A 54,161-nucleotide genomic window follows, 5' to 3' on the forward strand; every position below is an offset into this window, starting at 1 on the left:
CCTGGCCTCCCGCTGCAACCTGGCGGACCTCCCCACGTCCTCGGGCATCCCCCTCCTGGGCGCGATCCCGGAAGGCTCGGCCGCCCTCCCCCCACCCCTCTTCCGCACAACGTCCCCCACCTGGCTCTCCCCCACCCTCTCGGGCACCTGGTCCCCGGACTCCTTCCTGACCACCTGGGCACCCCCCGTCCCGACTGACGCTTGACCCCCGCCCAACCGCACAACGCGGGGCCAACCGCACGACGCCCCGCCCAACCGCACAACGCCGGGCAACCCAGCCCCGCCGGCGTTTGAGGCGCGGGGTCCGGGGCGGAGCCCCGATCTTTGAGCCCCGCCCGGCACAACCGCGACGCCCGGCACAACCCAGCCCCGCCGGCGTTTGAGGCGCGGGGCCCGGGGCGGAGCCCCGGCAACGGCGCCGCACCCTCGTCGGGGGCCGGGGCCCCGCCCCGACCTCCGGCCCGCCCCCGGGCACCGGCACAGGCACAGGCACAGGCAACGGCACGGCCCGCCCAGGGATGAGGCCCGGCCGACCAGGGCACGCTGGAGGTACGGGTACACACCCACCCCCCGGGAGGTCCGCCATGCCGCCGCGCCGCGACCCGGTCCACCACCCCCTCTTCGCCCGCTTCTACGCCCGCGCCAGCCGAACCGCCGAGACCCGCGGCGGCCTCGCCGCCCTCCGCCGCGAGCTCCTCAGCGGGGTGTCCGGCCGCGTCATCGAGATCGGCGCCGGAAACGGCCTGAACTTCCGGCACTACCCCCGCGCCGTCTCCGAGGTCGTCGCCGTGGAACCGGACCGCACCCTCCGCCGCCTCGCCACACAGGCGGCCCTGCGCGTCGAGGTCCCGGTGGACGTCGTACCCGCCACCGCCGAGGCCCTCCCGGTCAAGAGCGAGGCCTTCGACGCCGCCGTCGCCTCGCTGGTGCTGTGCTCCGTACGGGACCTGCCCCGCTCCCTCGCCGAACTGCACCGTGTGCTCCGCCCCGACGCCGAGCTGCGCTTCTTCGAGCACGGACTGGCACCCGGGCCCGGCATGGCCGCCGTCCAGCGCGCCCTGGACCGCACCGTCTGGCCGTTCCTCTTCGGCGGCTGCCACACCTCCCGCGACCCGCTCGCCGCGGTGGAGGCGGCCGGGTTCCGGATCGTCTCGCAGCGCAGCTTCCGGCTGCCCGAGCGCGGCCCGGCGCTCCCGACGTCCTACTGCGTCATCGGGTCGGCGCGCCGAGCGGCTTGACCCAGCGGGTCCACTGCTCCTCGGGCCGGTAGCCGACCGCGTCCCACGCCCGGTGGGCCGATTCGTTGCGGTCGAGCACCATCGCGTCCCCGCGGCGCCCCCCGAGCGCCTCGAAGCGCTTCTCGGCCGCGGCCAGCAGGGCGGTCCCGATTCCCTGCCTGCGGTGTCCGGGGTGCACGGCGAGCCGGTACAGGTGGCAGCGCCAGCCGTCGAAGCCGGCGATCACGGTGCCGACGAGCTCCCCGTCACGGCGGGCGAGCAGCAGGGCCTGCGGGTCGCGCGCGTGGAGCCGCTCGACCCCGGCGGGATCGTCGCTGATACTCGTCCCCTCGGCGGCGGCCTTCCAGAAGTCCAGTACGGCGCTGAGATCGGTCGCCGAGGCAGGGCCGATGTGAAGATCGCTCATGTCCGGATCCCATCATCCGGGTCCGTTCCGCCAAAAGAATGATCCTCTCTCTTTGCCCGTCCTTTACCATGGGGGCAAAGTCCTCCTGATTGAAAGGTGTGAGCGTCCGCCCATGGGCGAGCCTCCCAGTCCACGACCTTCCCCCTCCCCCCGTTCGCGACATCGCGCGGCACCCCGCCTCCTGGCCGATCATGGGACGGAGGTGATCGAGCGATGACCGAAGTGCTCCTGCTCGTCGTGGCACTGCTGCTCTGCCTTGCCTGCGGAGTCTTCGTCGCGGCCGAGTTCTCGCTGACCACCGTGGAGCGCAGCGAGCTCGAAGAGGCCGTCGAGCGGGGCGAGGGCGGAGCCGACAGCGCTCTGGCCGCCGTCCGGACCCTGACGTTCCAGCTCTCCGGCGCCCAACTCGGCATCACGGTGACCGGCCTGGTCATCGGCATGATCTCGAAGCCGTCGATCGCCGCCCTGCTCCAGGGCCCGTTCAAGGCCATGGGGCTGTCGGCCGGTGCCGCCTCCTCCACCGCCCTGGTCCTCGGCACGGTCCTGTCGACCATCGTCCTGATGGTCGTCGGCGAGCTGGTGCCCAAGAACTGGGCGATCTCCTCCCCGCTGGCGATCGCCAAGCGCGTCGCGACCTTCCAACGGGTGTTCAGCCGGGCCTTCAAACCCCTGATCAGCCACCTCAACACCACCGCGAACCACATGGTGCGCCGCTTCGGGATGGAGCCGGCCGAGGAGCTGGCCTCGGCCCGCACCCCGCAGGAGCTGGTCGCCCTGGCGCGGCACTCCGCCAAGGCGGGCGCGCTGGAGAAGGACACCGCCGAGCTGTTCGTACGGACCCTGAACCTCGCCGACCTGACCGCGGAGAACGTGATGACCCCGCGCGTGCAGGTCACCGCCCTCGACGTGCAGACGACGGCGGAGGACGTGGCGAACGCGACGCTGGCCACCGGCCTCTCCCGCTTCCCGGTGTACCGGGGCAGCCTCGACACGGTCGTCGGCACCGTCCACATCAAGGACGTGCTGGCCCTGCCCGCCGAGGAGCGCCGCCGCCGCCCGGTGTCGCAGCTGCTGCGCGAGCCGCTCCTGGTACCCGAGTCGCTGACCGTGGACCGGCTGCTGGACCGGCTGTCCGGCAAGCAGACGATGGCCGTGGTCATCGACGAGTACGGCGGCACGGCCGGCGTGGCGACCCTGGAGGACATCGTCGAAGAGGTCGTCGGCGAGGTCCGCGACGAGCACGACCCGCACGAGACGCCGGACCTGGCCACGGCCGGTACGGACGAGGACGGGCGCCGGCTCTACTCCGCCGACGGCGCGGTCCGGACGGACCAGCTCCAGCGGATCGGACTGCGCGTGCCGGACGGACCGTACGAGACCCTGGCCGGGCTGATAGCGACCGAGCTGGGCAGGATCCCGTCCGTCGGCGACAGCCTCGAGCTGGACGGCTGGCAGCTGGACGTGGTGGACGCCGGCGGGCGACGGGCCGCGCGGGTGCTGCTGCACGTGCCGGCCGAGCCGGGCGGCGAAACGAACGCACACGACGGGGAGAAGGGCCGATGACCGCGATCCAGCTGCTGATCGGCCTGGCGACCCTGGTCGTCAACGCCTTCTTCGTCGGCGCGGAGTTCGCGATGATCTCGGTCCGGCGCAGCCAGATCGAGCCGTACGCCGACCAGGGCGACCGGCGGGCCCGCGCGGTGCTGTGGGGTCTGGAACACGTATCGGCCCTGATGGCGGCGGCCCAGCTCGGCATCACCCTGTGCACCCTGGTGCTGGGTGTGGTGGCCGAGCCCGCCATCGCACACCTGCTGACCCCGCTGTTCGACCTCGTAGGGGTACCGGGCGGCGTGACCCACGCGATCTCCTTCGTGGTGGCGCTGGCGCTGGCGACGTACCTGCACATGCTCTTCGGCGAGATGGTGCCGAAGAACGTGGCGCTGGCCGAACCGGTGCGCACCGCGCTGCTGCTGGGGCCGCCGCTGGTGACCCTGACCAGGGCGCTGCGGCCGGTGATCTTCGCGATCAACGCCTTCGCCAACGCCCTGCTGCGGCTGCTGCGGGTGGAGGTGAAGGGCGAGGTTTCGGCGAGCTTCTCGGACGACGAGCTGGCGCGCATGGTCAAGGACTCCAGCAATGCGGGGCTCCTGGACGACCGGGCGAGCGAGCGCCTGTACGACGCCTTGGAGCTGGGCCGGCGGCCGGTCACCGATGTGGTGCTGCCGGCGGACCGGGTGGTGTCGGCGCGGGAGGGCATCACGCCCGCGATCCTGGAGCGGATGTCGGCGCAGACCGGTTACTCCCGTTTCCCGGTGATCGACGCCCAGCACCGGATCCTGGGCTACCTGCACGTCAAGGACGCCCTGGACGCGGAGCCGGCCACGCGTGACCTGCCCTTCCCGGTGGCGGATCTGCGGCCGATCGCCCAGGTGCGGGCCGAGACACCGCTGGACGACGTGCTGACGGCCATGCGGCGCAGCCGGACGCACCTGGCCGCCGTACTGGGGCCGGACGGCGCCATGACGGGCCTGGTGACCATGGAGGACGTGCTGCGCGAGCTGTTCGGCAGGCCGGCTTCCACCTGACCGCCGCGGTCCCCGGTCCTGCGGGGCCGGGGTACTGCGCGGTAGCATCGCTCCGCCATGGAGATGAATGCGTCTTACACCAGTTTCGTCGCGGTCGGCGACTCCTTCACCGAGGGCATGTCCGACCTGCTCCCCGACGGCTCCTACCGGGGCTGGGCCGACCTGCTGGCCGCCCGCCTCGCGGCGCGCGAGCCGGGCTTCCGCTACGCGAACCTCGCGGTCCGCGGGAAGCTGATCGGGCAGATCGCCGAGGACCAGGCTCCGGCCGCGGCGGCCATGGGTGCCGACGTGGTCACGCTGGTCGGCGGACTGAACGACGCCCTGCGCCCCAAGGTGGACATGGGCCGGGTCCGCGGCCACCTGGAGGCGGCCGTGGAACTGCTCGCCCCGTCCTGCAAGCGCCTCGTCCTGATGCGCTCGCCGGGGCGCAACGGGCCGGTCATGGAGCGCTTCCGTCCGCGCATGGAGGAGCTCTTCGCGATCATCGAGGAGCTCGCCGCACGGCACGGCGCCCTGGTGGTCGACCTGTACGGGGCTCCGGCGCTCGGCGACCCCCGCATGTGGGACGTCGACCGGCTGCATCTGACGGCCGAGGGCCACCGCCGGGTGGCGGAGGCCGTCTGGCAGGCCCTGGGCCTGCCCGCCGAGCTGGACTGGCGCACCGAACTGCCCGCCGCGATGCCCCCGGGCTGGGCCGTACGCCGGTCCCAGGACCTGAGCTTCGCCCGGCAGCACCTGCTGCCCTGGGTCGGCCGCCGCCTGACGGGCCGCTCCTCCGGGGACGGCCGTCCGGCCAAGCGCCCGGAACTGCTGCCGTACGAGCCCGTGGCGCGGGATCGGCTCTCGTAGCAAGGCACAATCGGGAGCGGGGTCCCTACCTGCGTAAACGCACAGCGGCGGCCCAAGTAGAATCCCTCTACGTGACTGCCAAGCCCCGCATCCCCAATGTCCTGGCCGGCCGCTACGCCTCTGCGGAGCTCGCCGTCCTGTGGTCCCCCGAGTACAAGGTGACGCTGGAGCGGCGGCTGTGGCTCGCCGTGCTGCGCGCCCAGAAGGACCTCGGCATCGAGGTCCCCGACGCGGCCCTCGCCGACTACGAGCGCGTCCTGGAGACGGTCGACCTCGCCTCCATCGCCGAGCGCGAGAAGGTCACCCGGCACGACGTGAAGGCCCGCATCGAGGAGTTCAACGCCCTCGCCGGTCACGAGCACGTCCACAAGGGCATGACCTCGCGCGACCTCACCGAGAACGTCGAGCAGCTCCAGATCCGGCTCTCGCTGGAACTGGCCCGCGACCGGACGGTCGCCGTCCTGGCCCGCCTCGGCAAGCTGGCCGGCGAGCACGCAGAGCTGGTCATGGCCGGCCGCTCCCACAACGTCGCCGCGCAGGCGACCACCCTGGGCAAGCGCTTCGCGACGGCCGCCGATGAGCTGCTGGTCGCCTACGACCGCCTGGAGAACCTCCTGGAGCGCTACCCGCTGCGCGGGATCAAGGGCCCGGTGGGCACCGCCCAGGACATGCTCGACCTGCTCGGCGGCGACGCGGCCAAGCTCGCCGACCTCGAGCAGCGGATCGCCACCCACCTCGGCTTCGCCCAGGCCTTCACCTCGGTCGGCCAGGTCTACCCGCGCTCGCTGGACTACGACGTGGTCACCGCCCTGGTACAGCTGGCCGCCGCCCCGTCGTCGATCGCCAAGACGATCCGCCTGATGGCCGGTCACGAGCTGGTGACCGAGGGCTTCAAGCCGGGCCAGGTCGGCTCCTCCGCGATGCCGCACAAGATGAACACCCGCTCCTGCGAGCGTGTGAACGGCCTGATGGTCATCCTGCGCGGCTACGCCTCGATGACCGGCGAGCTCGCCGGCGACCAGTGGAACGAGGGCGACGTCTCCTGCTCCGTGGTCCGCCGCGTGGCCCTGCCGGACGCGTTCTTCGCCTTCGACGGCCTGCTGGAGACCTTCCTGACGGTCCTGGACGAGTTCGGCGCCTTCCCGGCGGTCGTCGCCCGCGAGCTGGACCGCTACCTGCCGTTCCTCGCGACCACCAAGGTCCTGATGGGCGCGGTGCGGGCCGGGGTCGGCCGCGAGGCCGCCCACGAGGTCATCAAGGAGCACGCGGTCGCCTCCGCGCTGGCCATGCGCGAGCAGGGCGCCGAGCGCAACGAGCTGCTGGACAAGCTGGCCGCCGACGAGCGGATGCCGCTGGACCGGGCCCAGCTGGACGCCCTGATGGCCGACAAGCTGTCCTTCACCGGCGCGGCGGGTGACCAGGTCGCGGCGGTGGTCTCCCGTATCGAGGCGATCGCCAAGCAGCACCCGGAGGCTGCCGGGTACGCGCCGGGGTCGATCCTCTGACTCCCGACGAGCTGAACGCCGCCCGTGACCGCGTCCTCCCGGACGTGGTCGCGGGCGGTCTGCGCGTGCTCTTCTGCGGCATCAACCCCGGTCTCCTCTCCGCCGCGACGGGCCACCACTTCGCCCGCCCCGGCAACCGTTTCTGGCCGGTCCTGCATCTGTCCGGCTTCACTCCCCGCCGCCTGGACCCCGCGGAGCAGGAAGAACTGCTGACCTACCGCCTCGGCATCACCAACGTCGTGGCCCGCGCCACTGCCCGCGCCGACGAGCTCACCGCCGAGGAGTTCCGCGCGGGCGGCCGCATCCTGACCGCCAAGGTGGAACTGCTCCGCCCCCAGTGGCTCGCCGTGGTCGGCGTCACCGCCTACCGCACCGCCTTCGGCGAGCGGAAGGCCCGGATCGGCCCCCAGGAGCGGACCATCGGCACCACCCGCGTCTGGGCCCTGCCCAACCCCAGCGGCCTCAACGCCCACTGGACCGCCGAGTCCATGGCCCAGGAATACGCCCGCCTCCGCGCGGCCGCCGAAGCCGCCGACGCCTAGGGCGGGTCGATGACCGTGACCCCTGCCATCAGCAGGTAGGGGTCGCCCTCGTCCCACTGCGCCACGTAGGCCACCAGCCAGTGGCCGCCGGCCCGCCACAGGTGCACGTGGTCGGTGCTGTTGCTCAGCTCGTCCCACGGCTCCGGTATGTCCTCGCCGTCGAATCCCCGGTCCCTCAGCGATCCCAGGCTGAAGATCTGCGGGTCTCCCCACCGGTCGGTCAGGGCCTGCGTGAGCGCCCCGTACTCGGCGTTGATCTGGTCGGCGGCCTCGGTCCGGCCCGCGCCGCCGTCCTCCCAGAAGTCCGCGGTCCGGCCGACCGGGACGAGGTGGTAACCCGGGCCGCTGCTCTGCCCGCCGGACCAGACCGGCTCGGTGGGGAACTCCCGCTCCCGGAGCCGGTCGATCGTGTCGAGATGCTCTGCCGTGGTCATACCGTCAGTATCCCGAGCCCCACTGACAACTGGCGCGGGGTCACGCGTCCCGGCGCCGCACCGCCAGCAGGCCGCCGACGCCGGCCGCCGCGGCCCACAGCATCGCCACGCCCATCCCGGTCCACGGGCCGAGCACTCCGCCTATCGACTCGCTCCGCAGCACCATCTGCCCGGCCTTGTCCGGCATGAACTGACCGATGTCGCTTGCCGCCCCGCTGATGACGAACGAGACCAGCAGGACGAAGGGGACGAGGATGCTGATCACAGCGACACCACTGCGCAGGATCGCCGACAGGCCGGCCGCGAACAGCGTGATGACCGTCAGGTAGAGGCCGCAGCCGACGATGGACCGCACGGTACCCGGGGCACCGAGCTCCAGTGCGTACTGACCCATGAACGCCTGCCCGGCGACGAACGTGAGCAAGCCCGTCAGCTGGCCTGCCACGAGGGCGAGTCCGCCTATCACGGCCATCTTGGACAGATAGAACCGACTGCGGTTCGGCACCGCGGCGAAGGTGGTGCGCAGGGCCCCGTTGTGGAATTCGGCGGAGAAGGCATTGGCCCCGAAGGCGATGGCCGCGACCTGCCCGAAGTTGATGGCGTAGTACGCCGCGAACAGTGGATCGTCACCCATGCTCCCCTCCTCCGCCGTGCCGATCGCCCAGGCGGTGAACGCCTGTATGCCGACGGTGGTGACGAGGATGGCTATCAGGGCTCCGAACGTGCCGCGCAGCGATCTGATCTTGATCCACTCGGAGTGCATGACGGGCAGGGTGGGCAGAGCGGCACGCATGGCGGGAGCCTCCTGTAAGTAGGGGAAAGTCAGCGGGTTGCGGTGAACTGCGCGTGATCGGCGGTGAGATCGAGATAGGCCTGCTCCAGCGAGGCGCGCTCGTCGGAGAGTTCCAGCATGGGGATGCCTTCGCGTGCGGCCAGGGCGCCGAGCTGTTCGGCCCGCAGGCCTTCGACGGTCCACCGCCCGTCGTCCGCGCCCACCAGCTCGAAGCCGTCCCGGCCCAGGGCGGCCCGCAGCCGGATCGGGTCGGAGGTGCGCAGGCGCACCCTCTGGGTGCTGCGGGCGTCGATGAACTCCTTCATCGAGGTGTTGGCCAGCAGCTTGCCGTTGCCGAGCACGACCAGGTGGTCGGCGAGCGCCGAGGTCTCCGACATCAGGTGGCTGGAGACCAGGACGGTGCGTCCTTCGGCGGCGAATCCGCGCATCAGCTCGCGGATCCAGATGATGCCCTCGGGGTCTAGGCCGTTGGTCGGCTCGTCCAGCAGCAGCACCCCCGGGTCGCCCAGCAGCGCGGCGGCTATGCCGAGGCGCTGGCGCATGCCGAGCGAGAAGGACTTGATCCGCCGCTTGGCCACGGAGGCTATCCCGGCCTGCTCCAAGACCTCGTCCACCCTGCGCATCGGCACACGGCCTGCCGCGGCCAGGAATCGGAGGTGGTCACGGGCGGTGCGACCGCCGTGCGCCGCCTGCGCGTCCAGGAGCGCGCCGACCCGGTGGAGCGGGTCCGGGAAGTCGGGGTACCTCCGGCCGTCGATGGTGGCCGTGCCCGATGTGGCGCGGTCCAGGCCCAGCAGCAGGCGCATCGTGGTGGACTTCCCCGCGCCGTTGGGGCCCAGGAATCCGGTGACCCGCCCGGGCAGGACTTCGAAGGTGAGGGCGTCCACCGCACGGTGGGTGCCGTACTCCTTGGTGAGTTCTCGGATCTCGATCGTGTTCATGCCTCAAGATTCGCCGCCGGCCATACCCCCTGCCCTCCCCCGCCCGGGGGGATCGTCTCCCCCGCACGGGGGAGACGTCACCGGGCGGCCGACTGCCAGGATGAGGGCATGTACCGATTGCTTCGTGCCCCCCTTCGCGGGGTCACGTACACCCGCTGGCTGCACCTGGTCGTGCCCATCCTCATCGTGTCCATCTGGATGTTCATAGAGCCGGCCTGGCCGTGGATGCCTGCCCTGATCGTCGCGCCGTTCGGGCTGCTTCCCTGGGTACGGCTGGCGGAAGGGCTGCAGGCCCAGTTCCTGCTGACCCCGCACGAGCGGGGCCGCCACGACCCGTCCATCAGCACGGCGCCGTCCGTGCGGTGGGGGGACCGCTGGCGGACGGTCGCGTGGCTGGAGATACGTCTCGTGCTCGCGGGAGTGGCGATGGTGGCCACCGTGTGGCTCCCGGTCATGACGCTGGAGCTCATCCTCACCGGCGCGGGGCAGCCCCTCGCCGGGGACGATGTGCTCCTGCCGTTCATCCCTCCCCGCTGGGCGGCCGTCATGCTCGTGCCGGTGCCGGTGGTCCTGCTGCTGGTCGTGGTGGTCCTGCTCGGCGACGCCGTCACGGCCATCGCCGCCAGGCTGCTGGGGCCTTCGGCCGCCGAGCGGCTCAGCGCCCTGGAGGCGCGTACCGAGCAGCTGCTGGAACGGACGCGGATCGCGCGGGAGTTGCACGACTCCATCGGGCACGCGCTGACGGTGGCGGTCGTCCAGGCGGGCGCCGCCCGGGCCGCGGGGAACCCGGAGTTCACCGAGCGGGCCCTGTGCGCGATCGAGGAGACCGGCCGGGCCGCGATGGAGGACCTGGAGCGGGTACTGCTGGTGCTGCGGGAGTCCGCGCAGCCGCCCTCGCAACGGCCCACGCTGGCCGACGCGGACCGGCTGTTGCAGTCGGCACGCGCTTCCGGTTCCACGGTGGACGCCGAACTGGCGGGTCCGCTGGAGCAGTTGCCCGGGCCGGTCACCCGTGAGGGGTACCGGATCCTTCAGGAGGCGCTGACCAATGTGCTGCGGCACTGCGGTCCGGTCCCGGTGCGGGTCCGGATCGAGGCGGCGGTCGGGAGACTGGACCTGGAGGTGATCAATCCGCTGCCGGACGGCCCCGCGCTGATGACGGGGACGGGCGGCGGGCTGCGCGGGATGCGGGAGCGTGCCGCGCTGTTGGGAGGGGAGGCCGAGACCGGGCCGTACGAGGGCAACTGGAGGGTGCGCGCCCGGCTTCCGCTGGAGCGAATACGCTGACGGGATGCCGGTTACCGTACTGCTCGTCGATGACGAACCCCTGGTGCGCGCGGGTCTGCGCGCCGTCCTGGAAGCCCAGCCCGACATCGAAGTGGTGGGCGAGGCGGCCGACGGCGCCTCGGTCGTCCCGCTCGTACGGCAGCTGCGGCCCGACGTGGTGGCGATGGATGTGCGGATGCCGCTGCTCGACGGGATCGAGGCGACCCGGGCGGTCCTGCGGACGGTGGATTCCCCGCCGAAGATCCTCGTGGTCACGACCTTCGAGAACGACGAGTACGTCTACCAGGCGCTGCGGGCGGGCGCGGACGGGTTCCTGCTCAAGCGGGCGCGCCCCTCGGAGATCGTGCACGCGGTACGGCTCGTGGCGGAGGGCGAGACGCTGCTCTTCCCGGCCGCGGTGCGGGCCCTGGCCGCGGAGTACGGCAACCGGCAGGCCCGGGCCATGCTGGAGCGGGCGGCCCTGACCGAGCGGGAGGAGGCGGTGCTGCGGCTCATGGCCCGGGGCCTGACCAATGTGGAGATCGCGGGCGAGCTGATCATCGGAGCGGAGACGGTCAAGTCCCACGTCAGTGCGATCCTGGCGAAGCTGGGGGCGCGGGACCGGACCCAGGCGGTGATCACGGCGTACGAGTCGGGCTTCGTCGCGCCGGCCTGAGGGAAGGGGCCCGTTCCGGCCGATGGGGGGCCGCTTCTCGCCACTGTGGGGGGCGCGCAGTACGATCCGGCTGACACGCTCGCCGGCTGGGAGGACACACGTTGGGGCAGCTGACCGGCGGGGACCCGTCCCTGCTCCGGCGGATCAACTCCGCCGTGGTGCTCCGGGCACTGCGCGCGGCCGGATCGCCGACCCTCACCGATCTCACCCGGGTGACCGGGCTCTCCCGGCCGACCGTCGAGGGAGTCGTCGAAGGGCTGATCGGGACCGGGCTCGTCGTCGAGGCCGACGCCGAGGAAGGCGCGCGCCGGCAGGGACGTCCTGCGCGAAGGTTCCGGTTCCGGGCCGAGGCGGGGCATCTGCTCGGCATCGAGATCGGCTCGCACCGGATCGCGGTACTGCTGTCCGGGCTGGACGGGCGGGTGATCGGCGCCGGCACCAAGGAGGTCGCCGAGGCGGCCTCGGCCGACGAACGGCTGGAACGGGTACGGGCGGCGGTCGCGGACCTGCTGCGCCGGGCCGGGATCCCGCGCGACTCGCTCCGGGCGGTCGGCGTCGGCAGCCCCGGGATCGTGGAGGCGGACGGCACGGTCCGCCTCGGCACGGCGCTGCCCGGCTGGACCGGGCTGCCGCTCGGGGACCGGCTGCGGCGCTCGTTCCGCTGCCCGGTGCAGGTGGAGAACGACGCCAACGCGGCGGCGGTCGCCGAGCACTGGAAGGGTGCCGCGCGGGACACCGACGACATGGTGTTCGTGATGGCGGGGCTCAGCCCGGGCGCGGGCTCGCTGATCGGCGGCCGGCTGCACCGCGGCTTCGGCGGGGCGGCCGGCGAGATCGGCGCCCTGCACCTCCTGGGCCGGGAGGCCACCCCCGAGAAGCTGCTGTCCACCACCGGCGAACCGCTGCACCCGCTGGACGAAACCGCCGTCGCCGAGGTCTTCTCGATGGCCCGGCGAGGCGACGAGCACGCGGTCGCCGCCGTACAGCGGTTCATCCAGCGGCTCGTCCACGACGTGGCGGCGCTGGTCCTGGCGATGGATCCGGAGCTGGTCGTCGTCGGCGGCTGGGCCGCCGGCCTGGACGGAATCCTGGACCCCCTCCGCCAGGAGCTGGAGCGCTACTGCCTGCGTCCGCCGCGGGTGGCCCTCTCCCTGCTCGGCGAAGCCGCGGTGGCCACCGGGGCGCTGCGGCTCGCGCTCGACCACGTCGAGGAAGAGCTCTTCGCGGTGGAGAAGACGGTCACCGCCCGCCAACGCTGACAAGCGGCTCACCCGTCGGCCGGACAGGGCCTTCCGACGGGTGTCCGCGTGTGGCGGGGACCGGTTCGGGCTGGTTCAGGAGGCGACGCGCGGCTCGTGGGTGATCTCGACGTCACCCGAGTCGCCGAAGGTCAGGCGGCAGGTGTCGGCGCGGTAGGTGGCCACCGAGACGGCGGCGGTGCCCGCGGCGGTGAAGTACCGCGTGGTGACCAGGAGGACCGGGGCGCCGGGCAGGCGGTCCAACTCCTTGGCGTCGTCGGCCCGGGCGGAGCCGAGCTCCACCGAGCGGTCCTGGCCGTCCAGGACGAGGCGCTGGAGTTCGCGCAGGACGGCGCGGGCGCGGGCGGGTCCGCTCGGGGCCTCGATGGCGGTGAGTCCGGGCACGGAGGCGGCCGGGACGTAGAGCAGTTCGGCGGCGACGACCTGCCCGTGGGTGACCCGGGTCCGGCGGACGGTGTGGACCGGCTGGTCCGCGGCGAAGGCCTCACCCGCGCCAGCAGCCGCGCCCGCACCGACAGCCCCACCCGCAGCGAGGAGCTTGAGGACCGCGGCCGACGGAAGTCCCTCGCCCGCGTCCACCGGCTCCCAGCCGTCGACGCCCTCACCGGGCCATCCGTGCTGCGTGCTGCCGACGGCGACGCCGACCCGCGGCGGGGCGACCGTCGTACCGACACCGCGGCGCCGCTGCAGACGGCCTTCGAGCTCGAGCTGCTCCAGGGCCTGACGCAGCGTCGCGCGGGCCACTCCGAAACGGGCTGCGAGCTCACGCTCGTTGGGCAGCACCTCGCCGACGGCGAAGTCCTGGTCGAGCGCCTCGCTGAGGACGGTCTTGAGGTGCCAGTACTTCGGCTCCGGCACCGTTTCGAGCTGCGTGGTCCCCACCCTGAATCCTCCTGCCATCGCTGCACTCGCCGTGTGTTCCAGCGGCAGTTCCGCGCCCTTGTTTATTAAAGGTTCCTGCACTATCCCTGCGACGATAGGACGGTGCACCCCCTTGGTCAAGACCAATGCTCAGGCCTTTGCCGGGCAGACCGGGCATGGGTATCAAGCCGTTCACGGGATGTTCTCGTCCAGCCGGAAAGGCTCAAAGCCTTGTAGTCAAGGGCTACCGGACGGTAATCATGGCGGTGGGCACTACTGACAGCCCGTCTCGTACGCGTCCACCCCACCCGACGAGGAGCAGCATGACCGCCACGGTCTCGTTCACCATCGATTCGCCGCTGGGCCCGCGCACCGCCACCGTCGCCTATGAGCGCAAGGGCGCGGGCGAACCGCTTCTCCTCCTGCACGGCATCGGCCACCACCTCCAGGCCTGGCACCCGGTGACCGACATCCTGGCCGCCGAGCACGACGTGATCGCCGTCGACCTGCCCGGCTTCGGCGTCTCGGAGCCGCTGCCCGAGGGGGTCCCGTACGACCTGGGCACCGTCGCCCCCGCCCTGGGAGCGCTCTGCGCCGCGCTCGGCGTCGAGCGCCCGCACGTGGCGGGCAACTCGCTCGGCGGCCTGCTCGCGCTCGAAATGGGCCGGATCGGCCTGGCCGGCTCGGTCACCGCGCTCTCCCCCGCCGGGTTCTGGACCGAGGGCGAGCGCCGCTACGCCTTCGCCACCCTCCTCGCGATGCGCGCCGGCGCCAAGGCGCTGCCCCGCCCTGCGCTGGAGCGGCTCGCGCGCGCCGCCGCCGGCCGGGCCGCGCTCACCGGCACCATCTACGCCCGCCCGGCGCGCCGTTCGCCGGACGCCGTGGTCGCCGAGACCCTCGCCCTGCGCGATGCCACAGGATTCGAGAAGACCCTGGCCGCGGGCGGTTCCGTACGGTTCACCGACGACGTGCCCGGCCTGCCCGTCACCATCGCCTGGGGCACGCGCGACCGGCTGCTCCTGCGCCGCCAGGGCGTGCGCGCCAAGCACACGGTCCCCGGCGCCCGCCTGGTGCGGCTCCCGGGCTGCGGCCACGTACCGATGAGCGACGATCCCGCGCTGGTCGCCCGGGTCGTCCTGGACACGGCCCGCAGCGCGGCAACGCGGAGGGCCGCCTGAGCTGCTGACGGCTGTTCATCCGGGGTTCGCGTGGCGGACGCGACCGGGCCGGGGTGCGGCGGCACGCTGGTCCGGCCCCGATCTCGCCGCCCCCTGGAGACCCACCGATGGCATCGAACCCGCACACCCGACGGACCCTGCTCGGCGGTTCCCTCGCCCTGTCCTCCGCGCTGCTCGCCGCCCCGGCGCTCGCCGCCCCCGCCTTCGCCCGCTCGGGGCGCCCGCAGGCGCTCTGGGGCGTGCAGTCCGGCGAGATCACCGCGCACTCGGCCACCGTCTGGACCCGCTCCGACCGCCCCGCGCGGATGTACGTCGACACCTCCCCGAGCGAGGCGTTCCGCTACGCCGTACGCCGCCACCGCGGCCCGCTGCTCGGCCCGTCCGGCGACTTCACCGGCACCACCGTCCTGCGTGACCTGCCGCCCGGCCGGCAGATCCACTACCGGGTGGTCCTCGCCGACCCCGACGACCCGCGCCGCACGGGCGAGCCGGTCTGCGGCACCTTCCGCACCACCCCCGCCTCCCGCCGCCACGACGTGCGCTTCCTGTGGTCGGGCGACCTGGCGGGCCAGGGCTGGGGCATCAACCCCGACCTCGGCGGCTACCGCGTGTTCGAGGAGATGCGGCTGCGCGACCCCGACTTCTTCCTCTTCAGCGGGGACACGATCTACGCCGACGGGCCGATCCAGGCCGCCGTCCCCCTGCGCGACGGCGGCGTCTGGCGCAACGTCACCACGGAGGAGAAGTCGAAGGTCGCCGAGACCCTCGCCGAGTTCCGCGGGAACTTCCGCTACAACCTGCTCGACCGCAACCTGCGCGAGTTCAACGCCCAGGTCCCGGTCCTCGCCCAGTGGGACGACCACGAGGTGCGCAACAACTGGTACCCGGGCCAGCTGATCGAGGACCCCCGCTACACCGTCAGAGACGCCGACGTCCTCGCCGCCCGGGCCCGCCGGGCCTTCGGCGAGTACTTCCCCGTCACCGACCTGCGCGGCGGCCGCGCAGAGGGCCGGATGTACCGCGTGATGCGCTACGGCCCGCTGCTCGACGTCTTCGTGCTCGACATGCGCACCTACCGGGGCGCCAACTCCCCCGGCACCCAGACCGAGGACCCCATCGGCATCCTCGGCCCCGAGCAGCTGGCCTGGATCAAGCGGGAGCTGTCGCGCTCCCGCGCCACCTGGAAGGTCATCGCCGCCGACATGCCGCTGGGCATCGTCGTCGCCGACGGCGCGGCGAACTTCGAGGCCGTGGCCCAGGGCGACCCCGGAGCCCCGCTGGGCCGTGAGCTCCAGATCGCCGAACTCCTGCGCCACATCAAGCACCAGCGCATCACCGGCACCCTGTGGCTCACCGCCGACGTGCACTACACGGCCGCGAACCACTACGCGCCCGAGCGGGCGGCCTTCACCGACTTCGCGCCGTTCTGGGAGTTCGTGTCCGGCCCGATCGGCGCCGGCGGCTTCCCGGCCGGGCGGCTCGACGCCACCTTCGGCCCGGAGACGGCGTTCGTGCAGTCGGCCCCGCTCGCCAACATGTCGCCCTCGGAGAACCCCCCGTACTACGGCGAGGCCGACATCGACGGCAGCAGCGGAGAACTCACCGTCCGGCTGCGGCGCCAAGGCGGCGGCGTGCTGTTCACCAGGACGCTCCAGCCCGGCCGCGTGGGCCAGTGAGCACACGAAACCGGGAAAACTGTGTGAAATCGACCAGATGGACACTTAACCAGCCGGTCACAGATCGTTCGTGATCACGCAACACCCCTGCGTCACAGTGGTCTGCATGACTGACCGTAGTGTTACCCCCGCCCAGCGTCTCCACCGCCACCACTGGCGTCGCGACGTCGTCGAACTCGCCGCGCTCTTCTGCGCCGTCGCGGTCGCCGACGCCATCGCCAATCTCGTCGTGCACGGCCCGAGGGGCCCGGTCCTGCTGGTCGCCTCGGCCGTCGCACTCCTGGTCACCGCCGCCTTCCACACCTGGTGGGCACGGCGCCACAGCCATGCGCCGCCGCCGGAGAGCACAGCGCCGAGCGATCCGACCCCGCCGGCCACCACCCCCGGCGCGACCGCTTCCACCTCGGCCCTGTGGCGGATGCGCACGACCGTCCGTGACGAACCCGGCTCCCTGGCCGCGCTCTGCACCGCCCTCGCCCGCAACGGGGTCGACATCCTCACCCTCCAGACGCACCCGCTCCCCGAGGGCGGCACCGTCGACGAGTTCCTGCTGCGCGCCCCGCAGCAGCTGCCCTCCGCCGATCTGACCCGCGCCATCGCCCAGGCCGGCGGCCACAACACCTGGATCGAGCGCGCCGACGCCCACGACCTGGTCGACACCCCGACCCGCGTACTGGGCCTGGCCACCCGGACCGCCCTGGACGCCGCCGAACTCCCCCTCGCCCTGCGCCAGCTCCTGGGCCGGTGCACGATCCACTCCATCCCGGCGACCACCCTCTCGGGCCGCCCCAACTCCGGAGCCGACGCCCCGGTCGAGGGAGTCCTGGAGGCCACGGTCATGCGGCTGCGCGACCCCTCGGGCGGCGCGATCAGCGTGGAGAGGCCCCACTTGCCGTTCACCCCGACCGAGTTCGCCCGTGCCCGCGCCCTGGTCGAACTCGACGCCCGCCTCGGCCCGCGCGTGCCCCGCAGCCAGGACGTGCTGACCCTGCCCGAGGGCAACGAGATCACCGTGCGCCGCGCCGACGGTTCCGACCAGGCGGCGGCCCGCGCGATGCACGACCGCTGCTCGGAGCGCACCCTCGGCCTGCGCTACCACGGCCCCGTCGCCGATGCCGACGCCTACCTCGGCCACCTGCTGAGCCCCCGCTTCGGCCGCACCCTCGCCGCCACCACCGCCTCCGGCAGGCTCGTCGCCCTCGGCCACCTGCTGTGGGACGGGGACGAAACCGAGGTCGCCCTGCTCATCGAGGACGAGTGGCAGCGCCGCGGCATCGGCTCCGAACTGCTGCGCCGGCTCATCGCCATGGCCGTCGAGGCCGGCTGCGACAGCGTGTACGCCGTCACCCGGGCCTCCAACACCGGCATGGTCGCCGCCATGCGCGGCCTGGGCCTGCCCCTCGACTACCAGATCGAGGAGGGCACCCTGGTGATCACGGCCCGGCTGGACGCCACCCCGGTCAGCCCGCGCCTCCCGTACGAACTCCCGTACGAACTCCCGCGCGGGCAGCAGGGCCCCCGCCACCGGCACTGACACCGGCCGCGACGGCCCGACGCCGAGCGGCACGCCCCGGTCCCCCTCCGCCCGTACCAGAGGGTGGACCGGGCCGCTCACGTCAGCAGACCGGCGTCAAACGGTGATGACGTGACCGCATTTCGCATACGAAGATGTCCCCATGTCAGAGACCCTCCACAACGGCAGCGACAGCAGGCTGCCCCGCCAGGTGGCCGACGCGTACGTCGACGATCTGATCGCCCTCGACCCGATCACCGGTACCTACCTCGGTGTCGCCGCGAGCTCCGGCAAGCTCCCGGACTTCTCCCCGGCCGGCCGCGCGGCCGTCGCGGAACTCTCCCGCACCACCCTCGCCCGCCTCGACGCCGCCGAGCGGCTCCCCGGCGCCGACAGCGACGCCGAGCGCCGCTGCGCCCGCCTGCTGCGCGAGCGCCTCACGGCCGAACTCGCCGTCCACGAGGCCGACGAGGACCTTTGCGCGGTCAGCAACATCCACAGCCCCGCGCACTCCGTCCGCGAGGTCTTCACGCTGACCCCCGCCGACACCGACGAGGACTGGGCGGCGATCGCCGAGCGGCTGCGCGCCGTACCGGCCGCGCTCGCCGGCTACCGCGAGGGCCTGGGCCTCGGTCTTGAGCGCGGCCTGTACGGCGGCCCGCGCGCCACCGCCACCATGATCGGCCAGCTCACCGCCTGGGCCGGCCAGGACGGCGGCGAGCCCGCCTTCTTCGAGGACTTCGCCTCCGCCGGCCCGGACGCCCTGCGCGCCGAGCTCGACGAGGCGGCCGCCGCCGCGACCGCCTCCGTAGCCGAACTGCGCGACTGGATGGAGTCGGTGTACGCCCCGGCCGTCGAGGGCAAGCCGGACACCGTCGGCCGCGAGCGGTACGCTCGCTGGTCGCGGTACTTCAACGGCACCGACCTGGACCTGGACGAGGCCTACGCCTACGGCTGGTCCGAATACCACCGGCTGCTGGCCGAGATGAAGACCGAGGCGGCCAAGATCCTTCCGGGCGCCGGCCCCTGGGACGCGCTGCGCCACCTCGACGAGCACGGCACCCACATCGAGGGCGTGGACGAGGTCCAGGCCTGGCTGCAGGGCATCATGGACGAGGCCATCGAGAACCTCGACGGCACGCACTTCGAACTCGCCGAGCGGGTGCGCAGGGTGGAGTCCCGGATCGCCCCGCCGGGCGGCGCCGCGGCCCCGTACTACACCTCCCCCTCGGAGGACTTCTCCCGTCCGGGCCGCACCTGGCTGCCCACCATGGGCCAGACCCGCTTCCCCGTGTACGACCTGGTCTCGACCTGGTACCACGAGGGCGTGCCGGGCCACCACCTCCAGCTCGCGCAGTGGACGCACGTGGCGGACCAGCTCTCCCGCTACCAGGCCAGCGTCGGCCTCGTCAGCGCCAACGCCGAGGGCTGGGCTCTGTACGCGGAGCGGCTGATGGACGAGCTGGGCTACCTCAAGGACGCGGAGCAGCGCCTGGGCTACCTGGACTGCCAGATGATGCGCGCGGCGCGGGTCATCGTGGACATCGGCATGCACCTGGGCCTGGAGATCCCCGCGGACTCGCCGTTCCACCCGGGCGAGACCTGGACTCCCGGTCTCGCGCAGGAGTTCTTCGGCCTGCACAGCGGCCGGCCCGCGGACTTCGTCGAGAGCGAGCTGACCCGGTACCTGTCGATGCCCGGTCAGGCGATCGGCTACAAGCTGGGCGAGCGCGCCTGGCTGCTGGGCCGGGACAACGCCCGGGCCGCGCACGGCGACTCCTTCGACCTGAAGGCCTGGCACATGGCGGCGCTGTCGCAGGGTTCGCTGGGACTGGACGACCTGGTGGACGAGCTCTCGAAGCTCTGATTCCCGACGCCGCAAGGGCCGCACCCCCGTGAGGTGCGGCCCTTGCGCATGTCCGGGCGGTTCAGCAGCCGCAGTCGTCCGAGTCGGTGGGGGCGGTCAGCGGGTCGGCCTCGGCGCGCTGCTCGCTGCCCTGCCAGGTCTCGACCTCGAAGCCCTCGCGGATCCAGTACTCGATGCCGCCGAGCATCTCCTTGACCTGGAAGCCGAGTTCGGCCAGGGCCAGTGCGGATCGGGCGCCTCCGTTGCAGCCCGGGCCCCAGCAGTAGGTCACCACGGGCAGGTTCTTGTCGAGGAGCCGCTCGGCCTGCTCGGGGATGAGCGCGGTGGGCAGGTGGACGGCGCCGGGCACGTGGGCCTGGTCCCACGAGGGCGTGGAGCGGGAGTCGATCAGCTGGAAGCCGAGCTCGGCGCCCTGCTCGCGGTGGGCCTTGAAGGCGGCGGCGACATCCGACACGTCGGCGTGGAAGGCGAGGCTCGCCGCGAAGTAGGCGGCGGCCTCGGCCGGAGAGGCCGGGGCCACCCGCAGGACGGGGTTGGCGGCGGTCGCGGTCGAGGTGTTCCGTGTCGTCGTCATGGCTCAAAATCTACGATCTGTTGAAGAACCCCGGAAGTGGATTTCCCCGGCCTTTTTCTTGTCCGGCCGGGGAATCCCCTGCTAGACCTGCCATATGACCGACTATTACCCCGACGCCACCGACTGGCGGATCCTCGAAGCCCTCCAGCGGGACGGCCGCGCCAGCTTCACCGAGCTCGCCCGCACCGTATCGATGTCCGCGAGCGCCGTCACCGAGCGGGTCCGCCGCCTGGAGGAGGCCGGCGTCATCACCGGCTACACGGCCGTGGTGGACCCGGAGAAGCTCGGCAAGTCGATCCTGGCCCTGGTCCGGCTGCGCTATCCGCACGGCAACTACAAGCCGTTCCACGACTTCCTCGACGCCACCTCCGAGATCCTGGAGGCCCACCACGTCACCGGTGACGACTGCTTCGTCCTCAAGGTCGCCGCCCGCTCGATGGGACACCTGGAGGAGGTCACGGGCCGGATCTCCGGCCTCGGCTCGGTGACGACGAGCATCGTGTACTCCTCGCCCCTGCCCCGCAGGCCGCTCAGTCCGTGAGCGACGCCGCGGTGCGGTGGCGCACCACCGAGCCCCCGCGCTGCTTGACGATCTCCAGCTGTGCCTGCACCCGGGTCCGCAGATCGGCCACGTGGCTGACGATGCCGACGCTGCGGTCCCGTTCGCGCAGCGAGTCCAGTACGTCGAGCACCTCGTCGAGCGCCTGGTCGTCGAGGCTGCCGAACCCCTCGTCGATGAAGAGGGTGTCCAGGCGCATGCCGCCCGCCTCGTCGGTGACCACGTCGGCCAGCCCCAGGGCGAGGGCGAGCGAGGCGAAGAAGGTCTCGCCGCCCGACAGCGTGGCCGTGTCCCGCTCGCTGCCGGTCCAGGCGTCGACCACGTGCAGCCCGAGGCCGGACCGGCCCCGCCCGCCGGCCCGCGCGTCGGAGTGGACCAGCGTGTAGCGGCCGCCGGACATCCGCAGCAGCCGTACCGTCGCAGCAGCGGCGACCTGCTCCAGGCGGGCGGCCAGTACGTACGCCTCCAGCCGCATCTTGCGCTCGTTGTCGGCGGAGGTGCCGGCGGTGAGTCCGGCCAGCCGGGCCACCCGTTCGTAGGCCTCGCGCAGCGGGCCCAGGGCGCGCAGTTCCTGCTCGGCCTGCCGGGAGAGCCGGTCGAGCTCGGCGCACCGGACGCGGGCCGCGTCGAAGGCGGACCCGGCCGTACGAAGCTTCGCCGCGGCCTGGGCGGCGTACGCCTCGGCCTGCTCCGGTTCGGCCGGAGGCCGGGTTGCCGCGGCGGCCGTGTCGCTCTCGGCGAGGCGGTCCGCCAGCATGGCTTCTTCTGCCTGCCAGGCGTCCATCCGGCGCTGGAGCGCGGTGCGTTCGTACTCCGGGAGCACCGCATCGGCGGCGGCCTCGACGGTGTCGAAGCCGGCCTTGAAGGCGGCGTCGGCGAGCTGGTCGTCGGCCTCTTTCAGCCGGGCGGCGGTGGTCTCGGCCCGGCGCAGCGCGGTGGCGGCCGCCGAGACCATGCGGACCCGGTCCTCCAGGGTCCGGGCGCGGGCCGCGACGGTCGGTGCGTCGGCCCGCACGAGGGCGAGCTCCGCCTCCAGCGCGGCCTGTTCCCGGTCGAGTTGTTCGCGGTGGGAGGCCCGGGCCGCGGCCCGGCGCTCGGCGTCGAGCCGGTCGGCGCTGCGTGCCGCGTGCTCGCGCTCGGCGCGGGCGAGCTGCTCGCGGGCCGCGTGGAGTCCGGCGGCCGCGGCGTGCGCGGCGGCGTGCCGGGAGCTCAGGTCCGCGGTCAGGGCGAGGAGTTCGCCGGTGGTGGCGTCCCCGGCGGCGGCCGCGGCCTCGGCGCGGGCCTGCTCGTCGGCGGCCAGCCGGCGCTCGACGGCGGCCTTGGCTTCCTCGGCCTGCTCGAAGCGGGCGTGGGCGGCATCCTCGGCGGCGCGGTCCACGTGGCCGGGGGCCGGCCGGGCCGGAGCGGGGTGCTGCGACGATCCGCAGACGGCGCAGGCCTCCCCCGCCACCAGCGCCTCGGCGAGCTCGGCGGCGATCCCGCGCAGCCGGGCCTCCTTGAGCTCCAGCCAGTGCTCCCGGGCGGCGGCCGACTCCTCGCGTGCGCGGAGCAGTCCGGCCGCGGCGCGCTCCGCGGCGGCGGCCAGCTCGTCGCGCCGCCGGGCTGCGTTCAGCTGCAGCCGGGCGGGCTCCAGCTTGCCCGCGATCTGCTCGGCCAGGGTCGCGGCCTGCTGGGCGGCGTCCACGCGGGCGTGCAGGGCGGCCCGGGTGGCGTCCCAGCGCTCCAGCCACTCCGCGGACTCCCGGTGCTGCTCCTCGGCGGCCCGGGACTCCCGTTCCAGGTTGGCCCGCTCGCGGCCGATCGCGGCGCTGCGCTGCTCGGCCCGGTGGGCGGCGCCGAGCGCGCCGAGCTCCTCGCGCAGCCGCTGCTCCTCCGTGGCCAGCTGCCCGGTTCCGGCGTCCTTCAGCGAGGCCGGGAGCGCGGCGCGGGCGGCCGTCTCGGCGTGCGCGGCGGCCAGGTGCCCGGCGGATGCCGCGCCGCGCAGCTCCAGGGCGGGAGCCACCAGTGCGCCGCGGCGGGCCCGGTCCAGCAGGGCGCGCACGCGCTCCCGCTCGGGGGCCGCCTCGGCGAGGACGGCCGCCCGGCGGGCGGTCTCCGCGTGCCGCCGCTGGAGCCGGTCGAGTTCCCGCGCGTCCTCGGCGGCCCGCCGGGCGGCGGCGTGCCGGCCCTCGACGGCGGCGAGCGCCCACTCGGCGACGGTGAGCCGCTCGCGCGCGGAGCAGCGGGCGACGGCGGCCCAGGCCCGGACGGCTCCGGCGAGTCCGGGGTCGCCGGGCTGGTGCCGGGGCAGCGGCCAGGCCCGCAGGTCCGCGCTGTCCCCGGCGGCCTGGGCGAGCCGCTGCGCGGTGTGCAGCACCTTCTCGTCCCCGGCGCGCACCTTGGCCTCGGCGGCCCGGCGGCGTTCACCGAGCAGGGCCTCGACGGCGGCGAAGCGGCGTGTGTCGAAGAGCCGGCCGAGGAGCCGGCCGCGGGCGGCCTCGTCGGCGCGCAGGAACCGCGCGAACTCGCCCTGCGGCAGGAGCACCACCTGGCAGAACTGCTCCCGGCTCATGCCGAGCAGCTGCTCGATCTCCTCGCCGATCTCCTGGTGCGAGCGGCTGAGCGGCTGCCAGCCCTCGGCGGTGTGCTCGCGCAGCCCGCTCTGCGCCTTGTCCTTGGTGGTGCCCGTGCCGCGCTTCTTGGGGCGGTCCTGCTCGGGTCGCCGGGTGATCTCCAGGCGGCGGCCGCCCGCGGTCAGTTCGAGGGTGACCTCGGTCGGGATGCCGGCGGCCGCGTGGTCGCTGCGCAGGCTGGTGCCGGGGGCCTGGCGGGCGCCGGGGACGGATCCGTACAGGGCGTAGCAGACGGCGTCCAGGACGGAGGTCTTGCCTGCGCCGGTGGGCCCGTGCAGCAGGAAGATCCCGGCGCCGGACAGGGCGTCGAAGTCGATGTCCTGGGGTTCGGCGAAGGGACCGAAGGCCGTGACCTTGAGCCGGTGCAGCCTCATCGGTGGGTCTCCTGACGGCTGTCGTCGGCCCGTACCTCGTCGAAGGCGCCCTGGAGGACGGCCCGTTCGGCCTCGTCCGGCTGGCCGCCGCCGCGTACGTGGGCGACGAAGTCCTCGGCGATCTCCTGGTCGCTGCGGCCCTTGAGCCGCTGGGCGTAGGAGGCGCCGGTCTCCTCTTCGCGGCCCTCGGGGTCGAAGGCGAGGCTGAGGGTGTGCGGGAAACGGGCGGCGAGCCGGGCCATGGGGTCGTCGGGGCGGACGGGGTCGGTGAGGGTGGCCTCGACCCAGGAGTCCTCGTGCTGCGCGTGCGCCGGGTCCTCCAGCAGTTCCTCCAGAGGTCCGCGCAGCCGGGCGAGGGCCCGCGGCACGGGGGTGTCGATCCGCTCGGCGGCGGCGATCTCGCCTTCGCCGCCCAGTTCGATCAGCCACATGCTCTTGCGGTGGCCGGCCTCGGAGAAGGAGTAGGCGAGCGGGGAACCGGAGTAGCGGACCCGTTCGTTGATCGTCTGGCAGCCGTGGAGGTGGCCGAGGGCGGCGTAGTCGACCCCGTCGAAGACGGAGGCGGGCACGGCCTCGACCCCGCCGACGGAGATGTCGCGCTCGCTGTCGCTGGCCTGTCCGCCGGTGACGAAGGCATGGGCGAGGACGATGGAGCGGGTGCCGGGCGCGCGGGCGGCGAGGTCGGCGCGGATCCGGTCCATGGCCGCGCCCAGCACCGCCTCGTGGCTCACCTTCTCGGCGTCGAACTGTTCCTTGACCAGGGCCGGTTCCAGGTACGGCAGCCCGTACAGCGCCACCTCGCCGTGTACGTCGGCCAGCACCACGGGGTCGGCGCAGCCGGCCGGGTCGGTCCTGAGGTGGATCCCGGCCCGGCCGATCAGCCCGGCCCCGACCCCGAGCCGGCGGGCGGAGTCGTGGTTGCCGGAGATCATCACGGTGGGCACCCCGAGCTCGGCGAGCCGGTGCAGGGCGCGGTCGTACAGCTCGACGGCGGGCAGCGGGGGCACGGCCCGGTCGTAGACGTCGCCGGCGACGAGGACGGCGTCGACCTCGTGTGCGCGTACGGTGTCGACGAGGTGGTCGACGAAGGCCGCCTGGGCGCCGAGCAGGTTCACGCGGTGGAAGGACCGGCCGAGGTGCCAGTCGGAGGTGTGCAGGAACTTCACTCGCCGGCCTCGCCGCACATACCGTCTCCCCCTGTGGTCTCCCGCTCCCGAACCCCTCTACGCTAACGCGTCCGGCCCGTCACTCAGGGCGCGTACGTCTCTCCGCCGAGGGTGAGGGCGGCACTGCCCGCCGTACTGTCGGCGAGCCAGGCCTCGAAGGCGGGCAGGTCCGCCTCGGGCAGGGCGACCTCGATCTCGACCGCGGCCCCGTAGCGCAGGTCCACCACGGTCCGGCCGGTGGAGCGCAGGTCGTTCTGGGTCTTGCCGGCGCGCTGGTGGTCGACGGTGACGGTGGCCAGCCGGTAGCGGCGGCGGGTGACGGTGCCGAGCGCGTCGAGGGCCTCGCCGACGACTCCGCCGTAGGCCCTGATCAGACCGCCCGCGCCGAGTTTCACACCGCCGTAGTAGCGGGTGACGACCGCGACCGCGTAGCGGATGTCGCGCCGCATGAGCATCTGCAGCATGGGCACTCCGGCGGTGCCGCCGGGCTCGCCGTCGTCACTGGCCTTCTGGACGGCCGCGTCGGCGCCGATCACGTAGGCGAAGCAGTTGTGCGTGGCGGTGGGGTGCTCCTTGCGGATGCGCGCGACGAAGTCCTGCGCCTCCTGCTCGGTCGCGGCGGGCGCGAGCGAGCACAGGAAGCGCGAGCGGTTGATCTCGGACTCGTGCACGCCCTCGCGGGACACCGTCACGTACTGGTCTGCCTTCACCGCTCCACCCTACGGGGAATCGGACACGTGTCCTTTCGGTTGATCCTTCAGCGCGCAGAGCGCGAAGAGCAGGGTCCGAAGAGCAGAGCCTGACCAGCAGGAGGCGGCACACGTGTACGGCGATCCGGCGACCATCCGAAAGATCCTCACCGAACTGGGCGACACCTGGGCCGTGGTGGGCCTCTCGAACAACCGGGACCGCGCGGCCTACGGGGTGGCGCGCGTCCTCCAGCAGTTCGGCAAGCGGGTGATCCCCGTGCACCCCAAGGCGGAGACGGTGCACGGGGAGCCCGGGTACGAGTCGCTGGAGGCGATCCCCTTCAAGGTGGACGTGGTGGACGTCTTCGTGAACAGCGAACTGGCCGGTCCGGTGGCCGACCAGGCGGCGGCCGTGGGGGCGGACGCCGTCTGGTTCCAGCTCGGCGTGATCGACGAGGCCGCTTTCGAGCGCACCCGCGCGGCCGGGCTGACCATGGTCATGGACCGCTGCCCGGCGATCGAGATCCCGGCGCTCTAGCCTCCGGTCACAGCACTAGATCGGCGCCGAGACCGGCGGCACCGACACCGCGAGGGTCATCTCCATCGGGACGGAGCCGTCGTTGCGGTAGCCGTGCGGGAGGTTGGCCTCGAAGGTGGCCGCGGCGCCGGCCGGGACACGGAACCGCTCCTCGCCGACCACCAGGGTCAGCTCCCCGGCCGTGACGTGCAGCATCTCGATGGTGCCGGAGGGGTGGGGGGCGGATTCCGTGGCCTCGCCCGGCACCAGGTGCCAGGTCCACAGCTCCATCGGCCCCCGTTCGTCGGTACCGATCAGCATGGTCGTCGAACTGCCCGCCTCGCTGGACCAGATCCGTACGGTCTGGTCCGGCGGGACGATCCGCACCTGCGGGCCACGGCCGTGGTCGAGGAGCGTGGAGATGCTGACGCCGAGCGCGTCGGCCAGTTTGACGGTCGTGCCGACACTGGGGTTCGTACGCGCCTGCTCGATCTGGATGATCATCCCGCGGCTCACTCCCGAACGCGCCGCGAGCGAGTCCAGGGTGAACCCGCGCTCTCCGCGCCACCGCTTGAGGTTCCGGGCGAGCGCCTGGGTGAGCTTTTCGAGATCCGACACATTCCGTCCAATATTTTGGATGACGCAGTCCAGTACAGTGAACTACCGTGCGGAGTGCTTGATGCTGCACCCCACCGTTCACCGCACTGTACTGCGAGGCCTGCCATGACCGCCCTCTTCGCCCTGGCCACGGCCGTACTGTGGGGCCTCGCGGACTTCGGCGGCGGGCTGCTGACCCGCCGGATTCCCGCGCTGACCGTGGTCGTCGTCTCGCAGGTCGTCGCCGTACTCGTGCTCGGCGCGGTCGTCCTCGGCACCGGCGCCTGGCGCGAGGCCGGGCCGCAGCTGTGGTTCGCGGTCGGCGCCGGGCTGGTCGGGCCGGTGGCCATGCTCAGCTTCTACAAGGCGCTGGCGCTCGGGCCGATGGGCGTGGTCTCACCGCTCGGCTCCCTCGGGGTCGTGGTGCCGGTCACCGCAGGCCTGGTGCTGGGCGAGCGGCCCGGCCCGGGGCAGTTCGCCGGGATCGCGGTGGCCGTGGTCGGCATCGTCCTCGCGGGCGGACCGGAACTGCGCGGCGCGCCCGTCCAGCGGCAGGCCGTCGTCCTCACCCTGGTCGCCGCCTTCGGCTTCGGCGCCGTGATGGCCCTGATCGCCGAGGCCTCCGCCACCGTGACCGGGCTGTTCCTGGCACTGTTCGTGCAGCGCGTCACCAACGTCGCCGTGGGCGGCGCCGCCCTGTGGGTCCGGACCCGGCGCGGCACCCCCGCGCTCCCGGCGGGCACGAGCCCGCGCGTCCTGTGGGCGATGCTGCCCGCACTGGCCTTCGTCGGCCTCGCGGACGTCGCGGCGAACGGCACCTACTCCGTCGCCGCGCAGAGCGGCCCGGTCACCATCGCCGCCGTACTGTCCTCGCTCTACCCGGTGATCACCGCGCTCGCGGCCTTCGCCGTACTGAAGGAGCGCCTGCGCCCGGTCCAGGCGGCGGGCGCGGGCCTGGCCCTGGCGGGCACCGCCCTGCTGGCCGCGGGCTAGGCCGGTTCGGCCTGCGCGAGATCCGACTCCGCCAGCTGCGCCAGGCCGCGCAGTTGCTCGGGGGTCATCCCGTCGGGGATGGGCACCGGCGCCGGTGTGCGCAGCGGCGGCTGCCAGCCGGTCTCCGGCTCCCAGCGGCGGACGACGCGCGCCGGAGCACCGGCCACCACGGCGTGGTCCGGCACCTCGCCCCGTACGACGGCACCCGCGGCCACCACGACGTTGCGGCCCAGCCGCGCTCCCGGCAGGACGACCGCGCCCGTACCCAGCCAGCAGCCCGGGCCGATCTCGACTGGCGCGCTGCGCGGCCACTGCTTGCCGACGGGCTGGTGCGGATCGTCGTAGCTGTGGTTCGTGGAGGTGATGTACACCCCGGGGCCGCAGAAGGTGTCGTTGCCGATGGTGATCGGGGCGTCGGCGATGACGTGGCTGTCCCGGCCGATGACCACCCCGTCACCGAGGACGAGCATCGGCTCCGAGCCGAGGTCGAGGTCCGGCATCATCCCGGCGGTGAGGGTGACCTGCTCGCCGATGATGCAGTGGTCACCGAGCCGGATCCAGGGCTCGCCGAAGATGGTGCCCTGCGGGAAGGCGAGCCGGGTGGCGGGCCCGATCGCGGCGAACCGCAGCCGCCCCGGGGTCTGCGCGGTGACCGCGCCGGCCTGCTGCATCCAGCGCCAGCCGGTGTGGACCGCGCGGTTCGCCAGCCGGCGGCGCAGGGCCGTCAGAGAGGAGAACGTGTTCTGGTTCTTCGGCACCCGGCCACGGTAGTCCGCCGGGTGCCGGTCGTCCGGACCACGATCCTGTGATCTTCACCCCATCGCGGGGCGGGCCGGGTGCGTGCCCTACCGTGCCGGTAGCGCGGCATCCGGAAACAGAGGAAATGATCATGACGCAGCATGCGACGCAGGGCCAGGCACTCATCGCGGGCGTGGGCGGCAAGCAGCCGTCGGTCGACCCGACCGCCTTCGCCGCACCCACCTCCGTCGTCGTCGGCGAGGTCACCCTGGCCGCCGGCGCGAGCATCTGGTATTCGGCGGTGCTGCGCGCCGACTGCGGCCCGATCACCCTCGGCGCGGACAGCAACGTGCAGGACAACTGCACGGTCCACGTGGACCCCGGATTCCCGGTGTCGATCGGCGAGCGCGTCTCCATCGGCCACAACGCCGTCGTGCACGGCTGCACCGTCGAGGACGACTGCCTGATCGGCATGGGCGCGACCGTCCTGAACGGCGCGGTCATCGGCGCCGGCTCGCTGGTCGCCGCGCAGGCCCTGGTCCCGCAGGGCATGGTCGTCCCGCCCGGCTCGCTGGTCGCGGGCGTCCCGGCCAAGGTGCGGCGCGAGCTGACCGAGGAGGAGCGCGAGCACATCAGGATCAACGCCCGGATGTACGTGGACCTGGCCGAGCAGCACCGCGCCTCGGTCACCCCGGAGGTCTAGCGGGCACTCAGCGCGGCCCGGAGGGCGGACAGGACGGCCTCGTACTCCGGGAAGCGCCGGCCGGGCTCCGCGTCGCGGGACTCCGCTGTCACTCGCCGACGGTCACCGGGGCCGACGACTGCGCGGGGACCCCGGCCCCCGCCGCTGCCTCGGCCGATGCGGCCGCGCCCGCGGCCGCCTTCTTCATCCGGCTGCGCACCACCAGCGTCACCGCGATGGCGAACAGCACGGCGAGGCCCAGCGCCAGCCAGGAGAACCGCTTCAGCCACGGCTCGGCGACGATTCCGACCGAGTAGATGACGGCCGTGGTGCCGCCGGCCCAGAGGATCCCGCCGAAGACGTTGGCGATCAGGAACTTCCAGTACGGCATGTGCAGCACACCCGCCAGCGGCCCTGCGAAGATCCGCAGCAGCGCCACGAACCGCCCGAAGAAGACGGCCCACATGCCCCACTTCTCGAAGGAGCGTTCCGCCATCGCCACCTGGTCCGGCCCGAAGTGCTTGGGGAAGCGCCGTCCCAGCTTCTCCAGCAGCGGCTTGCCGCCCCTGCGTCCGATCGCGTAGCCGATCGAGTCGCCCACGATCGCCCCCGTGATCGCGCAGATGCCCAGCACCACGGGGTCGATCTCCCCGTGCTGGGACGCGAGCAGGGCCGAGCTGACCAGGACGATCTCGCCGGGCAGCGGAATGCCGAGGCTCTCCAGTCCGATGACCAGACCCACGAGGAGATAGATGCTGACCGCCGGAATCGTCTCCAGCCATTCCTGGATGTGCACCGGTACGTCCTCCCGAATCGTCGCCGGCGCGCCCCCTGTGACACGCCGAACGGGCAGCCTATCGGCTCCCCACCACCGCCTTTGACCTCAGTGGCAGTTCCCGCGAGGAACGGCCCGCGAACACCTCGCGGCGGCCGGCGCCCAGCACCCAGGCGCGCCGTGCCGGGTCCCACGAGGACAGCGTCCGGGCATCGATGTCGACCACGACCCGCTGTGCCTCCCCGGGCGCGAGGGTCAGCCGCCGGTAGCCGGCCAGCGCGCGCACCGGCTGGTCGAGCTCGAGCTCCGCGGACGGACCCACGTACACCTGGGCCACCTCGGTGCCCTTGCGGCGGCCGGTGTTGCGGACGGTGAACTCCACGCGCAGGCCGTCGGGTTCCCCGGCGGCGCCCGGCCGGACCGTCAGCTTCTCGTACTGCCAGGTCGTGTACGAGAGCCCGTGCCCGAAGGGGAACAGCGGGGCCACCCGCTGGGCGTCGTACCAGCGGTGGCCGACGTGGATGCCCTCGCTGTACTCCTGCCGGCCGCCCACCCCCGGGTAGCGCTTCGGGTCCCCGCCCATCGGCGTCGTCTGCTCGTCGACCGGGAAGGTCTGGGTGAGCCGGCCGCCGGGGTCCACGTCCCCGAAGAGGATGTCGGCGGTGGCGCCCGCGCCCTCCTGGCCCGGGTAGTACATCTGCAGCACCGCCCCGGTCCGGGCGAGCCACGGCATGGTCGTGCTCGAGGAGGTGTTGAGCACGACCGTGGTGCGGGGGTTGGCGGCGGCGACCGCCTCGATCAGCGCGGCCTGCCCGCCGGGCAGTGCCAGTGTGGGCCGGTCCCTGCCCTCGGCGGCGTCCTCGTAGGCGAACAGGATCACGCTGCGGGCCGCCTTCGCGGTCTTCACCGCCTCTGCGAGGTCCGCGGCCCGGGTGGCCCCCGTGGTGTGCCGCAGCCGGAAGCGCTGGCCCTTGTCCCCGCCCCGGGCGGTCACGGCGAGCCGGTGGACACCCGCCTTCAGGGCGAGCGTGCGGCGCCGGACGGTCATCCCGTCGGGTGCGGAGCCGAGCAGTCCGCCCGCGAGGGACTCGGCCTCGCCCGGCCGTACGGGGAACAGCTCCTCCCCGTCCAGCCGCACGCCCGGCCGCTGCCCGGTGTAGTGGACGAGCAGGGTCCACTCGTCGTCCGCCGCGAGCCGGAACTCGCCCTCGTACCTCCACTCGCGCCGGGCGTCGACCGCCCGGTCGTCCAGAGCGGCGGGCGGCGTCAGCAGGGTCGCGGGCAGGGCCCGGCCGTACAGGTCCTCGCCGAGGGCGTAGCGCACGGTCGAGCCGTTCCCGGCGCGCTGCCGGATGGCGGTGAGCGGGGCTGCCGCCCCGTCGGGGATCACGTGGGCCCGCCCGCCGCCGCTGACGAAGGGGACCTGGCCGGTCGGTCCGATCACCGCGATCGAGCGTGCGGCGGCGCCGGTCAGCGGCAGGGTGGCGTGCTCGTTGCGCAGCAGCACCGCCCCGGCCGCGGCCACCTTGCGGGCGACCCGCGCCCCGGCGGCCGCCTCGCGCGCGGGCCGGGCGGCGGGCCGGGCCGCGAGCAGACCGAAGCGGTCCATGGTGCTCAGGATCCGGCGTACGGCGAGGTCGACGGCGCCCTCGGGGACGGAGCCGGCGTGCACCGCCTCGCGCAGCGGGCCGCCGAAGTGGGTGCCGCCCGGCATCTCCATGTCGAGTCCGGCGCCGATGGCGGCGACGGTGCTGTGGGTGGCGTCCCAGTCGGACATCACCCAGCCGTCGAAACCCCAGACGCCGCGCAGCACGTCGTCGAGCAGGGGTCTGCTCTCGCAGGCGTGGACGCCGTTGACCTTGTTGCCGGCGCCCATCACCGCGCCCGCGCCCGCGGCCACGGCCGCCTCGAAGCCCCGTAGCTCGGTCTCGTGCAGGGTCTGCTCGGCGGCGACGACGTCGACGGTGTCGCGGCCGTGCTCCTGGTTGCCCAGGGCGAAGTGCTTGACGGTGGCGATGAGCCCCTCGTCCTGGATCCCGCGGATCATCTCGGCGACCAGGTCGGCGGTGAGGCGCGGTTCCTCGGCGAAGGTCTCGAAGTTCCGGCCCGCGTACGGGGTGCGGATGAGGTTGGCCGTGGGCGACAGGAGGACGTCCTGGCCGAGCGCGCGGCCCTCGCGGCCCATGACGCGGCCGTACTCGCGGGCCAGCGCCGGGTCGAAGGCGGAGGCGAGCAGGACCGGCGCGGGCAGGGCGGTGGCGGGTCTGGCGACGCGTACGCCGGCGGGCCCGTCGGCGAGGCGGAGGGCGGGGATGCCCAGACGCGGGACGCCGGGGAGGTATCCGGCCTGGCCGAGGGAGGCCGGGTCCGGGCCGCCGTGGAGCAGGGCGGTCTTCTCCGCGAGGGTGAGCCGCTCGAGGAGGGCGTCGATCCGGGCGGCGCTCGCGGGCTCGGCGGCGGGCGCGGGGGCCGGGGAGGCTGCCGTACGGAGCTCCGCGCCGGGCGGCACGGTGGCCACGCACCCGCCCGCGCCCAGGCCCGCCGCGGCGAGCAGCCGCATCGCGGAACGTCTGGACACGGCCTCGCTCATGCGCGCTCCCTGCGACCTCAGCCGGAGGGGGCGGCCCGCGCCGGACCGCCCCCCACCCACTGTGCGCCGCGCCGCCCCCAAGAGCGGGCGGGACGCGCCACCGCGCCGCCGGGTTTCAGCCCTGCGGCGGCTGCGGCACGGTGTCGGCGTCCCGCTCGGGCTCGTCCCGCAGCTGGACGCGCGCCTCGGTGCGGTGGCCGCGCGCGATGTAGTCGCGTACGACGGCCTCCACCGCGTCCTGCGGCGATCCGACCCCGGCGAGCACCATCACCTCCACCACGAGCTCGGCATCGAGGCTGATGTTGACCTTCGCCACGGGTTCCCCCTCCATCGTCGTGCGAGGGACTCTAGTACCGCGGCTCGCTCACGCGTTGGGGCGCAGCGTCCAGACGACGGTCATCTCGCCGGTGACGGCCTCGTCCTCGCGCTGGATGGCGATGGTGACCGGGAACTCGGGGCGGCCGCCCGCGTCGAGTTCGGCCACGACCTCCGCCGCGGGGCGGCCGAGGGTGGCGGTGGCGGTCACGACGCCCTTGGCGAGCTTCTTGTAGCCGATCTCGGCCTTGACGGCGAGGGGTACGGCGCGCGAGAGCTGGTCGCCGAAGGCGGCCAGGACGATCGCACCGCTCGCGGACTCGGCGAGGGTGAACATGGCACCGGCGTGCGGGCCGCCGACGTGGTTGTGGAAGTCGGGCTGGTCCGGGAGGCGGACGACCGCGCGCTCGGGGGTGGTCTCCAGGAACTGGAGGTTCAGGGTCCGGGCCATCGGCACCGTCGCGGCGAGCAGTTCGCCCACGTTCATCTGGTCTGCGCTCATGAAACGCGATGTTACCCGTGAGTAGATGGCCTTGGCCAGAGCCGGACCGGGGGCGGCCGTGGCTCGCGGCGCCCGCTCCCACTATCGTTACCGGCCATGTGGCCAGGACAGCAGCAGCCGCCCGGGGGCGAGCAGAACCCCCAGGACGCGCAACAGAACCCGTACCAGCAGCAGTCGGGACAGCCGAACCCGTACCAGCAGCAGCAGCCCGGTTACGGATACCCGCAGCAGCCCGGGTACCAGCAGCCCCCGACGGTTCCCGGCCAGCAGTGGGGCCAGCCCCAGCTGCCCCAGCAACCCCCGCGGCAGCCGGGCGGCGGGAGCCCCTTCCAGACCAAGACCGTGGCGATCGTCGCCGCGTCCGCGGTGGTCGTGGCGGCCGCCGCGACCGGCGCGTTCGTCCTGACCCGGGACGACAAGAAGACCAACGAGGCGGACGACAAGCCGGCCGCCTCCGCCTCGGTGTCCGCCGCGCCCGCCCCGGCCGGCAGCAGCCCGAACCCGCGGGCCGAAGGCGACGTGAAGCCGGTGATCGCGGGGTGGAAGGTGGTCATCAACCCCAAGCACGGCACCGCCTTCGACGTCCCGCCGGAGTGGAACGTGCTGAGCTCCGGCATGGCCATCGGCTTCGAGGACGAGGTGAAGAACGACGGCTCCGCCGTCGTCATGATGTCGGCTCCCGCCTACCTCAAGGAGGACTGGTGCAAGGTCGACTCCGACAAGAACGGCAGCGAGGAGACGACCTCGCTGGCCGGCACCGGCACCAAGGGCGGCCAGGGCGCGAAGGACACCGCCGAGGCCGTCCGCAACGAGGCCGGTAACTGGGCGTTCGCCGGGTACGCCCAGAAGGCGCCGAAGGGCACCACCCAGGTCTCCGAGCCCAAGGAGTACACCACTTCCTCCGGCCTCAAGGGCCACATGGCGACCGCGAGCGTGACCGGCCAGCCGAAGGCGAACAAGTGCTCCTCCGACGGCAAGTCCATCGCGTTCAGCTTCAAGAACGCCAAGGGTGACTTCGCCAGCTGGATCCTCTACAGCGCCGCCGGAGTCCCGGACGAGGTCAGCAAGGAGACGATGGAGAAGATCCTCAGCACGGTCCGCCTGTCCGGCGGCTGACCTTCCTTCACCCCTCCCCCGGGCCGACAATCCGTTTGGATTCGCGGCCCGGGGCGGGGATAGTCCGGGGGTGAGTTCTCCCCCCGCCGCCCCGCCCCGCACCACCACGCGCCGCCGCATGCCCCCCTGGGCCGGCCGCAACTACACCCTGCTGACGGGTGCGGCGGTCGTGACGAACCTCGGCAGCCACGGAGCGCTCATCGCGGCCTCCTTCGCGGTGATGGACGCCGGCGGTTCCGCCTCCGACGTCGGCCTGGTCGCGGCCGCCCGCACGCTGCCGCTCGTCCTGTTCCTGCTCGTCGGCGGCGCACTCGCCGACCGGCTGCCGCGCCACCGCGTGATGGTCGCGGCCAATGCCCTGAACTGCCTCTCCCAGGCCGTGTTCGCGCTGCTCGTCCTCGCCGGTGACCCCCAGCTGTGGCAGATGATGCTGCTGACCGCGCTGTGCGGCACCGGTACGGCCTTCTTCAACCCGGCGGCCGAGGGCATGCTCCTGTCCACCGTCTCCGGACAGCACGCCAACCGCGCCTTCGCGCTCTTCCGCATGGCGATGAGCGGCGCGGCCCTCGGCGGCGCGGCCCTCGGAGGGGCGATGATCGCCGCGATCGGACCGGGCTGGGTCCTGGCCGTGGACGCGGCCGCCTTCGCGATCGCGGGCGCCCTGCGGGCCTTCCTCGACGTCAGCCACGTCCCCGACCGGGGTCCCGGCGGCGGCCTGCTGGCCGACCTGCGGGAAGGCTGGGTGGAGGTCAGGACCAGGCCCTGGCTGTGGGGCATCGTGCTCCAGTTCTCCGTGGTGGTCGCCGTCGTCGGCGCCGCGGAGGCGGTCTACGGTCCGCTGGTCGCCCGGGACCGGCTGGGCGGGCCCGCGCCGTGGGGTGTGGCCCTGGCCTTCTTCGGCGCGGGCACCATCGCGGGCGCCGTCCTGATGATGGTCTGGAAGCCGCGCAGGCTGCTGCTGGTCGGCACCGTGTGCGTGTTCCCGCTGGCCCTGCCGTCGGCGGGGCTGGCGGTCCCGCTGCCCGTGTGGGGTCTGTGCGCTGTGATGCTGGTCAGCGGCCTGGCCATCGAGGTCTTCGGCGTGAACTGGATGACGACGATGCACCAGGAGATCCCGGAGGAGAAGTTCTCCCGGGTCTCCGCCTACGACTGGTTCGGCTCGGTGTCGATGCTCCCGCTGGCCACCGCCCTCGCGGGTCCGGCCGAATCGGCCTTCGGCCGCACCGACGCCCTGTGGGGCTGCGCGGCCCTGGTGGTCCTGGCCACGGCCCTGGTCCTGCTGATCCCGGACGTCCGCCGCATGACCCGGCGCGCGCCGAAGGCATAGAGGCCGGCCCCGGCCACTGGGGCTGGGCCCCAGGACGCGGCGCCGCGCCCGCCCGCTCACCCCAGGCTGAACGCGCCCTCCGGCGGCTGCGGCGACGGCACGGCGTCCGCGTCGGCCACCGGCCGTGCCCCGCGCATGAACCGGGCCAGCGGATCCCCGTACTGCACGCGCGCCGCAAACGCGTCCGCGGCGCACCGCCGGGCCAGCGCCGCCACCGGCAACGCGGCGTCCGACGCCAAGAGCACGGCGTTGCCGAACCGCCGCCCCCTCAGCACCGCCGGTTCCGCGATCAGCGCGAGCTCCGCGAACGCGGCGCCGAAATTGGCCAGCTGCGCCCGCAGGAAGTCGAACGGCGCCCCGTCGGCCAGGTTCGCCGCGTACACCCCGCCGGGCCTCAGCACCCGCGCCGCCTCCCGCGCGTACTCCTGCGACGTCAGCTGAGCCGGCACCCTCGAACCGCCGAACACGTCGGCCACGACCACGTCCGCGCTCCCGGCGGGCGCCGCCGCCAGCCAGGCCCGGGCGTCGGCGGCGTGCACCGTGACGCCCGACCCCGCCGCCAGCGGCAGGTGCTCGGCGACCAGCCCCACCAGCCCCGCGTCGAACTCCACCACCGTCTGGCGGGACCCCGCCCGCGTCGCCGCGGCATAGCGCGGCAGGGTCAGGGCGCCGCCGCCCAGGTGCAGGAGGCCGAGCGGCATCCCCGGCTCCGCCACGCAGTCCAGGACGTGCCCGAGGCGGCGTACGTACTCGAACTCCAGGTGCTCCGGATCGTCCAGGTCCACGTACGACTGCGGCGCCCCGTCGACGGTGAGCAACCAGGCCCGCTCCCTATCCACGTCCGGCATCAGCTTGGCGGTGCCCTGGTCCACGTCCCGGATCACCGGAATCTGCTCGTCGCTCACCACACCATTGTCAGGCCGGCCAGACGGCGGCCGCGTCGGCGGCGTGCTCCGCGGCCTGCGCCAGCCCGGCCCGCGCGGCCGGGTCCCGCCGGGCCGGATCCAGGACGTTGCGCCCGAAGGCCTTGCGGGCGGCGGCCGACGGGGTGATCAGAAGCACCCGGGCGCCCGCGGCCCGCAGCCTGGCCGCCTGCGCGGCGGGCGAGGGGACGAGCTTCGATCCGAGGCCGATGGGCGCGAGGATCACCACCCGCGCGTATCCGGCGGCGAGGTCCGCGTTGGTCGCCGAGCGGGTCCCGCCGTCGATGTACCGCCGCCCGCCGATCGTCACCGGCGGCCACACGCCCGGCACCGCGCAGCTCGCCGAGACCGCGTCGACCAGCCCGGTCCCGCTGTCCCGGTCGAAGTCGGCCGGATCACCGCTGACGGCGTCGACGGCGGTGACGACGAACCGGCGCCCGGGCCACTCGTGCGAGACCAGCCGGGCCGCCAGCACCTTGCGCCGCTCCGCCTCCTCGCCCGTGTCCGCCGCCAGCGCGAGGGCGCCGACGTGTCTGCGGTAGGCAGCGGAGTCCCGGGAGCGGACCATCGCCATGGCGTAGCGGGCGATGAGTCCCGCCCCCAGCCTCGCCGCTCTCTCGGCCGTGGCGTCGCCGAGCTGACGCTCGTACAGCTCCAGCGGGGTGAGGAGCCCGGAGGTGAGCTGGGCGCCGACCACCGACCCCGCCGAGGTGCCGACGACGAGGTCGGCGGTGGTGAGGTCCACGCCCGCCCGGGCGAGCCCGTACAGGATGCCGCTCTCCCAGCCGACGCCGGTCAGTCCGCCGCCGCCCAGCACCAGTGCCGTGTCGCCGCCCATGTCTCCGCCCCTCCGCACATGCCTGTGGTGACGGCAGTCTCGCGCAAGCGCACTGCCGTCACCACAGCGGGGTCAGGGCCGGGCGGAACGGTGGATCAACCGAGCACGGCCGTCACCGTTCCCGCGCCGACGGTCCGCCCGCCCTCGCGGATCGCGAAGCCGAGCCCCGACTCCAGCGGGACGTCCCGGCCGAGCTCGACGGTCATGGCGACCGTCTCCCCCGGCCTGGCCACGCCCGCCGCGCCCAGGTCCACGTCCCCCACCACGTCGGCGGTGCGGACGTAGAACTGCGGCCGGTATCCGGTCGCGACCGGGGTGGTACGGCCGCCCTCGCGCGCCGAGAGCACGTAGACCTGCGCGGTGAAGCGCCGCCTGGGCGTGACGCTGCCGGGTGCGGCCACCACGTCGCCGCGGCGCACCTGGTGGCGGTGCACCCCGCGCAGCAGCAGCGCGACGTTGTCGCCGGCCTCGGCGGACTCCATCGGCTTGCCGAAGGTCTCCAGCCCCGTGACCACGACGGGGTCGCAGGCGCCGTCCCCGCCCAGCAGGGTCACGCGGTCGCCGAGCCGGACGGTGCCGCGCTCGACGGCGCCGGTCACGACCGTCCCGCGGCCGGTGATGGTGAGCACGTTCTCCACCGGCAGCAGGAACGGCGCGTCCGTGTACCGCTGGGGCGTGGGCACGTACGTGTCCACCGCGTCCAGCAGCGCCCGGATCGCCTCGGTCCACCGCGGGTCGCCCTCCAGCGCCCGGAGCCCGGAGACCCGTACGACCGGCGCACTGTCGCCGCCGTAGCCGTGCGAGCTGAGCAGTTCGCGGACCTCCAGCTCGACCAGGTCGGTCAGCTCGGGGTCCCCGGCGTCGGCCTTGTTGAGCGCGACGACGATGTGGTCGACGCCGACCTGCCGGGCGAGGAGCACGTGCTCGGCGGTCTGGGGCATGACCCCGTCGAGCGCGGAGACCACCAGGATCGCCCCGTCGAGCTGCGCGGCGCCGGTGACCATGTTCTTGATGTAGTCGGCGTGGCCCGGCATGTCCACGTGGGCGTAGTGGCGGGTGTCGGTCTCGTACTCGACGTGCGTGAGGTTGATGGTGATCCCGCGCCGGGCCTCCTCCGGGGCCCGGTCGATGCGGTCGAAGGGCACGAAGGAGGCACCCCCGCGCTCGGCGAGGACCTTGGTGATGGCGGCGGTGAGGGTGGTCTTGCCGTGGTCGACGTGACCCATGGTGCCGATGTTGAGGTGCGGCTTGGTCCGCACGAAGGCCGTCTTGGCCATGGTGTCTTCCCGTATCTTCGAAGCCGGAACGGGACCCCTGAGTTCAGCCGACCCTCCCCCTGTGGGGTCCGCCGGACGATCCGGGAAGGGTCAGCTTCGTGCGCCGTCGAATGCGGCGAAGGGGAATGCCTCTGCGAGCACGGCAGCCTTCGGCGCGTCCGCGACTGCGGACGGTGCGACGGGGAAGGCGTACCGGGACATGCCCCTGATCCTGCCGGACGGCCCCCGGCCCGTCGAATGAATTACCGCCCCGAAACGTGGGCGTGAACACCCCTGCGCTCAGAGGTGCTTGAGCGCCTCGCGCACGGACAGCGGCGCCAGGGAGCCCCGTTCGGCCTCGACGAAGGCCCGCACCGCTTCCGGGTCCGTGTCGCCGATCCACTCGTCCATCACCGCCGCAAGCGCCGGGTCGGCGGCGACCAGCGGGCCGACCGTGTGCGCGGCCAGCAGGTCGGCCGTGTCCCACCACGGGACGGTGGTGATCAGGTGCCGGACCACCGGCAGCAGGCCGGAGGAGCACCGGGAGACGTGCCGGCGCAGGTAGTCCACCGCGAAGTAGTGGTACTCGCGCTCCGGGAGCCGCCAGCAGCGCAGCGCGAGCGCCGCGCAGTCGGCCTCCGACGGCCGGGGCGTGTCCTTGGTCACTGCCTTCGACAGCTCGCGGCGCAGCGGGGCGGGGATGCCGAGGAAGGGCGCGGCGTCCTTCATGCACGCGGTCATGGCCCGGGCCCGCACGGGGTCGGCGGACCCCGCGTAGGCCCCGGTCAGCCGCTCCAGGAGGGTGTCCGCGAGGGCGCTGCGCGGGACGCTCGGAGGTCGCCGGTCGTTCGACGGCATGAGGCCCAGATTACGGCGGACCGCCGCGTACGTCGGCTAGTCTCCCGGGATGTCCCTCCTCCTCCTCGCGCCGTGGACCCGGCTGTCGCTGCTCGTCGTGCTGCTGGTGGCGGCCGGCGCGTGCGTGCTGCTGTACGAGCCCCAGCGCGTGCTGTCGGAGGGCTGGCCCCCGGGGCTCCCGGTGGGCACGGCGGTGATGCTGTTCGCCGCCGGGTACGGCGTGTGCGCGGCGGCCTTCGTGCCCCGCCCCCTGCTCAACCTGGCCGCGGGCGCCGTCTTCGGCACCCAGTTCGGCCTCCTCGCGGCGATCGGCGGCACCGTGCTCGGCGCCGGGATCGCCTTCGGCCTGGGCCGCGTCATGGGCCAGGAGGCGCTGCGCCCCTATCTGCGCGGCCGCTGGCTCCAGGCGGCCGACGGCCAGCTCAGCCGGCACGGGTTCCGCTCGATGCTCGCCGTCCGGCTCTTCCCCGGAGTGCCGTTCGTGGTCGCCAACTACTGCGCGGCGGTGTCCCGCTGCGGCTGGCTCCCGTTCCTGGCCGCCACGGCGCTGGGCGTCGTCCCGAACACCACGGCGTACGTGATCGCGGGAGCCAGTGCCTCCTCCCCCGGATCGCCCGCGTTCCTCGTCTCGTTCGGCTTCATCGTGGTCTCCGTCGCGGCCGCCGGGGCGGTGGCCTGGCGCAAGCGGCACCGTCTGGCACCGGCCCGGATCCCCGCGGCGCCGTGTGAACCGGCGCCCCAGCACCCCCCTGTGGTCACGGGCGTCTCGCACGGGCCCTAGCATCGGACCCGAACTGCCCGACGATCACAAGGACGAGCGCACCCCGACATGAGCTGGTTCGAATCCCTAATCCTCGGTCTCGTCCAGGGGCTTACGGAGTTCCTCCCGATCTCCTCCAGCGCGCACCTGCGGCTGACCGCGGCGTTCGCCGGCTGGCACGATCCGGGAGCGGCCTTCACCGCCATCACGCAGATCGGCACCGAAGCCGCCGTACTGATCTACTTCCGCAAGGACATCGCGCGGATCATCTCCACCTGGTTCCGCTCGCTGTACACCGCGTCGCTGCGCTCCGAGCAGGACGCCAAGATGGGCTGGCTGGTCATCATCGGCTCCATTCCGATCGGTGTCCTCGGCGTCACCTTCAAGGACCAGATCGAGGGTCCGTTCCGCGACCTGCGCCTGATCGCCACCACGCTCATCGTGATGGGCATCGTGCTGGGCATCGCCGACCGGCTGGCGGCCCGCGACGAGGAGGGCGGCAAGCACCGCGCCGTCCGCGAGCGCAAGACCCTCAGCGAACTGAGCGTCAAGGACGGCCTGATCTTCGGCCTCTGCCAGGCGATGGCCCTGATCCCGGGCGTCTCCCGCTCCGGCGCGACGATCTCCGGCGGCCTGCTGCTGGGCTTCACCCGCGAGGCGGCGGCCCGTTACTCCTTCCTCCTCGCCATCCCGGCCGTGCTGGCCTCGGGCGCGTTCGAGCTGTGGGAGGTGGCCGAGGACCCGGGCCACATCTCCTGGGGCCCGACGATCTTCGCGACGGTCATCGCCTTCTTCGTCGGCTACGCGGTCATCGCATGGTTCATGAAGTTCATTTCCACCAAGAGCTTCATGCCCTTCGTGATCTACCGGATCCTGCTGGGCATCGCCCTGTTCGTGCTGGTCGGCACCGACGTGCTGAGCCCGCACGCCGGCGAGTCAGGCCAGTAGGGGGACTGCGCTCACCGCTTCGCATGAACCGGAGGCCGTTCGGGAACGTTCCCGGGCGGCCTCCGCGTCGTTGTGCCAGGAGAGACCTGAAGGCGAGAAGCAGGGGGTGTCCCATGCGTCGGGTGGTTCTGGAGCGTTTTCCGGCCGGAAGTCCGCGGGGAAGCTGGCCCGCCGAGGAGTACGCGGCCCAGCGGATGCGCGAGGGCGTGCCGGCCGAGGTGGTGATGGATCTGGACAGCGACGCGTTCCTCGTCGTGGTCCGGCAGCGGGAGGCGTATTCCGGTCATTGAAGGGCACGCGAGAAGATCCCGTGGGCGCGCGCCCCTTGGCCTCGTGCCGCCGCAGCCCCACACTTGCCCGATGACGCAGCGTGTGGACCTCGCCACGGTCATGGACCGGCTGGCGATCGACGAGGTGGTCACGGGGTACGCGGTGGCCGTCGACGACGGCGACTGGGCGGCCTACCGCGCCCTGTTCACGTCGGCCGGGCGGGCCGACTACGGCTCGGCGGGCGGGATCGAGGGCCCCGCCGGGCAGGTCGCGGACTGGCTCGCGGAGACCATGCGGCTCTTCCCGGTGCGGCAGCACCTGATCGTCAACCGGCTGATACGGCTGGAGAACGTGGACGGTTCCCCGGGCGACCGGGCCGAGGTCCGGGCGGACTACCTCAATCCGATGCGGCTGGCGGGGGACGGGTTCGACGGCACGGTCACGGCGCCCAACTTCGTCGCCGCGGGGCGCTACGCCTTCGCACTGGCCCGTACGTTCGACGGCTGGCGGCTCACCCGCGTCACCGTGCACGAGAAGTGGCGGCACGTCTCCGCCTGACCCGGCCGGCCCGGTGGTCCGGCACTGCCACACTGGAAGCGGAGGCGCGCCATGGTCTCGATCCGGGCTGGGTGGATCCCAGGGGGCCCGCGCTGGCGTGCGCCCGCCGCCGTCGCCGCCGGGGCACTGCCCGCCCTCGCCTTCCCCGCGCCGGCGCTCTGGTGGTTCGCGTACGCGGCCCTCGTGCCCTGGATGCTGCTGCTGAGGTCGGCCCCCTCCGGGCGGCGGGCCGCGCTCGAGGGCTGGCTCGGCGGCGCGGCCTTCATCGTGGCCGTCCACCACTGGCTGCTGCCGAGCCTGCACGTCTTCCTGGTGCCGCTGGCCGCGCTGCTGGGGCTGCTCTGGATCCCCTGGGCGCTGCTGGTGCGGGAGTTGCTGGGCGGGATCCCGTCGGCGGGCCGGACGGCAGCCGCACTGGTCCTCGTACCGGCGGGGTGGCTGCTGTCGGAGCTGGTCCGGTCATGGCAGGGGCTGGGCGGGCCGTGGGGGCTGCTCGGGGCCAGCCAGTGGCAGGTGCCGCCGTCGCTGCGGCTGGCCTCGGTGGGCGGCGTGTGGCTGGTGAGTCTCCTGGTGGTGGCGGTGAACAGCGCGCTGGTGCTGCTGATCGCGGTGCCCAGGGCCCGGATCCCGGCGATGGCCGGGGTGACCGGGTGTGCGGTGCTGACGGGGATGGTGTGGCTGTGGGTGCCGGGCCCCGGGCTCTCGGGCGCACTGCGGGTGGCCGTCGTACAGCCGGGCCGGGTGCCGGACGGCCCGGACAGCGCGGAGCGGCGGTTCGCCGTCGGTGAACGGCTCACCCGGGACCTGTCCGGGCAGCCGCTGGACCTGGTCGTGTGGGGCGAGAGCAGCGTCGGCGGGGACCTCACGGCCCGCCCGGACCTGGCCGAGCGGCTGGCTTCGCTGTCCGCGCAGATCGGGGCACCGCTCCTGGTCAACGTGGACGCACGCGGGGCCGACGGCCCCGGGATCCGCAAGAGCGCGGTGCTCATGGGCCCGCAGGGCATCACCGGCGACCGGTACGACAAGATGCGGCTGGTCCCGTTCGGTGAGTACGTACCGGCCCGGGCCCTGCTCGGCTGGGCCACCTCGGTCGGCAAGGCGGCAGCCGAGGACCGCGTGCCGGGCGACACCCCGGTGGTGATGGACCTGCCCGGGCCCCCGGACGGCCGGCCCGGGGTCCGCCTCGGCCCGCTGGTGTGCTTCGAGTCCGCCTTCCCCGACATGAGCCGGCACCTGACCCGCGAGGGGGCAGCCGTGCTCGTGGCCCAGTCGGCGACCTCCAGCTTCCAGGACAGCTGGGCCCCGGCCCAGCACGCCTCGCTGGCCGCGCTGCGGGCGGCCGAGACCGGCCGCCCGATGGTGCACGCCACGCTCACCGGCGTGAGCGCGGTGCACGGCCCCTCCGGGGAGCGGATCGGCCCCGCCCTGCCCACCTCCGCGAGCACGGCCCGGGTGTACGAGGTCCCGCTCGCCAGCGGCACGACCTTCTACGTCCGCCACGGGGACTGGGCGGTGGCCGCGGCCCTCGCCGCGCTGGCGGCGTACTGCGCCGTGGAGGGCCTGCGCTCGCTCAGGAGGCCTGCCCCAGAGCCGAGCTCACCACCCGCTCGCACAGCTCGTGGGTGAGCAGCGCGTCACGGGCGCTGAGCGTCTTGCCGGTCTCCACGGCTTCCAGGAAGGCGTCCACCACCTGCTCGATGCCGCGCTGGCGGGCGACCGGCACCCAGTCCCCGCGGCGCCGCACGGTCGGCTGGCCCTTGTGGTCGATGACCTCCGCGAGGTTGACGACCTGCCGCTTGGTGTCCTGCCCGGACACCTCGAGGATCTCCTCGGTGGAACCGGAGAGACGGTTCATGATGCCGAGCGCGGTGAAGCCGTCCCCGGACATCTGGAGCACCACCTGGTGCATGAGTCCCCCGCGCACCACGGCCCGGACGTCGATGTGGTCGGCCTCGCCCGGCAGCAGGAAGCGCAGGGTGTCGACGACGTGGATGAAGTCGTCCAGCACCAGCGTGCGGGGGTCCTCGGGCAGCCCGACGCGGTTCTTCTGCATGACGATCAGCTCGCGCGGGTGGTCGGCGCACTGCGCGTAGGCGGGCGCGTGGCGGCGGTTGAAGCCGACGGCGAGCGAGACCCCGCGCTCCTCGGCCAGTTCCACCAGCCGCGCCGAGTCCGCGAGCTCGTAGGCGAGCGGCTTGTCCACGTACGTCGGCACGCCGGCCTCCAGCAGCCGCGTGACGATCTCGTGGTGGGAGACGGTCGGGGCGTGCACGAACGCCGCGTCGAGCCCTTCGGCGAGCAGCGAGTCGAGATCGGTGTGCAGGCGCCCGGCCGGGACGTGGTGGATCGCGCCGACCCGCTCCAGCGTGGCCGGGGTGCGCGTCTGCAGGTGCAGCTCGGCTTCCGGGCGGGTGGTGAGGACGGGCAGGTACGCCTTCTGCGCGATGTCGCCGAGCCCGATGCAGCCGACCTTCACCGGAAGCCTCCTGATTGGTTCTTGTGGGACGCTCGCAGCTTAATCCCTGGTGGTGGGGGGGTTGTTCACTGAGGATGTCCGTCATGACGACCACGACTTCCGGATCACATCGCGACGAGCCCTCCACCACGGCCGATGAGCGCGGCATGCTCGACGGCTGGCTCGACTACCACCGTGCCACGCTCGCCTGGAAGTGCGAGGGGCTCGCGGACGAGCAGCTGCGCCGCACGCCGCTCGCGCCCTCCGAGCTGAGCCTGATGGGCCTCGTACGGCACATGGCCGAGGTGGAGCGGTACTGGTTCCGGGAGATCATGCTCGGCGAGGACCTGCCGGAGCTGTACTCCACGAACGAAGACGTGGACGGCGACTTCCACTTCGGCGACGGGGCCACCTGGGCCGATGCCGAGCAGGTGTGGCAGACCGAGGTCGAGCTGGCGCGCCAGGCCGCCGCGGGCCGTTCGCTGGACCTGTTGTCGGAGGCCGAGAGCCACCACCGGGGCGAGGTGTTCAGCCTGCGGTGGGTCTACACCCACATGATCGAGGAGTACGCCCGCCACAACGGGCACGCGGACCTGCTGCGCGAGCAGATCGACGGCGCCACCGGCGACTGAGCGGTCTTCCGGGGACCGCTTAGCCGTCACCCGTGCGGGGTGAATATGGGCTCAGGGTTTTCACAACGCGGTCCTGACGGAGCAGAGTTGCGCGGGTGCATCCAACCCGAACCACGACGAAGCTGCTGCTCGGAGTCGCCTGTGCCGTCTCGGCCGTCTCCGGCTGTGTGAACGTGAGCCCCGGCCCGGGCGCCGGGCAGCCGGCGGGGGCGCCCTCCGCAGGGCTGCCGCCGCACCACGAGCCGCGCGGCGGGCCGGGAGCCGCGCCCGTGGTCGTCCAGGCGCCCGCCCTGGAGGCGCTGAGGGCTGTCCCGGAGCAGGCGGCGCGGCCCGCGGGCTCCGCCCCCGCCCACCGGGCCGCCGAGCCTGCAGCTCAGGACGCCACCGGCAGCCCCGCACAGGCGCCGCCGCCGGTCCCGGACATCCCGGAGCCGCGCAAGCCCGCCGAAGCCGCCTCCGGCCGTGAGGGCGGCGGCCGCCCGCACCCGCCGCGGGCCGATGCCACGGCGGAGCGGGGGTTGGTGAAGGAGTTGCCGGTCCGGCCCGCCGACGTGTGCGCGCTGGGCCGCCGGCACGGACAGTGGCACCCGGACAGCCCGGAGGCCCGCATCTGTGCGGGCGTCCAGGGGGACTGAGCTCACGGGGACTGCTCCGGGAACGGCCGGGGCCCGGGGCCCGGCTCCGCGGCGAGGCGCCGCTCCAGCCGGGCGATGGCGGCCCGTACGCCGTTCCCGTATCCGTCGTCGGACAGCGCGCCGGTGGCGGCGCGGGCCCGCGCCAGGTGGACCCGGGCCGCTTCCGGCCGCTGGAGCTTCACGTAGTCGGCGGCCAGGCTGAGGTGCAGGGACGGGTAGAACACCCGCATCGCCGGATGCTGCTGCGCCGATGCGGGCGGCCCGTCCCGGAGCGCCTCGGCGGCGGTCAGGGCCCTCAGGTCCCAGGCCAGCTCGTCGGCGGGGTCGTCCTGGGCGTCGGCCATGTAGTGGGCGAGCGTGCACCGGTGGAGGCCGTCGCCCTCCTCGCCGATCTCGGACCAGATCGCACCGAGCCGGTTGCGGGCCTCCTCGCGGTCTCCGGCGTGCAGCAGGATGACCGCCTGGCCGATCCTGGTCATGACGGCGTCCTCCGACGCCTCCTGCTGCTGCTCCGTCACCGCGGCCTCCGGCTCGTCCTGCCAGACCTGCTCCGGTCTGATCATCAAGACGCTAGCCGGAGGCACCGGCAATGGCGCCGAGGCGCGGTGTGCCGTCAGCCCAGGTCCGGGATCCGCCAGTCGATCGGCTCATGGCCCTGCGCGGCGATGGCCTCGTCGATCTGCGTGAAGGGCCGGGAGCCGAAGAACTTCTTGGCCGACAGCGGCGAGGGGTGGGCGCCCTTGACGATCACGTGCCGCTCCTCGTCGATGAGCGGGATCTTCTTCTGGGCGTAGGCGCCCCAGAGCACGAAGACGGCCGGGTCGGGGCGCTCGGACACCGCGCGGATCACCGCGTCGGTGAACTTCTCCCAGCCCTTGCCCTTGTGCGAGTTGGGCTCGGCCTCGCGGACGGTGAGCACCGCGTTGAGCAGCAGGACGCCCTGGCGCGCCCACGGCATCAGGTACCCGTTGTCCGGGACCGGCAGGCCGAGCTCCTCCTTCATCTCCTTGTAGATGTTGCGGAGGGAGGGCGGGGTCTTGACCCCGGGCCGCACGGAGAAGCACAGTCCGTGTCCCTGGCCGGCGCCGTGGTAGGGGTCCTGGCCGAGGACCAGTACCTTCACCTGGTCGAAGGGCGTGGCCTCCAGGGCCGCGAAGACCTGCTCGCGGGGCGGGTAGACCGGCCCGTTCGCCCGTTCCTTCTCGATGAACTCGGTGAGTTCCCTGAAGTAGGGCTGGTCCAGCTCCCCGCCGAGGACGGGGAGCCAGGACTCGGGCAGCATCTGGGTCACGGCGACAACCTCCGGTACAAGTTCGTGCAACTGCTCCAGAACCTACCGGGGGCCACTGACAACGCCTCAGCCGCCCGCCTCGCCGCGGGCGGCCGCCCGCCGCTACCAGCTGGTCTTGCGGTAGAACTCCCACATCTGCATGACGGTCTGCGGGTCCAGCGCCCGCTCGGCGCCCGCGACGTCCTCCCGCGCGGCGACGTACAGCTTGCCCTGCCACAGGGGCAGCAGCCGGACGTCCTCGGCGAAGATCTGCTGGGCCCGCTCGAACTGCTGGGAACCGGCCGACCGGTCGCCCTCGCGGCGGGTCTTGGGCAGCAGGTCGGTCAGGATCTCGGCCGGCTCGTACGGGGTGCCGACCGCGTTCTCCTTGCCGATGAACGGCGCGATGAAGTTGTCCGGGTCCGGGAAGTCGGGGAACCAGCCTCGGCCGAAGACCGGGTACTCCTGGCCCTTGTAGCCCTCCTGGAAGGTCTTCCAGGGCTGGCTGCGCAGGGTGACCTTGAAGAGCAGGCTCTCGTCCAGCTGGCGCTTGAGCTCGGTGAACTCCTCCGCGGTGGAGGAGCCGTACCGGTCCGTGGTGTACCAGAAGGTCAGCTCGACCGGCTGGGTGATCCCGGCGTCCTTGAGGATCTTCTGGGCCTTCTTGACGTCCGCGTGCCCGTACTTGTCGTAGAAGGGCGTCTTGTGGCCGACGACGCCCTTGGGAACCATCGAGTACAGCGGCTCGGCGGTGCCCTGGTAGACCTTGGAGACGAGCGCGCCTCGGTCGACGATCTGGGCGATGGCCTGGCGGACCGGGAGCTTGGCGACCGTCGGGTCCTTGGGGTTGAAGACCAGGTAGCGGATCTCGGCGCCGACGTTCTCGACGACCTGGACGCCCTGCCCGTGCGCGTCGGGGCTCTGCAGGTCCCTGATCTCCGGGGCCGACAGGCCTCGGTAGATCGCGTCGATCTCCTTGGACTTGAGGGAGGCGACCATCTTCGCGGAATCCGTGAAGTAGCGGATCGTCACGCCGTCGTTACGGCGGTTGGCGAAGCCCGTGTAGCTCCCGTTGCGGCCGAGGACGGCCTCGGCGCCCTCCTTGTACGAGTCGAGCACGTACGGGCCGGATCCGGTGACCTTGCCGTCCTCGCGCACCTTGTCGGCCGGGTAGTCCTTGGGCGACACCAGCGAGGCGGCGGGCGAGCCGAGGACGAAGGGGAAGGTGGCGTCGGGGGTCTTCAGGTGGAAGACGACGGTCAGCGCGTCCGGGGTCTCGATCTTGTCGAGGGAGCCGAAGAGGTCCTTGGGGCCGACCTTGGAGCCGATGGTCCGGATCCGGTCCAGGGAGTGCTTGACGGCCTTGGCGTCGAGCGGCTCGCCGTCGGAGAACTTCAGGCCCTTGCGCAGGGTGCACCGGTACGACTCGTTCTGCGCGTCCGTGAACTCGCAGTTCTGGGCGGCGTCCGGCTGCGGCTTGGTGGAGCCCGTGGGGAAGGCCAGCAGGGTCTGGTAGACGTTCCGGTACATCTCCCAGGAGCCGTCCCATGCCGCTGCGGGGTCGAGGGTGCTGGGCGCGCTCGTCGTGCCGACGACGATCGGCTTCGTGTCGGCGGCACTGTCGTCCGAAAGCAGGCCGCAACCGGCGAGCAGGGATATGGACGCAAGGGCCGCAGTGATCTGCAGGCATCTGGTCCGGTTGAACACGTGCACGCTCCTCGATCAGCCAGGGGTGCGGCAGACCCTACCGCAGTGCCCCACGAATCCAATGGGCAGGTTTCGTGGGGCACTTGACCGGTTCCGTGCACATTAGGTATGCATTTGCCTCCCTTTTGGAGGCCGATGTGTCCGATTATCGGTCAGTGCACTCCGGCATTGAGGAACATTCCTCCGTCGACGACCAGAGTTTGTCCTGTGATCCATTCCGCTTGTGCAGATGTCAGAAATGCCGCCGCGCCGCCGATGTCCTCCGGCATCCCGAGCCGGCCGAGGGGGTAGGCGGCCGCGGCCTCCTGCTCCCGGCCCTCGTAGAGCGCCTGCGCGAACTTGGTCTTGACCACCGCCGGGGCGATCGCGTTGACCCGGACCCCGGGCGCCATCTCGTGGGCGAGCTGGAGGGTGAGGTTGACCATGGCGGCCTTGCTCATCCCGTACGCGCCGATGAAGGGCGAGGCGGAGACCCCGGCGATCGAGGCGATGTTCACGATCGCCCCGCCGTTCTCCTTCTGCCAGGCGTGCCAGGTCCGCTGGGCGAACCCGAGCGCCGAGATCACGTTGGTCTCGAAGACCTTCCGCGCGACTCCGAGGTCCAGGTCCGCGATCGGGCCGAAGACCGGATTGGTGCCGGCGTTGTTGATCAGGAAGTCGACCCGGCCGAAGGCCTCCATCGTGCGCTCGACGGCGAGGGCCTGGTGGGCCTCGTCGTGCGCCTTTCCGGCCACTCCGATCACCCGGTCGGCGCCGAGCCGCTCGACGGCCTCCTTGAGGGCGTCCTCGTTGCGCCCGGTGATGCAGAGCCGGTCGCCGCGGGCGACCAGCGCCTCGGCGATGCCGTAGCCGATGCCCCGGCTCGCTCCGGTGATCAGCGCGACCTTGCCGCTGTCGCTGCCGTTGTACGTCGTCATGGCGTACGCCCTGCCTCTCGTGAGCTCGTCAGTTGAGCGGGCCGCCGGCCACGTACATGACCTGGCCCGAGACGAAGCCGGCGGCCTCGCCCGTGAAGAAGGCGATGGCGTTGGCGATGTCGTCCGGGGTGCCGACGCGCTGGACGGGGATCTGGGTGGCGGCGGCGGCCTTGAAGTCCTCGAAGCCCATGCCGACGCGGGCGGCGGTCTGGGCGGTCATCTCGGTGGCGATGAACCCGGGGGCGACGGCGTTGGCGGTGACGCCGAACTTGCCGAGCTCGATGGCCAGGGTCTTGGTGAAGCCCTGCAGACCGGCCTTGGCGGCCGAGTAGTTGACCTGGCCGCGGTTGCCGAGCGCCGAGCTGCTGGAGAGGTTCACGATGCGGCCGAACTTGGCCTCCACCATGTACTTCTGACAGGCCTTCGACATCAGGAAGGCGCCGCGCAGGTGCACGTTCATGACCGTGTCCCAGTCGGTCTCGGTCATCTTGAAGAGCAGGTTGTCGCGCAGCACGCCCGCGTTGTTGACGAGGATGGTCGGGGCGCCGAGCTCGCCGGCGACGCGCGCGACGGCCGCCTCCACCTGGGCGCCGTCGGAGACGTCGCACCCGACCGCGAGGGCCTTGCCGCCGGCCGCCGTGATCGCCTCCACGGTGTCCTTGCAGGCCGCCTCGTCGAGGTCGAGTACGGCGACGGCCCGGCCCTCGGCGGCCAGGCGTACGGCGGTGGCCGCGCCGATGCCCCGGGCCGCCCCGGTCACGATCGCGACGCGCTGCTCGGTGGTGGACATGCTGGATCTCCTCGCCCTTGAGAGGCGGCCGCCCAGAGGTGAGCAACCGCTTAGTACCTTCAGCTGAGGAGACGCTAGGAGCCCTGGCACTCCGTGTCAACGGGGGCCCCGGCCTGGCGCGCTACCGGACCAGCAGGTCCAGCAGCCGTTCCACCTCCGCGGCCGGGTCCGCCGTGAGCCCCGTGTGCACGGGACCGGGCTGCACCACCGTGCTGCGCGGCGCGATCAGCCAGCGGAAGCGGCGGCCGGCGTCGTCACCCGCCGCCTGCCCCGCCGCGTCGCCGCCGCTGCACACGCCCTCGACCCCGCGCAGCGCCGCCCGCACCCCGGCCACATCGGCCTCCGGGTCCAGCGCGAGCAGCTTCGCCTCGTCGAGGTGGGTGCGCGCGGCGACGTACCCGTGCGCCCGGCAGTAGACGATCACGCCGGCGTTGAAACACTCGCCGCGTTCCATCCGGGGCACCACACGCACCAGCGCGTACTCGAACACGTCCCGCTTGTTCACTCGCTGTCGCTCTTCTTCAGGTGGGGCTGGGGGGCAAGGCGTTCGGCGAGCCAGCCGGGCGGTCCGGACCGCGGCTTCACCTCGGCCTCCATCGAGATCCTCTCGTGGATCGTGGCCGCGCGCGGCAGCAGCGCCTCCACATAGGCGCGGCGCAGCGCGTCGGTGGAGTCGAAGCCGGGCTCGTCCACCAGCCACTCGTCGGGCACGTCGACCGCGACCTCGGTGAGCAGCTCCTCGGTGACCAGCGGCGCGAGAGCGGCCGCGGCCGCCTCGATGTCCGGGCCCACCGGGGCCAGTACGTGGTCGGAGGCGTTGTACGGCTTGGCGGAGGCGGCCGGGGCGGTGGGCCAGTTGTGGTGCCAGATCATGGTGGCGCCGTGATCGATGAGCCACAGGTCGCCGTGCCAGACCAGCATGTTGGGGTTGCGCCAGGACCGGTCGACGTTGTTGACCAGGGCGTCGAACCAGACCACGCGCCCCGCCTCGACCGGGTCCACCCGGTAGGCGAGCGGGTCGAAGCCGATCGACCCGGGCAGGTAGTCCATGCCGAGGTTGAGCCCGCCGCTGGCCTTGAGCAGCTCCTGGACCTCCTGGTCGGGCTCGCCGAGCCCGATGACGGGGTCGAGCTGCATCTGCACCAGCCGCGGGACCCGCAGGCCCAGCCGCTGGGCCAGGCGGCCGCAGATGACTTCGGCGACCAGGGTCTTGCGGCCCTGGCCGGCTCCGGTGAATTTCATGACGTAGGTACCGAGGTCGTCGGCCTCGACGATTCCCGGGAGCGAGCCGCCCTCACGCAGGGGCGTGACGTAACGGGTCGCGATCACTTCGGACAGCATCCGCCCAGGTTACGGGGGTCAGGGCGCGGGAGCCCACTGATTGAGGAGGGCTTCGGCGGTGGTGATGGTCGCGACCAGCGCGAGGGAGTTGCGGATCACCTCGGCGGTGCAGGAGGCGGGCACCCCGGCGATGGCGTCGGCCGGGACCACGACCCGGTAGCCGAGGTTCACGGCGTCGAAGACGGTGTTCGGGATGGCGATGTTGGAGGAGACCCCGGTGACGACGAGGGTGCGGATGCCGAGGTTGCGCAGGAGGGCGTCCAGGTCGGTGCCGGCCATCGGGGACAGCCCGTGCAGGCGGCGGACCACCAGGTCCTGCTCGGCCACGACGAGGGGGGCGGCGAGCCGTACCGCCGCGGTCCCGGAGATCTGGCGCACGGGCAGTTTCCCGGCGGCGCGGAACAGCCGTGCGTTGGTGTTGGCCCCGCGCCCGTCCGGCCGCCGCTCGGCGACGGCGTGCAGCACTTGCACGCCGGCCGCGCGCGCCGCACCGGCCAGTGCGGCCACCCGCTCCAGCATTCCGGAGTCCCGGGCCTCCTTCGCGAGCTCGGGCAGCGCGCTCTCCTCGCCGACGACGCCGTTCTGGCACTCGACGGTGAGCAGCGCGGTGGTGGCGGGATCGAGATCCGGCATGGCTCCCCCTGGCGTATCGGCCGACGAGCCCGCATGATTCCTGACACACAGTCAGATGTGAAGGGGTGCGGGACGGATGGACGCGACAGGGCCGGGAAGGACACAGCGGCGGGGCCGCCGGATCATGATGACCGACGAGGAGGTGGACGCCTTCCTGCGCGAGCAGCGCACGTGCCGCGTGGCCACGGTCTCCCCGGACGGCCGGCCGCACGTGGGCGCCCTGTGGTTCGCCTGGGACGGCAGCTCGCTGTGGCTCTATTCGATCACCCGCAGCCGGCGCTGGTCCGACCTGCGCAAGGACCCCCGGATATCGGTGGTCGTGGACTCCGGGGAGGCGTACGACGAACTGCGCGGCGTGGAACTGTCCGGCAGCGCCGTCTTCGTGGGCGAGGCCCCCCGCACCGGTGAACCCTGCCCGGAGCTGGCGGAGGCCGAGCGGATCTTCCCGGTCAAGAACTTCGGCATCGAGGAGATGCCGCACGACGGGCGGCACGCCTGGATCCGGCTGACCCCGGAGTCGATCGCCTCCTGGGACTTCCGCAAGCTCTAGGTCGTCTCTTTCGGATCTTGCTCCCCCAGCTACCGCTGGGAGGTGCCCCCGGTTAAGCCCGCGTCGTCCGGTGCCGTGCCTCGGCGCGCTGCCGGGGCTCCCGCGTACCGGACGTACTCGGGTGCTCCGGCAGTGCGGCGAGGTGCGGTGCCGGCGGCGCGGGTCAGGCAAGATCCGGAAGAGACGGCCTAGTGGTGCGGCCGGGCAGCGGCCTGCTTCAGCGCTTCGACGGCGGCGCGGATGGAGGGCCGGCGGTCGGCGTCCGCGCGCCAGACGGCGTACACGTGCCGGCGTACGGAGTCGCAGACCGGAAGCAGCCGCACCCCGGCGGGCGCCGGGCCGCGGCCCAGCTTCGGCGCCACGCACACGCCGAGCCCGGCCTCCACGAAGGCCAGCTGGGTGTGGTGCTCCTCGGCGATGTGGGCGATGCGCGGCTCGATTCCCGTGCCGCGCAGGGTGAAGACCAGCCATTCGTGGCAGAACTGGCCCTCGTTCCAGGAGATCCAGTCGTCGTCGGCGAACTCGGCGAGGGAGATCTCCGTACGGCCGGCCAGCCGGTGCCCGGCCGGGACCGCGATGTCGACGGTGTCGTCCAGCAAGTGCGTCCGGGTGAGTTCGGCGGGCACCGGCATCCGCTTGTTGTGCCAGTCGATGGCCAGCGCCAGGTCGAGGTCCCCTCGCACGACGGCGGCCATGCTCTCCTCGGGCTCCTGTTCGCGCACCAGCACCCGCAGGTCGGGGTGGTCGTCGCGCAGGGCGGACAGGGCCTGGGGCAGCAGGCCGCGCATGGCGGTCGGGAAGGCCCCGATGCGCAGCTCGCCGACCGCGCAGCCGCGCTGGGCCTCCACGTCGGCCTGGGCGAGCTCCACCTGGGAGATGATCCGGGCGGCGTGATCGGCGAGCAGCCGGCCGGCGTCGGTGAGCCGGACCCCGCGCCCGTTCCTGGCCAGCAGGGGCTGGCCGACCTCACGTTCGAGCTTGGCCATCTGCTGGGAGACCGCGGAGGTGGTGACGTGGAGCCCGTCGGCCGCGCCGCTGACCGAGCCGTGGCGGGCGAGGGCGTCGAGGGTGCGCAGGCGCTCCAGGTTCAACATGTAAGCGATGC

The 54,161-nt window shown here is 73.0% G+C and carries 57 protein-coding genes (1 of these 57 running past the window's edge); 28 read left to right on the plus strand and 29 right to left on the minus strand.

Annotation, left to right across the window (positions count from 1 at the left end; all coding sequences use genetic code 11):
* Both bioD and ACIPUC_RS11370 read left to right on the plus strand, forming a co-directional pair.
* Positions 1–205 carry the end of a dethiobiotin synthase gene (bioD, locus tag ACIPUC_RS11365; RefSeq protein ID WP_446588739.1) on the plus strand. The gene continues 533 nt to the left of window position 1, outside the view, so the window shows 205 of its 738 coding nt (coding positions 534–738); the start codon falls outside the window, past its left edge; its stop codon occupies positions 203–205.
* A gap of 379 nt (positions 206–584) precedes the next feature.
* Positions 585–1,238, plus strand: coding sequence for a class I SAM-dependent methyltransferase (locus ACIPUC_RS11370; protein ID WP_446588741.1), 654 nt, complete (start codon positions 585–587; stop codon positions 1,236–1,238).
* Here ACIPUC_RS11370 and ACIPUC_RS11375 read toward each other — a convergent pair.
* A complete protein-coding gene (locus ACIPUC_RS11375; RefSeq protein WP_446588743.1) occupies positions 1,210–1,644 on the minus strand; it encodes a GNAT family N-acetyltransferase in 435 nt (144 codons plus the stop codon). The two genes, ACIPUC_RS11370 and ACIPUC_RS11375, sit on opposite strands and share 29 nt — an antisense overlap.
* A 213-nt stretch (positions 1,645–1,857) precedes the next feature.
* On the opposite strand from ACIPUC_RS11375, the gene ACIPUC_RS11380 reads away from it, so the two are divergent.
* From ACIPUC_RS11380 to mug, 5 genes are all read left to right on the plus strand, one after another.
* Entirely contained in the window at positions 1,858–3,207 is a 1,350-nt protein-coding gene (locus ACIPUC_RS11380; protein WP_446588745.1) for a hemolysin family protein, read from the plus strand.
* Complete coding sequence (locus tag ACIPUC_RS11385) at positions 3,204–4,229, plus strand: hemolysin family protein (RefSeq protein WP_446588747.1); 1,026 nt, start codon at positions 3,204–3,206, stop codon at positions 4,227–4,229. The genes ACIPUC_RS11380 and ACIPUC_RS11385 overlap by 4 nt, the downstream gene beginning before the upstream one ends.
* 57 nt (positions 4,230–4,286) lie before the next feature.
* Complete coding sequence (locus ACIPUC_RS11390; protein WP_446588749.1) at positions 4,287–5,078, plus strand: SGNH/GDSL hydrolase family protein; 792 nt, start codon at positions 4,287–4,289, stop codon at positions 5,076–5,078.
* Positions 5,079–5,149: 71 nt separating this feature from the next.
* Positions 5,150–6,583: an adenylosuccinate lyase gene (gene purB / locus ACIPUC_RS11395; RefSeq protein ID WP_446588751.1), complete on the plus strand. Its 1,434-nt coding sequence runs from the start codon at positions 5,150–5,152 to the stop codon at positions 6,581–6,583.
* Positions 6,580–7,125, plus strand: coding sequence for a G/U mismatch-specific DNA glycosylase (gene mug, locus ACIPUC_RS11400; protein WP_446588934.1), 546 nt, complete (start codon positions 6,580–6,582; stop codon positions 7,123–7,125). The genes purB and mug overlap by 4 nt, the downstream gene beginning before the upstream one ends.
* On the opposite strand, the gene ACIPUC_RS11405 is transcribed toward mug, so the two are convergent.
* From ACIPUC_RS11405 to ACIPUC_RS11415, 3 genes are read right to left on the minus strand one after another with little or no spacing between them, the layout of a single operon-like run.
* Positions 7,122–7,559: a hypothetical protein gene (locus ACIPUC_RS11405; protein ID WP_446588753.1), complete on the minus strand. Its 438-nt coding sequence runs from the start codon at positions 7,557–7,559 to the stop codon at positions 7,122–7,124. The two genes, mug and ACIPUC_RS11405, sit on opposite strands and share 4 nt — an antisense overlap.
* A 40-nt stretch (positions 7,560–7,599) precedes the next feature.
* A complete protein-coding gene (locus tag ACIPUC_RS11410) occupies positions 7,600–8,352 on the minus strand; it encodes an ABC transporter permease (protein WP_446588755.1) in 753 nt (250 codons plus the stop codon).
* A gap of 29 nt (positions 8,353–8,381) precedes the next feature.
* On the minus strand, positions 8,382–9,293 hold the full coding sequence (locus ACIPUC_RS11415; protein WP_446588757.1) for an ABC transporter ATP-binding protein: 912 nt from the start codon (positions 9,291–9,293) through the stop codon (positions 8,382–8,384).
* Between the two features lie 108 nt (positions 9,294–9,401).
* On the opposite strand from ACIPUC_RS11415, the gene ACIPUC_RS11420 reads away from it, so the two are divergent.
* The 3 genes from ACIPUC_RS11420 (at position 9,402) to ACIPUC_RS11430 (ending at position 12,494) form a co-directional block, all read left to right on the plus strand.
* On the plus strand, positions 9,402–10,580 hold the full coding sequence (locus ACIPUC_RS11420; protein WP_446588759.1) for a sensor histidine kinase: 1,179 nt from the start codon (positions 9,402–9,404) through the stop codon (positions 10,578–10,580).
* A gap of 4 nt (positions 10,581–10,584) precedes the next feature.
* Positions 10,585–11,235 carry a response regulator gene (locus tag ACIPUC_RS11425; RefSeq protein WP_446588761.1) on the plus strand — a complete coding sequence of 217 codons (651 nt, stop codon included), beginning with the start codon at positions 10,585–10,587 and terminating at the stop codon, positions 11,233–11,235.
* Positions 11,236–11,336: 101 nt separating this feature from the next.
* Entirely contained in the window at positions 11,337–12,494 is a 1,158-nt protein-coding gene (locus tag ACIPUC_RS11430; RefSeq protein WP_446588763.1) for an ROK family transcriptional regulator, read from the plus strand.
* A gap of 75 nt (positions 12,495–12,569) precedes the next feature.
* Here ACIPUC_RS11430 and ACIPUC_RS11435 read toward each other — a convergent pair whose 3' ends face one another.
* Positions 12,570–13,376 carry a GntR family transcriptional regulator gene (locus tag ACIPUC_RS11435; RefSeq protein WP_446588765.1) on the minus strand — a complete coding sequence of 269 codons (807 nt, stop codon included), beginning with the start codon at positions 13,374–13,376 and terminating at the stop codon, positions 12,570–12,572.
* A 302-nt stretch (positions 13,377–13,678) separates the two neighbouring features.
* Here ACIPUC_RS11435 and ACIPUC_RS11440 point away from each other — a divergent pair, with 302 nt between their 5' ends.
* The 4 genes from ACIPUC_RS11440 (at position 13,679) to ACIPUC_RS11455 (ending at position 19,589) form a co-directional block, all read left to right on the plus strand.
* On the plus strand, positions 13,679–14,533 hold the full coding sequence (locus tag ACIPUC_RS11440) for an alpha/beta fold hydrolase (protein WP_446588767.1): 855 nt from the start codon (positions 13,679–13,681) through the stop codon (positions 14,531–14,533).
* A gap of 107 nt (positions 14,534–14,640) precedes the next feature.
* Positions 14,641–16,209, plus strand: coding sequence for an alkaline phosphatase D family protein (locus ACIPUC_RS11445; RefSeq protein WP_446588769.1), 1,569 nt, complete (start codon positions 14,641–14,643; stop codon positions 16,207–16,209).
* Between the two features lie 106 nt (positions 16,210–16,315).
* The gene (locus tag ACIPUC_RS11450) at positions 16,316–17,743 is read left to right on the plus strand and encodes a GNAT family N-acetyltransferase (RefSeq protein ID WP_446588771.1); all 1,428 of its coding nucleotides are present in this window, start codon (positions 16,316–16,318) and stop codon (positions 17,741–17,743) included.
* A 142-nt stretch (positions 17,744–17,885) separates the two neighbouring features.
* Positions 17,886–19,589, plus strand: coding sequence for a DUF885 domain-containing protein (locus ACIPUC_RS11455; RefSeq protein WP_446588773.1), 1,704 nt, complete (start codon positions 17,886–17,888; stop codon positions 19,587–19,589).
* Between the two features lie 61 nt (positions 19,590–19,650).
* On the opposite strand, the gene ACIPUC_RS11460 is transcribed toward ACIPUC_RS11455, so the two are convergent.
* Entirely contained in the window at positions 19,651–20,163 is a 513-nt protein-coding gene (locus ACIPUC_RS11460) for a rhodanese-like domain-containing protein (RefSeq protein WP_446588775.1), read from the minus strand.
* A gap of 94 nt (positions 20,164–20,257) precedes the next feature.
* On the opposite strand from ACIPUC_RS11460, the gene ACIPUC_RS11465 reads away from it, so the two are divergent.
* Positions 20,258–20,704: an Lrp/AsnC family transcriptional regulator gene (locus ACIPUC_RS11465; RefSeq protein WP_446588777.1), complete on the plus strand. Its 447-nt coding sequence runs from the start codon at positions 20,258–20,260 to the stop codon at positions 20,702–20,704.
* Here ACIPUC_RS11465 and ACIPUC_RS11470 read toward each other — a convergent pair.
* The 3 genes from ACIPUC_RS11470 to ACIPUC_RS11480 form a co-directional block, all read right to left on the minus strand.
* A complete protein-coding gene (locus ACIPUC_RS11470; protein ID WP_446588779.1) occupies positions 20,694–23,708 on the minus strand; it encodes an AAA family ATPase in 3,015 nt (1,004 codons plus the stop codon). The genes ACIPUC_RS11465 and ACIPUC_RS11470 overlap by 11 nt on opposite strands.
* Positions 23,705–24,874: an exonuclease SbcCD subunit D gene (locus ACIPUC_RS11475; RefSeq protein ID WP_446588781.1), complete on the minus strand. Its 1,170-nt coding sequence runs from the start codon at positions 24,872–24,874 to the stop codon at positions 23,705–23,707. Before ACIPUC_RS11475 ends, ACIPUC_RS11470 begins: the two co-directional genes overlap by 4 nt.
* Positions 24,875–24,957: 83 nt before the next feature.
* The gene (locus tag ACIPUC_RS11480) at positions 24,958–25,584 is read right to left on the minus strand and encodes a YigZ family protein (protein WP_446588783.1); all 627 of its coding nucleotides are present in this window, start codon (positions 25,582–25,584) and stop codon (positions 24,958–24,960) included.
* Positions 25,585–25,696: 112 nt separating this feature from the next.
* Here ACIPUC_RS11480 and ACIPUC_RS11485 point away from each other — a divergent pair, with 112 nt between their 5' ends.
* Positions 25,697–26,101: a CoA-binding protein gene (locus tag ACIPUC_RS11485; protein WP_446588785.1), complete on the plus strand. Its 405-nt coding sequence runs from the start codon at positions 25,697–25,699 to the stop codon at positions 26,099–26,101.
* A gap of 15 nt (positions 26,102–26,116) precedes the next feature.
* Here ACIPUC_RS11485 and ACIPUC_RS11490 read toward each other — a convergent pair whose 3' ends face one another.
* On the minus strand, positions 26,117–26,698 hold the full coding sequence (locus ACIPUC_RS11490) for a helix-turn-helix domain-containing protein (protein ID WP_446588787.1): 582 nt from the start codon (positions 26,696–26,698) through the stop codon (positions 26,117–26,119).
* A gap of 105 nt (positions 26,699–26,803) precedes the next feature.
* Between ACIPUC_RS11490 and ACIPUC_RS11495 the strand changes: the two genes are divergently transcribed.
* Positions 26,804–27,670, plus strand: a complete 867-nt coding sequence (locus ACIPUC_RS11495) for an EamA family transporter (RefSeq protein ID WP_446588789.1) — start codon at positions 26,804–26,806, stop codon at positions 27,668–27,670.
* Here the strand turns inward: ACIPUC_RS11495 and ACIPUC_RS11500 are convergent.
* A complete protein-coding gene (locus ACIPUC_RS11500; RefSeq protein WP_446588791.1) occupies positions 27,667–28,428 on the minus strand; it encodes an acyltransferase in 762 nt (253 codons plus the stop codon). The two genes, ACIPUC_RS11495 and ACIPUC_RS11500, sit on opposite strands and share 4 nt — an antisense overlap.
* A gap of 131 nt (positions 28,429–28,559) precedes the next feature.
* Between ACIPUC_RS11500 and ACIPUC_RS11505 the strand changes: the two genes are divergently transcribed.
* Positions 28,560–29,111, plus strand: a complete 552-nt coding sequence (locus ACIPUC_RS11505; RefSeq protein ID WP_446588793.1) for a gamma carbonic anhydrase family protein — start codon at positions 28,560–28,562, stop codon at positions 29,109–29,111.
* Positions 29,112–29,199: 88 nt separating this feature from the next.
* Here the strand turns inward: ACIPUC_RS11505 and ACIPUC_RS11510 are convergent, their stop codons facing one another.
* The 4 genes from ACIPUC_RS11510 to ACIPUC_RS11525 form a co-directional block, all read right to left on the minus strand.
* Positions 29,200–29,886: a DedA family protein gene (locus ACIPUC_RS11510; RefSeq protein ID WP_446588795.1), complete on the minus strand. Its 687-nt coding sequence runs from the start codon at positions 29,884–29,886 to the stop codon at positions 29,200–29,202.
* Between the two features lie 58 nt (positions 29,887–29,944).
* Positions 29,945–32,455, minus strand: a complete 2,511-nt coding sequence (locus tag ACIPUC_RS11515) for a beta-glucosidase (RefSeq protein WP_446588797.1) — start codon at positions 32,453–32,455, stop codon at positions 29,945–29,947.
* A 115-nt stretch (positions 32,456–32,570) separates the two neighbouring features.
* Entirely contained in the window at positions 32,571–32,771 is a 201-nt protein-coding gene (locus ACIPUC_RS11520; protein ID WP_446588936.1) for a type II toxin-antitoxin system VapB family antitoxin, read from the minus strand.
* Positions 32,772–32,819: 48 nt separating this feature from the next.
* Positions 32,820–33,272 carry a DUF4442 domain-containing protein gene (locus tag ACIPUC_RS11525; RefSeq protein ID WP_078904414.1) on the minus strand — a complete coding sequence of 151 codons (453 nt, stop codon included), beginning with the start codon at positions 33,270–33,272 and terminating at the stop codon, positions 32,820–32,822.
* A gap of 96 nt (positions 33,273–33,368) precedes the next feature.
* On the opposite strand from ACIPUC_RS11525, the gene ACIPUC_RS11530 reads away from it, so the two are divergent.
* Both ACIPUC_RS11530 and ACIPUC_RS11535 read left to right on the plus strand, forming a co-directional pair.
* Positions 33,369–34,388, plus strand: coding sequence for a hypothetical protein (locus tag ACIPUC_RS11530; RefSeq protein ID WP_446588799.1), 1,020 nt, complete (start codon positions 33,369–33,371; stop codon positions 34,386–34,388).
* A gap of 118 nt (positions 34,389–34,506) precedes the next feature.
* Entirely contained in the window at positions 34,507–35,715 is a 1,209-nt protein-coding gene (locus ACIPUC_RS11535; RefSeq protein WP_446588938.1) for an MFS transporter, read from the plus strand.
* A gap of 56 nt (positions 35,716–35,771) precedes the next feature.
* Here the strand turns inward: ACIPUC_RS11535 and ACIPUC_RS11540 are convergent, their stop codons facing one another.
* The 4 genes from ACIPUC_RS11540 to ACIPUC_RS11555 all read right to left on the minus strand — a co-directional run bounded on the left by ACIPUC_RS11540 (position 35,772) and on the right by ACIPUC_RS11555 (position 39,590).
* Positions 35,772–36,563, minus strand: coding sequence for a spermidine synthase (locus ACIPUC_RS11540; RefSeq protein ID WP_446588940.1), 792 nt, complete (start codon positions 36,561–36,563; stop codon positions 35,772–35,774).
* Positions 36,564–36,630: 67 nt separating this feature from the next.
* Complete coding sequence (locus ACIPUC_RS11545; protein ID WP_446588801.1) at positions 36,631–37,476, minus strand: patatin-like phospholipase family protein; 846 nt, start codon at positions 37,474–37,476, stop codon at positions 36,631–36,633.
* 95 nt (positions 37,477–37,571) lie between these two features.
* Positions 37,572–38,753 (minus strand): elongation factor Tu, encoded by a 1,182-nt coding sequence (gene tuf / locus ACIPUC_RS11550; RefSeq protein WP_446588803.1) that lies wholly within the window; start codon positions 38,751–38,753, stop codon positions 37,572–37,574.
* Between the two features lie 279 nt (positions 38,754–39,032).
* Complete coding sequence (locus ACIPUC_RS11555; RefSeq protein ID WP_446588805.1) at positions 39,033–39,590, minus strand: DNA alkylation repair protein; 558 nt, start codon at positions 39,588–39,590, stop codon at positions 39,033–39,035.
* A gap of 49 nt (positions 39,591–39,639) precedes the next feature.
* Here ACIPUC_RS11555 and ACIPUC_RS11560 point away from each other — a divergent pair, with 49 nt between their 5' ends.
* The 5 genes from ACIPUC_RS11560 (at position 39,640) to lnt (ending at position 43,752) form a co-directional block, all read left to right on the plus strand.
* A complete protein-coding gene (locus tag ACIPUC_RS11560) occupies positions 39,640–40,371 on the plus strand; it encodes a TVP38/TMEM64 family protein (protein ID WP_446588807.1) in 732 nt (243 codons plus the stop codon).
* Between the two features lie 48 nt (positions 40,372–40,419).
* Positions 40,420–41,298 (plus strand): undecaprenyl-diphosphate phosphatase, encoded by an 879-nt coding sequence (locus tag ACIPUC_RS11565; protein ID WP_446588809.1) that lies wholly within the window; start codon positions 40,420–40,422, stop codon positions 41,296–41,298.
* 113 nt (positions 41,299–41,411) lie between these two features.
* Positions 41,412–41,588: a hypothetical protein gene (locus ACIPUC_RS11570; RefSeq protein WP_446588811.1), complete on the plus strand. Its 177-nt coding sequence runs from the start codon at positions 41,412–41,414 to the stop codon at positions 41,586–41,588.
* A gap of 70 nt (positions 41,589–41,658) precedes the next feature.
* Complete coding sequence (locus ACIPUC_RS11575; RefSeq protein ID WP_446588813.1) at positions 41,659–42,126, plus strand: nuclear transport factor 2 family protein; 468 nt, start codon at positions 41,659–41,661, stop codon at positions 42,124–42,126.
* A gap of 51 nt (positions 42,127–42,177) precedes the next feature.
* Positions 42,178–43,752 (plus strand): apolipoprotein N-acyltransferase, encoded by a 1,575-nt coding sequence (gene lnt / locus ACIPUC_RS11580; protein WP_446588815.1) that lies wholly within the window; start codon positions 42,178–42,180, stop codon positions 43,750–43,752.
* Here lnt and ACIPUC_RS11585 read toward each other — a convergent pair.
* On the minus strand, positions 43,697–44,602 hold the full coding sequence (locus tag ACIPUC_RS11585) for a Gfo/Idh/MocA family protein (protein WP_446588817.1): 906 nt from the start codon (positions 44,600–44,602) through the stop codon (positions 43,697–43,699). The two genes, lnt and ACIPUC_RS11585, sit on opposite strands and share 56 nt — an antisense overlap.
* 83 nt (positions 44,603–44,685) lie before the next feature.
* Here ACIPUC_RS11585 and ACIPUC_RS11590 point away from each other — a divergent pair, with 83 nt between their 5' ends.
* Together ACIPUC_RS11590 and ACIPUC_RS11595 are read left to right on the plus strand one after the other, a co-directional pair.
* The gene (locus ACIPUC_RS11590) at positions 44,686–45,213 is read left to right on the plus strand and encodes a DinB family protein (protein WP_446588819.1); all 528 of its coding nucleotides are present in this window, start codon (positions 44,686–44,688) and stop codon (positions 45,211–45,213) included.
* Between the two features lie 95 nt (positions 45,214–45,308).
* Positions 45,309–45,848: a hypothetical protein gene (locus ACIPUC_RS11595; RefSeq protein WP_446588821.1), complete on the plus strand. Its 540-nt coding sequence runs from the start codon at positions 45,309–45,311 to the stop codon at positions 45,846–45,848.
* A gap of 2 nt (positions 45,849–45,850) precedes the next feature.
* Here ACIPUC_RS11595 and ACIPUC_RS11600 read toward each other — a convergent pair whose 3' ends face one another.
* From ACIPUC_RS11600 to ACIPUC_RS11635, 8 genes are all read right to left on the minus strand, one after another.
* Positions 45,851–46,411 carry a hypothetical protein gene (locus ACIPUC_RS11600; RefSeq protein WP_446588823.1) on the minus strand — a complete coding sequence of 187 codons (561 nt, stop codon included), beginning with the start codon at positions 46,409–46,411 and terminating at the stop codon, positions 45,851–45,853.
* A gap of 50 nt (positions 46,412–46,461) precedes the next feature.
* Complete coding sequence (locus tag ACIPUC_RS11605; RefSeq protein WP_446588942.1) at positions 46,462–47,130, minus strand: uracil-DNA glycosylase; 669 nt, start codon at positions 47,128–47,130, stop codon at positions 46,462–46,464.
* 111 nt (positions 47,131–47,241) lie between these two features.
* Positions 47,242–48,825, minus strand: a complete 1,584-nt coding sequence (locus ACIPUC_RS11610) for an ABC transporter substrate-binding protein (RefSeq protein ID WP_446588825.1) — start codon at positions 48,823–48,825, stop codon at positions 47,242–47,244.
* A gap of 152 nt (positions 48,826–48,977) precedes the next feature.
* A complete protein-coding gene (locus ACIPUC_RS11615; RefSeq protein ID WP_446588827.1) occupies positions 48,978–49,742 on the minus strand; it encodes an SDR family oxidoreductase in 765 nt (254 codons plus the stop codon).
* Positions 49,743–49,770: 28 nt separating this feature from the next.
* Positions 49,771–50,532, minus strand: coding sequence for a 3-oxoacyl-ACP reductase FabG (gene fabG / locus ACIPUC_RS11620; RefSeq protein WP_446588829.1), 762 nt, complete (start codon positions 50,530–50,532; stop codon positions 49,771–49,773).
* Between the two features lie 121 nt (positions 50,533–50,653).
* Positions 50,654–51,037 carry a DUF3037 domain-containing protein gene (locus ACIPUC_RS11625; RefSeq protein ID WP_446588831.1) on the minus strand — a complete coding sequence of 128 codons (384 nt, stop codon included), beginning with the start codon at positions 51,035–51,037 and terminating at the stop codon, positions 50,654–50,656.
* Complete coding sequence (locus ACIPUC_RS11630) at positions 51,034–51,873, minus strand: HipA family kinase (protein ID WP_446588833.1); 840 nt, start codon at positions 51,871–51,873, stop codon at positions 51,034–51,036. The genes ACIPUC_RS11625 and ACIPUC_RS11630 overlap by 4 nt, the downstream gene beginning before the upstream one ends.
* A gap of 18 nt (positions 51,874–51,891) precedes the next feature.
* Positions 51,892–52,506, minus strand: coding sequence for a cysteine hydrolase (locus ACIPUC_RS11635; protein WP_446588835.1), 615 nt, complete (start codon positions 52,504–52,506; stop codon positions 51,892–51,894).
* Between the two features lie 76 nt (positions 52,507–52,582).
* On the opposite strand from ACIPUC_RS11635, the gene ACIPUC_RS11640 reads away from it, so the two are divergent.
* Positions 52,583–53,056 (plus strand): pyridoxamine 5'-phosphate oxidase family protein, encoded by a 474-nt coding sequence (locus tag ACIPUC_RS11640; protein ID WP_446588837.1) that lies wholly within the window; start codon positions 52,583–52,585, stop codon positions 53,054–53,056.
* 188 nt (positions 53,057–53,244) lie between these two features.
* On the opposite strand, the gene ACIPUC_RS11645 is transcribed toward ACIPUC_RS11640, so the two are convergent.
* On the minus strand, positions 53,245–54,150 hold the full coding sequence (locus tag ACIPUC_RS11645; RefSeq protein WP_446588839.1) for a LysR family transcriptional regulator: 906 nt from the start codon (positions 54,148–54,150) through the stop codon (positions 53,245–53,247).
* Positions 54,151–54,161: the final 11 nt, after the last annotated feature.

This window comes from Streptomyces sp. LARHCF249 (assembly GCF_052871255.1).

Coding starts and splice junctions, on each gene's coding strand:
- ACIPUC_RS11370 (WP_446588741.1), top strand. CDS start 585: ATGCCGCCGCGCCGCGACCCGGTCCACCACCCCCTCTTCGCCCGCTTC.
- ACIPUC_RS11375 (WP_446588743.1), bottom strand. CDS start 1,644: ATGAGCGATCTTCACATCGGCCCTGCCTCGGCGACCGATCTCAGCGCC.
- ACIPUC_RS11380 (WP_446588745.1), top strand. CDS start 1,858: ATGACCGAAGTGCTCCTGCTCGTCGTGGCACTGCTGCTCTGCCTTGCC.
- ACIPUC_RS11385 (WP_446588747.1), top strand. CDS start 3,204: ATGACCGCGATCCAGCTGCTGATCGGCCTGGCGACCCTGGTCGTCAAC.
- ACIPUC_RS11390 (WP_446588749.1), top strand. CDS start 4,287: ATGGAGATGAATGCGTCTTACACCAGTTTCGTCGCGGTCGGCGACTCC.
- ACIPUC_RS11405 (WP_446588753.1), bottom strand. CDS start 7,559: ATGACCACGGCAGAGCATCTCGACACGATCGACCGGCTCCGGGAGCGG.
- ACIPUC_RS11410 (WP_446588755.1), bottom strand. CDS start 8,352: ATGCGTGCCGCTCTGCCCACCCTGCCCGTCATGCACTCCGAGTGGATC.
- ACIPUC_RS11415 (WP_446588757.1), bottom strand. CDS start 9,293: ATGAACACGATCGAGATCCGAGAACTCACCAAGGAGTACGGCACCCAC.
- ACIPUC_RS11420 (WP_446588759.1), top strand. CDS start 9,402: ATGTACCGATTGCTTCGTGCCCCCCTTCGCGGGGTCACGTACACCCGC.
- ACIPUC_RS11425 (WP_446588761.1), top strand. CDS start 10,585: ATGCCGGTTACCGTACTGCTCGTCGATGACGAACCCCTGGTGCGCGCG.
- ACIPUC_RS11440 (WP_446588767.1), top strand. CDS start 13,679: ATGACCGCCACGGTCTCGTTCACCATCGATTCGCCGCTGGGCCCGCGC.
- ACIPUC_RS11445 (WP_446588769.1), top strand. CDS start 14,641: ATGGCATCGAACCCGCACACCCGACGGACCCTGCTCGGCGGTTCCCTC.
- ACIPUC_RS11450 (WP_446588771.1), top strand. CDS start 16,316: ATGACTGACCGTAGTGTTACCCCCGCCCAGCGTCTCCACCGCCACCAC.
- ACIPUC_RS11455 (WP_446588773.1), top strand. CDS start 17,886: ATGTCAGAGACCCTCCACAACGGCAGCGACAGCAGGCTGCCCCGCCAG.
- ACIPUC_RS11460 (WP_446588775.1), bottom strand. CDS start 20,163: ATGACGACGACACGGAACACCTCGACCGCGACCGCCGCCAACCCCGTC.
- ACIPUC_RS11465 (WP_446588777.1), top strand. CDS start 20,258: ATGACCGACTATTACCCCGACGCCACCGACTGGCGGATCCTCGAAGCC.
- ACIPUC_RS11470 (WP_446588779.1), bottom strand. CDS start 23,708: ATGAGGCTGCACCGGCTCAAGGTCACGGCCTTCGGTCCCTTCGCCGAA.
- ACIPUC_RS11495 (WP_446588789.1), top strand. CDS start 26,804: ATGACCGCCCTCTTCGCCCTGGCCACGGCCGTACTGTGGGGCCTCGCG.
- ACIPUC_RS11505 (WP_446588793.1), top strand. CDS start 28,560: ATGACGCAGCATGCGACGCAGGGCCAGGCACTCATCGCGGGCGTGGGC.
- ACIPUC_RS11515 (WP_446588797.1), bottom strand. CDS start 32,455: ATGAGCGAGGCCGTGTCCAGACGTTCCGCGATGCGGCTGCTCGCCGCG.
- ACIPUC_RS11525 (WP_078904414.1), bottom strand. CDS start 33,272: ATGAGCGCAGACCAGATGAACGTGGGCGAACTGCTCGCCGCGACGGTG.
- ACIPUC_RS11530 (WP_446588799.1), top strand. CDS start 33,369: ATGTGGCCAGGACAGCAGCAGCCGCCCGGGGGCGAGCAGAACCCCCAG.
- ACIPUC_RS11535 (WP_446588938.1), top strand. CDS start 34,507: ATGCCCCCCTGGGCCGGCCGCAACTACACCCTGCTGACGGGTGCGGCG.
- ACIPUC_RS11540 (WP_446588940.1), bottom strand. CDS start 36,563: ATGCCGGACGTGGATAGGGAGCGGGCCTGGTTGCTCACCGTCGACGGG.
- ACIPUC_RS11545 (WP_446588801.1), bottom strand. CDS start 37,476: ATGGGCGGCGACACGGCACTGGTGCTGGGCGGCGGCGGACTGACCGGC.
- tuf (WP_446588803.1), bottom strand. CDS start 38,753: ATGGCCAAGACGGCCTTCGTGCGGACCAAGCCGCACCTCAACATCGGC.
- ACIPUC_RS11555 (WP_446588805.1), bottom strand. CDS start 39,590: ATGCCGTCGAACGACCGGCGACCTCCGAGCGTCCCGCGCAGCGCCCTC.
- ACIPUC_RS11560 (WP_446588807.1), top strand. CDS start 39,640: ATGTCCCTCCTCCTCCTCGCGCCGTGGACCCGGCTGTCGCTGCTCGTC.
- ACIPUC_RS11565 (WP_446588809.1), top strand. CDS start 40,420: ATGAGCTGGTTCGAATCCCTAATCCTCGGTCTCGTCCAGGGGCTTACG.
- ACIPUC_RS11570 (WP_446588811.1), top strand. CDS start 41,412: ATGCGTCGGGTGGTTCTGGAGCGTTTTCCGGCCGGAAGTCCGCGGGGA.
- ACIPUC_RS11575 (WP_446588813.1), top strand. CDS start 41,659: ATGACGCAGCGTGTGGACCTCGCCACGGTCATGGACCGGCTGGCGATC.
- lnt (WP_446588815.1), top strand. CDS start 42,178: ATGGTCTCGATCCGGGCTGGGTGGATCCCAGGGGGCCCGCGCTGGCGT.
- ACIPUC_RS11590 (WP_446588819.1), top strand. CDS start 44,686: ATGACGACCACGACTTCCGGATCACATCGCGACGAGCCCTCCACCACG.
- ACIPUC_RS11600 (WP_446588823.1), bottom strand. CDS start 46,411: ATGATCAGACCGGAGCAGGTCTGGCAGGACGAGCCGGAGGCCGCGGTG.
- ACIPUC_RS11605 (WP_446588942.1), bottom strand. CDS start 47,130: ATGCTGCCCGAGTCCTGGCTCCCCGTCCTCGGCGGGGAGCTGGACCAG.
- ACIPUC_RS11615 (WP_446588827.1), bottom strand. CDS start 49,742: ATGACGACGTACAACGGCAGCGACAGCGGCAAGGTCGCGCTGATCACC.
- fabG (WP_446588829.1), bottom strand. CDS start 50,532: ATGTCCACCACCGAGCAGCGCGTCGCGATCGTGACCGGGGCGGCCCGG.
- ACIPUC_RS11630 (WP_446588833.1), bottom strand. CDS start 51,873: ATGCTGTCCGAAGTGATCGCGACCCGTTACGTCACGCCCCTGCGTGAG.
- ACIPUC_RS11635 (WP_446588835.1), bottom strand. CDS start 52,506: ATGCCGGATCTCGATCCCGCCACCACCGCGCTGCTCACCGTCGAGTGC.
- ACIPUC_RS11640 (WP_446588837.1), top strand. CDS start 52,583: ATGGACGCGACAGGGCCGGGAAGGACACAGCGGCGGGGCCGCCGGATC.
- ACIPUC_RS11645 (WP_446588839.1), bottom strand. CDS start 54,150: ATGTTGAACCTGGAGCGCCTGCGCACCCTCGACGCCCTCGCCCGCCAC.